At 67.2% G+C, this 53674-nt stretch carries 59 protein-coding genes (2 of these 59 cut by a window edge); 24 read left to right on the top strand and 35 right to left on the bottom strand.

Annotated features, from left to right (window positions below):
• Both ACIQTU_RS05425 and ACIQTU_RS05420 read right to left on the bottom strand, forming a co-directional pair.
• Window positions 1-1191 carry the 5' portion of a diguanylate cyclase gene (locus ACIQTU_RS05425; protein WP_400543417.1) on the bottom strand. It extends 519 nt beyond the left edge of the window, so only the first 1191 of its 1710 coding nucleotides appear in the window; it begins with the start codon at window positions 1189-1191; its stop codon lies off the left edge, out of view.
• 174 nt (window positions 1192-1365) lie between these two features.
• Window positions 1366-2025, bottom strand: coding sequence for a dihydrofolate reductase family protein (locus ACIQTU_RS05420; RefSeq protein ID WP_400543787.1), 660 nt, complete (start codon window positions 2023-2025; stop codon window positions 1366-1368).
• 89 nt (window positions 2026-2114) lie between these two features.
• On the opposite strand from ACIQTU_RS05420, the gene ACIQTU_RS05415 reads away from it, so the two are divergent.
• The gene (locus ACIQTU_RS05415) at window positions 2115-2825 is read left to right on the top strand and encodes an HAD-IA family hydrolase (protein WP_400543414.1); all 711 of its coding nucleotides are present in this window, start codon (window positions 2115-2117) and stop codon (window positions 2823-2825) included.
• A gap of 37 nt (window positions 2826-2862) precedes the next feature.
• Here the strand turns inward: ACIQTU_RS05415 and ACIQTU_RS05410 are convergent, their stop codons facing one another.
• Window positions 2863-3354 (bottom strand): winged helix-turn-helix transcriptional regulator, encoded by a 492-nt coding sequence (locus ACIQTU_RS05410; RefSeq protein WP_400543411.1) that lies wholly within the window; start codon window positions 3352-3354, stop codon window positions 2863-2865.
• 181 nt (window positions 3355-3535) lie between these two features.
• On the opposite strand from ACIQTU_RS05410, the gene ACIQTU_RS05405 reads away from it, so the two are divergent.
• The 4 genes from ACIQTU_RS05405 to ACIQTU_RS05390 all read left to right on the top strand — a co-directional run bounded on the left by ACIQTU_RS05405 (window position 3536) and on the right by ACIQTU_RS05390 (window position 6754).
• Window positions 3536-4369, top strand: a complete 834-nt coding sequence (locus ACIQTU_RS05405; RefSeq protein WP_400543408.1) for an acyl-CoA thioesterase — start codon at window positions 3536-3538, stop codon at window positions 4367-4369.
• A 74-nt stretch (window positions 4370-4443) separates the two neighbouring features.
• Window positions 4444-5634, top strand: a complete 1191-nt coding sequence (locus ACIQTU_RS05400) for a thiolase family protein (protein WP_400543405.1) — start codon at window positions 4444-4446, stop codon at window positions 5632-5634.
• A gap of 51 nt (window positions 5635-5685) precedes the next feature.
• Window positions 5686-6195, top strand: a complete 510-nt coding sequence (gene eco / locus ACIQTU_RS05395; RefSeq protein ID WP_400543402.1) for a serine protease inhibitor ecotin — start codon at window positions 5686-5688, stop codon at window positions 6193-6195.
• A gap of 226 nt (window positions 6196-6421) precedes the next feature.
• Window positions 6422-6754, top strand: a complete 333-nt coding sequence (locus ACIQTU_RS05390) for a VOC family protein (protein WP_400543399.1) — start codon at window positions 6422-6424, stop codon at window positions 6752-6754.
• Between the two features lie 3 nt (window positions 6755-6757).
• Here ACIQTU_RS05390 and ACIQTU_RS05385 read toward each other — a convergent pair whose 3' ends face one another.
• The 3 genes from ACIQTU_RS05385 to thiE form a co-directional block, all read right to left on the bottom strand.
• A complete protein-coding gene (locus ACIQTU_RS05385) occupies window positions 6758-7456 on the bottom strand; it encodes a hypothetical protein (protein WP_400543397.1) in 699 nt (232 codons plus the stop codon).
• Window positions 7457-7488: 32 nt separating this feature from the next.
• Window positions 7489-9165, bottom strand: coding sequence for an ATP-binding protein (locus ACIQTU_RS05380; RefSeq protein ID WP_400543394.1), 1677 nt, complete (start codon window positions 9163-9165; stop codon window positions 7489-7491).
• Between the two features lie 65 nt (window positions 9166-9230).
• Window positions 9231-9890, bottom strand: a complete 660-nt coding sequence (gene thiE, locus ACIQTU_RS05375; RefSeq protein WP_400543391.1) for a thiamine phosphate synthase — start codon at window positions 9888-9890, stop codon at window positions 9231-9233.
• Window positions 9891-10012: 122 nt separating this feature from the next.
• Here thiE and ACIQTU_RS05370 point away from each other — a divergent pair, with 122 nt between their 5' ends.
• From ACIQTU_RS05370 to ACIQTU_RS05350, 5 genes are all read left to right on the top strand, one after another.
• Window positions 10013-10198, top strand: a complete 186-nt coding sequence (locus tag ACIQTU_RS05370; protein ID WP_400543388.1) for a bacterioferritin-associated ferredoxin — start codon at window positions 10013-10015, stop codon at window positions 10196-10198.
• A 169-nt stretch (window positions 10199-10367) separates the two neighbouring features.
• Window positions 10368-10868 carry a bacterioferritin gene (gene bfr / locus ACIQTU_RS05365; RefSeq protein ID WP_400543385.1) on the top strand — a complete coding sequence of 167 codons (501 nt, stop codon included), beginning with the start codon at window positions 10368-10370 and terminating at the stop codon, window positions 10866-10868.
• 57 nt (window positions 10869-10925) lie between these two features.
• The gene (locus ACIQTU_RS05360) at window positions 10926-11480 is read left to right on the top strand and encodes a TspO protein (protein ID WP_400543382.1); all 555 of its coding nucleotides are present in this window, start codon (window positions 10926-10928) and stop codon (window positions 11478-11480) included.
• 124 nt (window positions 11481-11604) lie between these two features.
• Window positions 11605-12171: an elongation factor P gene (gene efp, locus ACIQTU_RS05355; protein WP_296176557.1), complete on the top strand. Its 567-nt coding sequence runs from the start codon at window positions 11605-11607 to the stop codon at window positions 12169-12171.
• A 136-nt stretch (window positions 12172-12307) separates the two neighbouring features.
• Complete coding sequence (locus ACIQTU_RS05350) at window positions 12308-13114, top strand: inositol monophosphatase family protein (RefSeq protein ID WP_400543378.1); 807 nt, start codon at window positions 12308-12310, stop codon at window positions 13112-13114.
• A gap of 42 nt (window positions 13115-13156) precedes the next feature.
• Here the strand turns inward: ACIQTU_RS05350 and phoB are convergent, their stop codons facing one another.
• The 6 genes from phoB to ACIQTU_RS05320 form a co-directional block, all read right to left on the bottom strand.
• Entirely contained in the window at window positions 13157-13846 is a 690-nt protein-coding gene (phoB, locus tag ACIQTU_RS05345) for a phosphate regulon transcriptional regulator PhoB (RefSeq protein ID WP_105562885.1), read from the bottom strand.
• Window positions 13847-13890: 44 nt separating this feature from the next.
• A complete protein-coding gene (gene phoU / locus ACIQTU_RS05340) occupies window positions 13891-14640 on the bottom strand; it encodes a phosphate signaling complex protein PhoU (RefSeq protein ID WP_400543375.1) in 750 nt (249 codons plus the stop codon).
• Between the two features lie 10 nt (window positions 14641-14650).
• Window positions 14651-15523 carry a phosphate ABC transporter ATP-binding protein PstB gene (pstB, locus tag ACIQTU_RS05335; protein WP_400543372.1) on the bottom strand — a complete coding sequence of 291 codons (873 nt, stop codon included), beginning with the start codon at window positions 15521-15523 and terminating at the stop codon, window positions 14651-14653.
• A 4-nt stretch (window positions 15524-15527) separates the two neighbouring features.
• Window positions 15528-16823 (bottom strand): phosphate ABC transporter permease PstA, encoded by a 1296-nt coding sequence (gene pstA / locus ACIQTU_RS05330; RefSeq protein WP_400543370.1) that lies wholly within the window; start codon window positions 16821-16823, stop codon window positions 15528-15530.
• Window positions 16816-18246: a phosphate ABC transporter permease subunit PstC gene (pstC, locus tag ACIQTU_RS05325; RefSeq protein ID WP_400543367.1), complete on the bottom strand. Its 1431-nt coding sequence runs from the start codon at window positions 18244-18246 to the stop codon at window positions 16816-16818. The genes pstA and pstC overlap by 8 nt, the downstream gene beginning before the upstream one ends.
• Before the next feature lie 139 nt (window positions 18247-18385).
• Window positions 18386-19810, bottom strand: coding sequence for an ATP-binding protein (locus tag ACIQTU_RS05320; RefSeq protein ID WP_400543364.1), 1425 nt, complete (start codon window positions 19808-19810; stop codon window positions 18386-18388).
• A 148-nt stretch (window positions 19811-19958) separates the two neighbouring features.
• On the opposite strand from ACIQTU_RS05320, the gene ACIQTU_RS05315 reads away from it, so the two are divergent.
• Window positions 19959-22244: an ATP-binding protein gene (locus tag ACIQTU_RS05315; RefSeq protein ID WP_400543361.1), complete on the top strand. Its 2286-nt coding sequence runs from the start codon at window positions 19959-19961 to the stop codon at window positions 22242-22244.
• A 13-nt stretch (window positions 22245-22257) separates the two neighbouring features.
• Here ACIQTU_RS05315 and ACIQTU_RS05310 read toward each other — a convergent pair whose 3' ends face one another.
• Window positions 22258-22467 carry a hypothetical protein gene (locus ACIQTU_RS05310; RefSeq protein WP_400543358.1) on the bottom strand — a complete coding sequence of 70 codons (210 nt, stop codon included), beginning with the start codon at window positions 22465-22467 and terminating at the stop codon, window positions 22258-22260.
• 15 nt (window positions 22468-22482) lie between these two features.
• Window positions 22483-23760 (bottom strand): isocitrate lyase, encoded by a 1278-nt coding sequence (gene aceA / locus ACIQTU_RS05305; protein ID WP_207822746.1) that lies wholly within the window; start codon window positions 23758-23760, stop codon window positions 22483-22485.
• A 155-nt stretch (window positions 23761-23915) separates the two neighbouring features.
• On the opposite strand from aceA, the gene ACIQTU_RS05300 reads away from it, so the two are divergent.
• Window positions 23916-25346 carry a short-chain fatty acyl-CoA regulator family protein gene (locus ACIQTU_RS05300; RefSeq protein WP_400543355.1) on the top strand — a complete coding sequence of 477 codons (1431 nt, stop codon included), beginning with the start codon at window positions 23916-23918 and terminating at the stop codon, window positions 25344-25346.
• Window positions 25347-25350: 4 nt separating this feature from the next.
• On the opposite strand, the gene ACIQTU_RS05295 is transcribed toward ACIQTU_RS05300, so the two are convergent.
• From ACIQTU_RS05295 to ACIQTU_RS05285, 3 genes are all read right to left on the bottom strand, one after another.
• Complete coding sequence (locus ACIQTU_RS05295; protein ID WP_400543352.1) at window positions 25351-26184, bottom strand: universal stress protein; 834 nt, start codon at window positions 26182-26184, stop codon at window positions 25351-25353.
• A gap of 77 nt (window positions 26185-26261) precedes the next feature.
• Window positions 26262-27695, bottom strand: coding sequence for a hypothetical protein (locus ACIQTU_RS05290; protein WP_400543349.1), 1434 nt, complete (start codon window positions 27693-27695; stop codon window positions 26262-26264).
• 68 nt (window positions 27696-27763) lie between these two features.
• Window positions 27764-28753: a helix-turn-helix transcriptional regulator gene (locus ACIQTU_RS05285; RefSeq protein WP_400543346.1), complete on the bottom strand. Its 990-nt coding sequence runs from the start codon at window positions 28751-28753 to the stop codon at window positions 27764-27766.
• 93 nt (window positions 28754-28846) lie between these two features.
• On the opposite strand from ACIQTU_RS05285, the gene ACIQTU_RS05280 reads away from it, so the two are divergent.
• Both ACIQTU_RS05280 and ACIQTU_RS05275 read left to right on the top strand, forming a co-directional pair.
• The gene (locus ACIQTU_RS05280; RefSeq protein WP_400543343.1) at window positions 28847-29089 is read left to right on the top strand and encodes a hypothetical protein; all 243 of its coding nucleotides are present in this window, start codon (window positions 28847-28849) and stop codon (window positions 29087-29089) included.
• Between the two features lie 113 nt (window positions 29090-29202).
• A complete protein-coding gene (locus ACIQTU_RS05275) occupies window positions 29203-29739 on the top strand; it encodes an HdeD family acid-resistance protein (protein ID WP_400543340.1) in 537 nt (178 codons plus the stop codon).
• On the opposite strand, the gene ACIQTU_RS05270 is transcribed toward ACIQTU_RS05275, so the two are convergent.
• From ACIQTU_RS05270 to ACIQTU_RS05260, 3 genes are read right to left on the bottom strand one after another with little or no spacing between them, the layout of a single operon-like run.
• Entirely contained in the window at window positions 29717-31189 is a 1473-nt protein-coding gene (locus ACIQTU_RS05270; protein WP_400543338.1) for an amidohydrolase family protein, read from the bottom strand. The two genes, ACIQTU_RS05275 and ACIQTU_RS05270, sit on opposite strands and share 23 nt — an antisense overlap.
• Before the next feature lie 41 nt (window positions 31190-31230).
• On the bottom strand, window positions 31231-31644 hold the full coding sequence (locus tag ACIQTU_RS05265) for a DUF1801 domain-containing protein (RefSeq protein ID WP_400543335.1): 414 nt from the start codon (window positions 31642-31644) through the stop codon (window positions 31231-31233).
• 5 nt (window positions 31645-31649) lie between these two features.
• Window positions 31650-32039, bottom strand: a complete 390-nt coding sequence (locus ACIQTU_RS05260) for a cupin domain-containing protein (RefSeq protein WP_400543332.1) — start codon at window positions 32037-32039, stop codon at window positions 31650-31652.
• Window positions 32040-32187: 148 nt separating this feature from the next.
• Between ACIQTU_RS05260 and ACIQTU_RS05255 the strand changes: the two genes are divergently transcribed.
• Entirely contained in the window at window positions 32188-32775 is a 588-nt protein-coding gene (locus tag ACIQTU_RS05255) for a hypothetical protein (protein WP_400543329.1), read from the top strand.
• Here ACIQTU_RS05255 and ACIQTU_RS05250 read toward each other — a convergent pair.
• From ACIQTU_RS05250 to ACIQTU_RS05215, 8 genes are all read right to left on the bottom strand, one after another.
• The gene (locus ACIQTU_RS05250) at window positions 32772-34190 is read right to left on the bottom strand and encodes an NAD(P)(+) transhydrogenase (Re/Si-specific) subunit beta (protein WP_400543326.1); all 1419 of its coding nucleotides are present in this window, start codon (window positions 34188-34190) and stop codon (window positions 32772-32774) included. The genes ACIQTU_RS05255 and ACIQTU_RS05250 overlap by 4 nt on opposite strands.
• A gap of 32 nt (window positions 34191-34222) precedes the next feature.
• A complete protein-coding gene (locus tag ACIQTU_RS05245; protein ID WP_400543323.1) occupies window positions 34223-34600 on the bottom strand; it encodes a hypothetical protein in 378 nt (125 codons plus the stop codon).
• Between the two features lie 11 nt (window positions 34601-34611).
• Window positions 34612-34896: a hypothetical protein gene (locus ACIQTU_RS05240; protein WP_400543320.1), complete on the bottom strand. Its 285-nt coding sequence runs from the start codon at window positions 34894-34896 to the stop codon at window positions 34612-34614.
• Window positions 34893-35219: an NAD(P) transhydrogenase subunit alpha gene (locus ACIQTU_RS05235; protein WP_114818003.1), complete on the bottom strand. Its 327-nt coding sequence runs from the start codon at window positions 35217-35219 to the stop codon at window positions 34893-34895. The genes ACIQTU_RS05240 and ACIQTU_RS05235 overlap by 4 nt, the downstream gene beginning before the upstream one ends.
• The gene (locus ACIQTU_RS05230; RefSeq protein WP_400543317.1) at window positions 35219-35470 is read right to left on the bottom strand and encodes a hypothetical protein; all 252 of its coding nucleotides are present in this window, start codon (window positions 35468-35470) and stop codon (window positions 35219-35221) included. Before ACIQTU_RS05230 ends, ACIQTU_RS05235 begins: the two co-directional genes overlap by 1 nt.
• Entirely contained in the window at window positions 35467-36600 is a 1134-nt protein-coding gene (locus tag ACIQTU_RS05225; RefSeq protein ID WP_400543314.1) for a Re/Si-specific NAD(P)(+) transhydrogenase subunit alpha, read from the bottom strand. The genes ACIQTU_RS05230 and ACIQTU_RS05225 overlap by 4 nt, the downstream gene beginning before the upstream one ends.
• A gap of 230 nt (window positions 36601-36830) precedes the next feature.
• On the bottom strand, window positions 36831-37079 hold the full coding sequence (locus ACIQTU_RS05220) for an aa3-type cytochrome c oxidase subunit IV (protein WP_400543311.1): 249 nt from the start codon (window positions 37077-37079) through the stop codon (window positions 36831-36833).
• A 74-nt stretch (window positions 37080-37153) separates the two neighbouring features.
• Entirely contained in the window at window positions 37154-38509 is a 1356-nt protein-coding gene (locus ACIQTU_RS05215) for a serine hydrolase (protein WP_400543308.1), read from the bottom strand.
• Between the two features lie 102 nt (window positions 38510-38611).
• On the opposite strand from ACIQTU_RS05215, the gene ACIQTU_RS05210 reads away from it, so the two are divergent.
• Complete coding sequence (locus tag ACIQTU_RS05210; protein ID WP_400543305.1) at window positions 38612-39430, top strand: universal stress protein; 819 nt, start codon at window positions 38612-38614, stop codon at window positions 39428-39430.
• Window positions 39431-39433: 3 nt separating this feature from the next.
• Here ACIQTU_RS05210 and ACIQTU_RS05205 read toward each other — a convergent pair whose 3' ends face one another.
• Window positions 39434-41233 carry a M3 family oligoendopeptidase gene (locus ACIQTU_RS05205; RefSeq protein ID WP_400543784.1) on the bottom strand — a complete coding sequence of 600 codons (1800 nt, stop codon included), beginning with the start codon at window positions 41231-41233 and terminating at the stop codon, window positions 39434-39436.
• 209 nt (window positions 41234-41442) lie between these two features.
• On the opposite strand from ACIQTU_RS05205, the gene ACIQTU_RS05200 reads away from it, so the two are divergent.
• Both ACIQTU_RS05200 and ACIQTU_RS05195 read left to right on the top strand, forming a co-directional pair.
• The gene (locus ACIQTU_RS05200) at window positions 41443-43236 is read left to right on the top strand and encodes a DUF4153 domain-containing protein (RefSeq protein WP_400543302.1); all 1794 of its coding nucleotides are present in this window, start codon (window positions 41443-41445) and stop codon (window positions 43234-43236) included.
• A 114-nt stretch (window positions 43237-43350) separates the two neighbouring features.
• The gene (locus ACIQTU_RS05195; protein ID WP_400543299.1) at window positions 43351-44802 is read left to right on the top strand and encodes a sigma-54-dependent transcriptional regulator; all 1452 of its coding nucleotides are present in this window, start codon (window positions 43351-43353) and stop codon (window positions 44800-44802) included.
• 7 nt (window positions 44803-44809) lie between these two features.
• Here ACIQTU_RS05195 and ACIQTU_RS05190 read toward each other — a convergent pair whose 3' ends face one another.
• Complete coding sequence (locus ACIQTU_RS05190; RefSeq protein WP_400543296.1) at window positions 44810-45391, bottom strand: DUF805 domain-containing protein; 582 nt, start codon at window positions 45389-45391, stop codon at window positions 44810-44812.
• A gap of 156 nt (window positions 45392-45547) precedes the next feature.
• Here ACIQTU_RS05190 and hdhA point away from each other — a divergent pair, with 156 nt between their 5' ends.
• On the top strand, window positions 45548-46309 hold the full coding sequence (hdhA, locus tag ACIQTU_RS05185) for a 7-alpha-hydroxysteroid dehydrogenase (RefSeq protein ID WP_400543293.1): 762 nt from the start codon (window positions 45548-45550) through the stop codon (window positions 46307-46309).
• Between the two features lie 32 nt (window positions 46310-46341).
• Window positions 46342-46536, top strand: a complete 195-nt coding sequence (locus tag ACIQTU_RS05180; protein ID WP_400543290.1) for a hypothetical protein — start codon at window positions 46342-46344, stop codon at window positions 46534-46536.
• Window positions 46537-46663: 127 nt separating this feature from the next.
• Here the strand turns inward: ACIQTU_RS05180 and ACIQTU_RS05175 are convergent, their stop codons facing one another.
• From ACIQTU_RS05175 to ykgO, 4 genes are all read right to left on the bottom strand, one after another.
• Window positions 46664-47335: a DUF6602 domain-containing protein gene (locus ACIQTU_RS05175; RefSeq protein ID WP_400543288.1), complete on the bottom strand. Its 672-nt coding sequence runs from the start codon at window positions 47333-47335 to the stop codon at window positions 46664-46666.
• Between the two features lie 343 nt (window positions 47336-47678).
• Window positions 47679-47978 (bottom strand): hypothetical protein, encoded by a 300-nt coding sequence (locus ACIQTU_RS05170; protein WP_400543781.1) that lies wholly within the window; start codon window positions 47976-47978, stop codon window positions 47679-47681.
• Between the two features lie 209 nt (window positions 47979-48187).
• On the bottom strand, window positions 48188-48463 hold the full coding sequence (locus ACIQTU_RS05165; protein WP_331032779.1) for a DUF2312 domain-containing protein: 276 nt from the start codon (window positions 48461-48463) through the stop codon (window positions 48188-48190).
• A gap of 219 nt (window positions 48464-48682) precedes the next feature.
• Window positions 48683-48808, bottom strand: coding sequence for a type B 50S ribosomal protein L36 (gene ykgO, locus ACIQTU_RS05160; protein ID WP_006274063.1), 126 nt, complete (start codon window positions 48806-48808; stop codon window positions 48683-48685).
• Between the two features lie 367 nt (window positions 48809-49175).
• On the opposite strand from ykgO, the gene ACIQTU_RS05155 reads away from it, so the two are divergent.
• Window positions 49176-50459: a lytic murein transglycosylase gene (locus ACIQTU_RS05155; RefSeq protein WP_400543285.1), complete on the top strand. Its 1284-nt coding sequence runs from the start codon at window positions 49176-49178 to the stop codon at window positions 50457-50459.
• A gap of 68 nt (window positions 50460-50527) precedes the next feature.
• Here ACIQTU_RS05155 and cysS read toward each other — a convergent pair whose 3' ends face one another.
• Entirely contained in the window at window positions 50528-51979 is a 1452-nt protein-coding gene (gene cysS, locus ACIQTU_RS05150; protein ID WP_400543283.1) for a cysteine--tRNA ligase, read from the bottom strand.
• A gap of 127 nt (window positions 51980-52106) precedes the next feature.
• Between cysS and folE the strand changes: the two genes are divergently transcribed.
• The 3 genes from folE to ACIQTU_RS05135 form a co-directional block, all read left to right on the top strand.
• Window positions 52107-52724: a GTP cyclohydrolase I FolE gene (folE, locus tag ACIQTU_RS05145; RefSeq protein WP_400543281.1), complete on the top strand. Its 618-nt coding sequence runs from the start codon at window positions 52107-52109 to the stop codon at window positions 52722-52724.
• A 195-nt stretch (window positions 52725-52919) separates the two neighbouring features.
• Window positions 52920-53360 (top strand): biopolymer transporter ExbD, encoded by a 441-nt coding sequence (locus ACIQTU_RS05140; RefSeq protein WP_400543279.1) that lies wholly within the window; start codon window positions 52920-52922, stop codon window positions 53358-53360.
• Window positions 53361-53498: 138 nt separating this feature from the next.
• Window positions 53499-53674, top strand: partial view of a gamma-glutamyltransferase family protein gene (locus tag ACIQTU_RS05135; protein ID WP_400543277.1) — the beginning only. It continues 1666 nt past the right edge of the window; the window shows 176 of its 1842 coding nt (coding positions 1-176); the start codon lies at window positions 53499-53501; its stop codon lies beyond the right edge, outside the window.

Here is a 53674-nt window from a genome sequence, read left to right as displayed (position 1 = left end):
CAGGTCGCGCTGCAGCTGCTGGTTGACCATGGCCGAGGCGATGTTCTCGACCAGAACCTTGATGCGGAAGCCGCTCTCAGTGTCCAGCACCCCGTCCAGATGCAAGACGCCGATGACCTCGCCCGAGGCCAGCAGCGGCTCGCAGTGATAGGCGTGATCCTTGTCGCCGACGTGGTCGCAGACGATGTCGGCGCCCGGCTCGCTGACAAAATGGCTCTGGCCGCGCCGCAGGGCCCAGCACTGGTCCGGCCCGAAGGCGTCGCCGTCGCCGTCGTGCTCGCCCCAGGTCGAGATCGGCACCAGCAGGTTGCGCGAGTTGTTGTAGGCGTACAGCACCCCCGGCACCCCCGGCAGGACGCGTGGCACAAAGGCGTGGATGACCTGAGCCAGTTCCGCCTCGGTGCGGGCCGCCTGCATCCGGTGGGCCATGCCGCCCAGCAGCTCGATCACCTCGCCCCGCTGGCGCAGGACATCGCTGCTGGACAGAAGCTCGTCGTGGACCCGTTTCAGTTCGCGCTCGCTGCGCCTCTGGTCGTCCGACGCCGTCGCGAGGCGCTGCACCATGTCGTTGTAGCCGTCGGCCAGCCGGTCGAACTCGCGCGAGCCCATCCGCCCGGCGATGCGCTGATTCAGATCGCCGCTTCCCAGACCCGTCATGGCCCGCGTCATGACCCGTACGGGCTGGCGAATGCGGCGAATGACCATGAAGGACACCGATAGCGAGAACAGAGCGATCAGCGGACCGCCGATCAGGGCCAGCCGTTTGCCCCACTCCAGACGGCGCTCGGCCGCCTCGATCCGCTCGACCTGCAGCCTGCGCTCCTCGCCAAGGAATTCCTGAGACGCCAGCAGGACCTCGCCCATGGAATCCAGCCCGCGCCCCCCGACGATGGCCGCCTTGGCCTCGTCAAAGCGCCCCTGTCGCGCCAACTCCAGCGGCTGACGCATCAACTCGGTACGTTCCGACAACAGGGCGCCAAACGCCTGGACGCGCGCGCGTTGGCTCGGGTTGTCCTTGGTCAGCTCGACCAGATCCGAAAAGGACCGCAGCGAGTCCGCCACCCGTCGATCAAACGACTGAGCGTAGCCGGGGTTGTGGGTCAGGACATAGCCGCGCTGCCCCGACTCGGCATCGCGCAAGCCCGCCATGGTCTCTTCCATGGCCTCGATCACCTGGGCGGAATGCGTCACCCAGCGGAAGCTCTCGCGACTCTGCCGCGAGGCGTCGACGAGGGACGCCACCAGGGCCAACAAGGCAATCACTACCAGAGCGCCGACTGCGGCGATCCTGGACGTCAGGGACAAAAACATGGCCCAAAGGTTAACGGCGGATGGTTGACGGAAGCTGAATGTCCGCGTCGCCCCTTACCAAGTTCCGGCAGCTATCCGCGCGCGGCGTTCCAACTCGGCGGGGCTTGGCGCCAGACCCGCACCAAAGTCGCCGGGCTCGACTGCGCCGTCCGGTTCATAGGTCGCGACGACGACGCCGCGCGGCGTGACCTCGTGCTCGACCATCCGCATCGACCGGGGCGGCGTGCCGTCGCCGAACAGCCGCTTGCCGGCGCCGAGAACCACCGGAAACGTCATCAGGATCAGCCGGTCGATCAGCCCGGCGGTCAGAAGCTGCGGATAGAGGGTGCTGCTGCCCTGAATGATAAGGTCCGGCCCTTCCCCGCGCTTCACCTCCGCCAGGGCGTCCAGACTGGTCAGACGATGACTGTTCTCCCACGCCAACGGCTGCGCGCCGCGCGTCACGACATACTTCGCCGCCCGATCAAACCGCGCCCCCAGCCCCGCGTCCTCGCCTTCGACAAAGGGCCAGTAGGCGGCGAAGATGTCATAGGTCCGCCGCCCGAGCAGCAGGTCGAACGGCGCGCTGAACAGGGCGTCGATCCGCCGCCCGCCCGCTTCATCGAAATAGGGAAACAGCCACCCGCCCAGATCAAAGCTACCGGACCGATCCTCGTCAGGACCGCCCGGCGCCTGCATCACCCCGTCCAGCGACACGAAGGCCGCACCGATCACCTTGCGCAACGTCCGGCTCCTCGCGTCTCGTACGGTGCCGACAACCGCCGGTCAGGCTGATCGTTCCCGGCGCAGTCTGAGTGGCCTCAATGTCGGCTCACCGCCGTTTGGAAATGACCGGTTCCGGCCTGTTGCGGGCAGATCGCAAATCAGCAAAATGGCGCCATCTCTGGGGAGACGGGGCAGCGAGTCTGGTGAAACCAGCTGTGTTGATGGTGGATGTCGATGGCGTGGTGGTTCGCCACCCTGATCCATCAGGATGGTCCGCTTGCATTGAGGATGACTTGGGTATTCAGCGCCTGGCGCTGCAAGCTCGCTTCTTCAAACCGTGCTGGGACGACATCATTCATGGTCGCGCAGCACTTCGGGACAGATTGGCGCCCGCGCTCGCGGAAATCGCGCCGCATGTCAGCTGTGATCAGTTGATCAGCTATTGGTTTGAAGGCGACGCCCACCTCGATGAGGCCCTGCTGGTTCAGCTGGCTGAGGTTCGCGGGGCAGGCGTGCCGCTGCACCTGGCGACCGTTCAGGAGCATGAGCGCGCGTCCTACCTGTGGAACACGCTCAGGCTTCGCGACCGATTTGATGACATGCACTATGCCGCGCAGCTTGGCGTTTCAAAGCCGTCACAAGATTTCTATGCTGCGGTGGAACAGCGCGTGGGCCTGCCCGCGTCGGCGATAGCCTTCATCGACGACACCGAGAAGAACGTCGAAGCCGCACGTGTGCGCGGGTGGCGTGCGGCGCTTTGGACGCCCGGCGCAACTCTCAGCAGTCTCATCCCAGAACTGAACCACTAGCCGCCCCTGGACGACGCACAGATGGCCCTCTTCCCCCCTAGGCCGCCTCTTCCTTCGGCAGCACATCGCCCACGGTTGGACGGTTCTCAGCCCAGGTCAGTTCGATGTCCCGGGGTTTGACGATCTCGTTGCAATGGCCGCAGGCGATGCGGGGCTTGAGGTCGTGGCCGCAGGTCTTGTGAACCATGGAGACGCCGCTGTCGGCCTCGCCATAGACGTGCTTCTCGCCCCAGGCGTGCAGGGTCACCAGCACCCCGTACAGGTCCTTGCCCTTGGTGGTCAGAACATATTCGTTGCGCGGCGGGCGTTCCGAATAGAGCTGCGGCTCCAGAACCCCATGCTGCACCAGCGACTTCAGCCGCGCGGCCAGGACGTTGCGGGCCACGCCCAGCCGGTCCTGCCATTGCTCGAACCGGCGCACGCCATTGAAGGCGTCGCGGATGACCAGCAGGGTCCACGGGTCGCCGATCACCTCCAGCGTGGCGGCGATCGAGCAGCTCTGGCGGCTATAGTCGGCGGTGCGTCCCATGGAGCGGAAAGTGACCCCGCGTCAGGCTTTTGACAAGTGGGTTGCCAATCGGGACGCAGTTTGTCAGTTTCTTTAGGCAACTAACTAGCGGCTCCCCGGTCGCGGTTCCTGCATTCCTCGACTTGCGGGCGGCGACGCTTCAGTCTCCGCCCGCCTCTTTCGCCTGCTGTTGCGTGGACCGATGACCGAAGCCGACCTGCTGCACGACGCCCTGACCCTGACGCCCGACGAAGAGAGCCTGAGCGCTCATCTGACTGGCGACTTCTCCAACGGCCCCATCGCCGCCCCGCCCGAGGCGGGCTTCCCCTTCGGCGGCCTGCTGGCGGCCCTGTGCGCCGGGGCCATGCGACAGGGCCTGGATCTCAAGGCGCCGCTGCGCAGCCTCAGCGTCCAGTATCTGGCCGCCGCCAAATACGGCCAGCCGATCCATTTCCGCCCCCGCCTGCTGCGTGGCGGCCGCAAGGTCGCCTATGCCGTGGTCGAAGGCGGGCAAGGCGCGCGCCTGACCCACCACGCCAGCGCCACCTATGGCGCCGACGGTGAAACGCCCCAGTCGTTGACGCCCCTGCTGACCCCGCCGCCATCGCTGGACAGTTTGAAGGACGCCCCCGGCATCAGCGGCCCCATGGCCCCGCGCTTCTCGCAACACGTCGACTATCGCTTCGACGGCGGCCCCAACATCCTGGGCGGCAACGAAAGCAAGCCAGTCGTTGAGCGAGTCTGGATGCGCACAAAGGACGGCGCGCCGCTGGACGAACTGCGGCTCTGCTACCTGCTAGACGCCCTCTATCCGCCCGCCTGGACGGCCTTCACCGCCCCGCCGATGATGACGACGGTGGACCTGCGCTACGACTTCCTGACCGATCCAACGCCGGACACCGCGCCCGATGGCTGGGCCTTCTTTGAGTACCGACTGCTGGACCACGGGCTCGGCTGGTCGGTGGACGAGGCCGTCGCCTGGGGCGCGGATGGCCGCCCCCTGGCCCTCGCGCGCCAACGCAGAAAGCTCCTCTAGGGCCGCCCCGCTTGCCAGCGGCCCTCCGCCTCCCCTAATCCCCCGCGAAACGATTCATACTGGAAACGCCCCTCATGACCGCCGCATCTGATCCCGTCGTCATCGTCTCCTTCGCTCGCACGCCCATGGGCGGCTTCCAGGGCGCGCTGTCGCCGGTCAAGGCCACCGACCTGGGCGCCACCGCCGTCAAGGCCGCCGTCGAGCGCGCCGGCGTCGCCCCTGAACAGGTCGAACAGATCTTCATGGGCTGCGTCCTGCCCGCCGGTCTGGGCCAGGCCCCGGCGCGTCAGGCCGCCATCGGCGCGGGCCTCGGCAAGCACGTCGAAGCCACCACAGTGAACAAGATGTGCGGCTCGGGCCTGCAGGCCGCCATGATGGCCCACGACGCCCTGCTGGCCGGCACGGCCGAGGTCATCGTCGCCGGCGGCATGGAGTCGATGACCGGCGCCCCCTACCTGATGAACAAGCACCGCGGCGGCGCCCGCATCGGCCACGACGTCATCGTCGACTCCATGATGATGGACGGCCTTGAGGACGCCTATTCCCCTGGCAAGGCCATGGGCGTCTTCGCCGAGGACGCGGCGGCCCAGTACCAGTTCACCCGTGAAGCGATGGACGAGTACGCCATCGAGAGCCTGACCCGCGCCCAGGCCGCCATCGCCTCGGGCGCCTTCAAGGCCGAGATCGTTCCGGTCGAGGTGCAGACGCGCAAAGGCACCGTGACGGTCAGCGAGGACGAGCAACCCGGCAAGGCCGACGCCGCCAAGATCCCCACCCTGCGCCCCGCCTTCACCAAGGACGGCGCCATCACCGCCGCCAACGCCAGCTCGATCTCGGACGGCGCCGCGGCTCTAGTCATGACCCGCGAAAGCACGGCCAAGGCCCTAGGCCTGCCCATCGTCGCCCGCGTGGTCAGCCACGCCGCTCACGCCCATGAGCCGGGCCTGTTCACCACCGCCCCCGTCCCCGCCATGCAGAAGGCGCTGAAGAAGGCCGGCTGGTCGGTCGAGGACGTGGACCTGTGGGAGGTCAATGAAGCCTTCGCCGTGGTCGCCATGATCGCGCAGCAGGAACTGGGCATCGACCGCGCCAAGCTGAACGTCAACGGCGGCGCCACGGCGCTGGGCCACCCCATCGGCGCCTCGGGCGCGCGCATCCTGTCCACCCTGCTTGCGGCGCTTCAGGCGCGTGGCGGCAAGAAGGGCGTGGCCTCGCTGTGCATCGGCGGCGGCGAAGCCGTGGCCATGGCCGTGGAACTGCCCTGAATCTATGGCGTTCTCCACGGTCACGCTAATCTTGGCCGTGGAGACTATGCCTTGAAAATCCTCCCCTCCCTCTTCGCCGGCGTCGCCGCCCTGACACTGGCCGCCTGCGCCACCGCCCAGGCCGAAAGCCCCATGACCGACAGCACGCCCGCCCAGACCGACGCGGCCGACGCCCTGAAGGCCTTCCCGGCTGCGGCTGCGGGCCAGACGCGCCACGTCATCACCCTGCCGGCCCAGACCGACGAAAGCGCGCTGAAGGTCGAGTTGATCCTGGGCAAGACCCAGACGGTGGACTGCAACCGCCAGTTCTTCGGCGGTCGTCTGGAGACGCGCACGGCCGAGGGCTGGGGCTATGACTATTACGTCCTTCCGGCCTTGGGGAACGCCGCCAGCACCCTGATGGGCTGCCCGCCCGGCTCGGAGCACCAGGCCTTCGTGACGACGCAGGAACAGCCGCTGATCCGCTACAACTCGCGCCTGCCGCTGGTGGTCTACGCCCCGTCGGACGTCGAGGTGCGCTATCGCGTGTGGCGCGCGGGCGAGACCCAGACGGCGCGCTGATCACCGTAGCTGATGGAAACCAGACGCGGGCGTCGGTCGTTCTCGACCGGCGCCCGTTTCGTTTGGGGCCCGACGCCTCGGTCCGCGTCGCGCATGAGCGAAGCCAGAGAGGCGCATCCGGCGCTGAGGACGATCATCGGCGACTCCTGCATTTGCGAACCATTTGCAGGTTTGCGCAGAGTCGGTCGACGTGCAAGCGTCCGCCGTCATTTTTCGGAGACTCGCCATGCGCGAAGACGGCAAGCTGGACTATCTCGAACTGCCCGCCACCGACATGGCGGCCCACAAGGCCTTCTACGCCTCGGCCTTCGGCTGGGTGTTCCAGGACTACGGCCCCGACTACGCCGCCTTTGGCGAAGGCCTGGACGGCGGCTTCACCACCGAGGCCATGACGCCCAAGCCCCTGCCGATTCTCTACGCCCACGACCTGGAGGCCATGCTGGCCAGGGTTCAGGCGGCGGGCGGGGAAATCACCCACCCGATCTTCGCCTTCCCCGGCGGACGGCGCTTCCACTTCCGCGACCCGTCCGGCAACGACCTGGCCGTCTGGTCGGAATAGGCCCTATTTGGGATCCACGGATTGAGCGATGCGCTCGGCCAGGTCGCGGTCAGCGCCGTCGGGGCTCATCAGCCAGACGTGGATCTCGGTCGGCGCCGTCGCTTGCTGGAACAGGTGCTCCATGGCGATGCGGCGCGCGCCCTCGGGCACGACGACGGTGACGCGGCCCGCCGCTGTCACCTGCTCGCCGTCATAGATAGGGAACTGCGACGACGGCCCGGCATAGATCATGGCCAGGGTCTTGCCCGCCTTGCGCACGGACCAGACCTTGGCGTCCGGCGCGCCTCGCGCCTCGACGATCTGGACGCCACTCGGCAGCTCGACACGGAACGGCAGGGCGGCGACAGCGGCGGCGCTGAGCGCGACCGGCGACGGCGCGGCTGACGGCGTCGGCGCAGGCGCGCGAGCCGGTTCGACCGGCGTGGCCGCTGCCGGCGCGCGGACGGGCGCAGCGGTCGTCGAGGCAGGCGCAGCGCGTGGCGTCGGCGCGGGGGTCGGAACCGGCGTCGCTCTGGCCGGGGCGACCGGAGCCGCTTGAACCGGCGTGGGCTTCGGCGCGGGTGCAGGCGTAGGCGCCGGACGCGCAGCAGCGGGCGGTCCGCCGTTCAGCAGCCGCGTCAGATCCTCGGCGCTCTGGGATTGGGCATGGGCGGCCACGGGCGCGGCGCTCAACAGGACGGAGGCGAGAAGCACGGTTTTCATGCCGCGACCTTGACCCCCGTCTTGCGCGACGGTCAAGCCGCCGCCAGCTCAACCCAGAAGGTCGCGCCCTCGCCCGGCGCCGAGATGACGCCGATTTCGCCACCCTGAAGCTCGGTGAGTCGCTTTGCCAGGGCCAGACCGATGCCGTGGCCTTCGATGGCCGACCGTTCCAACCCCAGGCGGTTGAAAGGTTCGAACAACTGAGCCTGCTTCTCAAGCGAGAGTCCCGGGCCAAAGTCGATCACCTCGATCCGCACGCGGTCGTCGGCCCAGGCGGTCCGAAGTTGCACCCGGCCGCCCGCGGCGCCGTACTTGACCGCATTGCCAGCCAGATTGCCGATCACCTGCGCCAGACGCTGTGAATCCGCCTGGGCGACAAGCGCGTCGCCCTCGACGACCACCTCGATCGACAATTCCTTGGCCTCGGGTTTCAGGATCAGGCCGCGACGGATGTCCTCCAACAGGCCTGGCACATCCGTCGGTCGCAGCTCGACCTTGACCGCCCCGGACTCGGCGCGCGCCACATCCAGCAGGTCATGGGCCAACGCCTCGACCTGACGGGCAGTCTTGACCAGCATCTGCGCCATCTCGACCTGTTCGGCCGAGGTCGCCCCCAGTTGCCCGCCGGCCCACAGCTCGCCGATGCCGATGATGCCGCCGACCGGGCTCTTGATCTCATGGGCGACGTTGGCCAGCAGCCGCGACTTGGCCGCCGATGCCCGCTCGGCTCGCTCACGCCCCGCCCGCGCCCGTTCGGCCAGTCGGTCGCGCTCTTCCAGAAGAGCCGCCACCATCAGGATCGGCATATAGCCCAGCAGCACCAGAAGTTGCGCCAGCAAGGCCCGGTTTTCGGGCTCGAACGAATGATAGGGCCCATGCCCGGCCATGGTCCCGCCGATGGCCATGACCGTCACCACGACCAGGGCCATGGCGATGCCAGACACCCGGAAGCGCACCGCCATCATCAGCAGCAAGGGCATCAACAGAAAGCCATAGGGCAGGCTCAGATGAGAAAAGATGGCGTAGCAGGCGCCGCCGATCAGCCCCAGCAGGGCGATCCCCTCCGCCAGGCGGGCCGGTTCGCGCACGATCGACACATGGCGCCGCTGCACCGCCAGGCCAAAGGCGCCCACGATGGCGAAGCCGAGCGCGTGACCGCACCACCAAATGCGGAGCCCATCGAGGATGTCCGCCCCGACCATGACATCCAGCGCCAGGGCGCTCAGCACGGCGCTGGGCAAGGGCGCAACCGCGCAAATCGTCAGAAAGCGCGCCAACCCCTCGACAGAGTTGATGCTCAGCCCCGGAACAAAGCGCCGCGTCAGCACCACCGCCAGGACAATCTCCAGCAGGTTCATCGCGGTGAACATGGCCGAAAGCGCCGGGCCGTTGCCGACCAGGAACTCACCCGCCAGCACCCCTGTCGTCACCAGGACGCCGAAGCCCAGATCATAGGTCAGCCCACGCCCGCCGCGTAGCCAGACCGCCATCGCCAGGCCGCCTGCGCCCCAGAGGGCGGCGACCAGACCGTTGGTCCGCGCAAAACTGATCGCCAGCACGACCAGAATGGTCACGCCGACCGCCGTCAGGATCGGCGCCAGAGGCTGCCGGAAGAAGGCGGCGTTGGGCACAGCCGCAGCAGCGCCGGCGTCCGCGAGAGCGGCGTCAAAAACGGGTTCAGCCCTGTCGAGCGCTCGGCTCATCGTCATGATCGGGTCCGGTGTACGCGACTGTCGCCCCAATCCTGCCGGACCTTCCTAAACATCCTCTGAAGTCAGAAGGCGCTTTCCAGAACGGCGTTGAAGGCGCGCACCGCCGCAGCCGGCCCCTCAGGATGGCTCCAGACCCCCGCGCTGACGGCCACGAAGTCCGCCCCTGCCGCGGCGACCTGGGCGGCGTTCTCGACCGTGATGCCGCCGATGGCGACGCACGGGGTCTCCATCGTCTCCTGCCAGATCGTCAGTTCGATCAGCTCGGGTCTGTGCGTGGTTTCCTTGGTGTCAGTCGGGAAGAAGGCGCCGAAGGCCACGTAGTCCGCGCCGGCCTCTGCCGCCTCCATCGCCAGATGGCGGCTGTCGTGACAGGTGGCGCCGATCATGGCGTCAGGACCCATGATGCGCCGAGCCTCGGCCACCGGCGCATCGTCCTGGCCGACGTGGACGCCGTCGCAGCCCGTCGCCTTGGCCAGATCGGGCCGGTCGTTCAGAATCACCGCCACGCCGTGCGCCTGGGCGATCGGGGCCAGCCGCGCCACGGCGGCCTTGATCTGATCATCCTGGGCGTCCTTGAGCCGGATTTGCAGGGCCGCGACCGGCCCCGCCGACAGAGCCTGCTCCAGCAGGCCCGCGAAGGCCTCCAGATCGGCGAGGACCGGCGGCGTGATCAGATAGAGCTGACAGGCGGGACGGGGCGGAAGAGCGGGTTGACGAGCCATATCCTCGCCCTGCCCGTCCCTGCGTCGGGCGTCAATGTCGCAACCCCATGCGAACGATTTGCACTCGCCTTAATAAATGCTATAGCGAGCCATTCTCAGTAACTGCTTCGGGGCTTGTCGCCTTGTACGTCTGCAACTGTAACGGCCTTCGCCAGCGTGACGTCGCTCAAGCCATCGAGGCTGGCGCGACCCGTCCCAAGGATATTTTCGCGTCCAATCAATGCACTGCCCAGTGCGCCAAGTGCGTCTGCGAAATGCGTCAGATGATTCAGGACACGCAGGCGGCCTTCGCCCTGGCCGCGGAATAGAACCTCGCTTCTGAAAGTCGATTTCACTCGCATTATCAATGCAGTGATAAAAACTCGCAAATAATCCACGGCCGCAAAGCCGTGCTATGAAAGTCGTCACGGGCGGTGTTCCGAACCGCGACGTCATGATGACGTCGTCCAGCGCCGCCGCATCAAGAGGACGACGACCATGAAGGGCGATCCGGCGATCATCCGCACCCTCAACGCGGTGCTGACCAACGAGCTGACGGCGGTCAATCAGTACTTCCTGCACGCCCGCATGTTCGAAAGCTGGGGCCTCAGCCACCTCGGCAACGTGATCTACGAAGAATCGATCGGCGAGATGAAGCACGCCGACATGCTGATAAAGCGCATCCTCTTCCTCGACGGCCTGCCCAACCTGCAGGATCTGCACAAACTGAAGGTCGGTGAAGATCCGATCGAATGCCTGGGCGCCGACCTGAAGCTTGAGATCGACAGCCGCGCCACCACGCGCGACGCCGTCACCCAGTGCGAGGCCGCCCACGACTATGTCAGCCGCGACCTGCTGATGAAGATCCTCGCCGACACCGAAGAACACGTCGACTTCCTGGAAAACCAGCACAAGCTGATCGAACTGCTGGGCGTCCAGAACTACCTCCAGTCCGCCATGAGCGAGATCAAGACCGACGGCGCCGCCACCGGCAACTAGGCCTGATGCAGGCTCCGGGCGCGGGAACGAGTTTCCGCGCCCGGCCATTCCGGTCCCATGACCAGTATCGAAGACGCTCTCGACACCGCTCGCGACCAGGCCGCCGGCTTTCTCAACGCCGAGGGACGCAATTGGGCCCATGTGGCCCTGGGCGTGGCCCTGACCGCCGGCTTCGCACTCGCCGCGACGACGGCCGCGTCAAAGCTGATCCGCCCCCAGCCGCACCGTGCGCTTCAACCGCTAGGGGGCGACGCCCCGATCACCGAACGCCCGCGTGGCCCGATCAGCCTGATCCTGCCCGCCATGTTCTCGGCCACCACACTGTCGGCGATCCGCGTCTGGAACGCCCCTGCCCGCCCCGAGCGCCGGACGGCCATGGCCCTGTGGCTCGCCGCCCAGACCGTCAGCGCCGTCTGGCTCGCGGTGCGCCCCACCCGGTTGGCGACACAGGTGCTGGCCGCCACCACCTCGGCCGGCCTCGCCGCCGCCTTCGCCCATGAAGCGCGCAAGCTGGATCCCGTCGCCGGCAAGCTGGCCTCGCCCACGGGTATGGGGGTCCGCCTGGCCAACCGGACCGAGGCGCGGCTTCGCGACGGGCCGACCCTGCACTGATCCGCAGACCGGCGATCAGCGCCCCCATTGCCCTTTTTCCGCTGTTCCTCTACGGCTCGCGGCGATTTCGCGCGCCCGCCCACGAGCGGCCGGGCCGCCCCCAGCCCTCAATCCAGCGGTTTCTATGAAAATCAACGGCAACACCATCAAGCCCGGCATGGTCCTGCAGCACAACGGCGGCCTGTGGGTCGTCACCAAGGCCAGCCACGTCAAGCCCGGCAAGGGCGGCGCCTTCGCCAACGTCGAGGCCAAGAACCTCGAGACCGGCAACAAGCTGAACGAACGCTTCCGTTCGGAAGACAAGGTCGAGCGCGTCACGCTGGAACAGAAGGATTTCTCCTACCTGTTCGACAACGGCGACAGCCTGGTCTTCATGGACGACGCTACCTACGAGCAGATCGAACTGCAAAAGGGCTGGGTCGGCGACGAGCGCATCCCCTATCTGCAAGAGGGCATGAAGGTCATCATCGAGATGCATGAAGACCGCCCGATCGGCCTGGAACTGCCGGAACAGGTCACGCTGGAAGTCGCCGAGACCGAGCCCACCGTTAAGGGCCAGACCGCGTCCTCGTCCTACAAGCCCGCCATCGCCTCGAACGGCGTGCGCATCATGATCCCACCCTATATGTCGGCCGGCGAGCGCATCATCGTCGACACGACCTCGGGCGAATACGTCCGCCGCGCGGACTAACAAACACCGTCTTTCCCGGCCAAGGTCGGGCGCTGTAAGACGTATCTACAGGGGCGCGGATGGTCCGCGCCCCTTTTGCTTCTCCGTCTCTCCGGGCCGACAGGGCCTTCAAGGACAGCCGGACCAGGAGAACCCCATGGCCCTCGCCTCCGCTCTCGTTCAGGTCATCATCAGCGCCGTGCGCAAGACCGCACGCCCCATGCTTCGCGATTTCGGCGAAGTCGCCCAGCTTCAGGTTTCGCGCAAAGGGCCCGGCGATTTCGTCACGGCCGCCGACCTGAAGGCCGAAGACACCCTCTTCGAACTGCTCATGAAGGCGCGCCCCGGCTACGGCTTCCTCGGCGAGGAACGCGGCCTGATCGAAGGCACCGACAAGTCGCACACCTGGATCGTCGACCCGATCGACGGCACCACCAACTTCATGCACGCCATGCCCCACTTCGCCATCACGGTGGGCCTGGAGCGCAAGCACCCCGACGGCTCGTCCGAGATTGTCGCCGGCGTCACCTACAACCCGGTGATGAACGAGCTGTTCTGGGCCGAAAAGGGCAAGGGCTGCTATCTGAACGACCAGCGCATCCGCGTCTCGGGCCGTCGCGACCTGTCGGAAAGCCTGATCTCGACGGGCCTGCCCTTCATCGGCAAGTCGGGCCACGCCCAGTCGATCAAGGATATCCACGCGGTCGGCCAGCGCGTCGCCGGCATCCGTCGCCTGGGCGCCGCCTCGCTGGACTTCGCCTGGGTCGCCGCAGGCCGCTACGACGCCTTCTTTGAGCGTAATCTGCAGCCGTGGGACGTGGCGGCGGGCATCCTGTTCGTCACCGAAGCCGGCGGCGTCGTCACCACCATCGACATCGACGGCGACCCCAAGAACGGCAAGCAGATCGTCGCCGCCAACCCGGAACTGCAGCCGCAACTGCGCAAGATCCTGCAAGCAGCGTAAATCAAGCAGCTCCCTCCCCTTTCGCGGGGAGGGAGCTTTCTTTTAGCTGTTCAAATCCAGCGAATAGCCCGCCGAACGCACCGTGCGGATCGGATTGACCGTGCCCTCGACGTTCAGGGCCTTGCGCAGGCGGCCGACGTGAACGTCGACGGTGCGCGCCTCGACATAGACGTCCGAGCCCCAGACGGCGTCCAGCAGTTGTTCGCGGCTAAAGACCCGGCCCGGATGCTTCATCAGGTGGTCCAGCAGACGGAACTCGGTCGGGCCCAGGTGGACCTCCTTGCCCGCACGGCGGACGCGGTGAGCGACGCGGTCGATGACGATGTCGGCGTGGTTGATCCGGTCGTCGGCCAGACCCGGACGAATGCGGCGCAGGACGGCGCGGATGCGGGCCGTCAGCTCGGTCATCGAGAAGGGCTTGGTCATGTAGTCGTCGGCGCCGGTATCCAGGCCGCGCACGCGGTCCGTCTCCTCGCCGCGCGCGGTCAGCATGATGATCGGCAGGTTGCGGGTCTCGGCCCGGCCGCGCAGACGACGGCAGACCTCGATGCCCGACAGCTTGGGCAGCATCCAGTCCAGCAGGACCAGATCAGGCAGGCGCTCGTCGACCTGCAACAGGCCCTCCTCCCCGTCCGCCGCCACGGTCACGTCATAGCCTTCCTTCTCCAGATTGTACTGGAGCAGGGTGGCCAGGGCGTCCTCGTCTTCCATCACCAGAATATAGGGTTGCACGTCAGGCTCTCCGGTCGGTCGAAGTCGTCAGCAGGAAGGGGAAGTCAGTCGTCCGTCAGGTCGGACGGTTGGGTCGAGATGTGCGGCGTGGGCGTCTGTTCCTCGCCAGGACCGGGGACGGCCTTCGGCCGCTCGCCCAGCATTTCCTCGCCCGTGATCTCATAGTGGACGGTCTCGGCGATATTGGTCGCGTGGTCGCCGATCCGCTCCAGGTTCTTGGCCATGAACAGCAGATGGGTGCAGGCCGTGATCGTGCGCGGATCGCCCATCATGTAAGTCAGCAGCTCGCGGAACAGGGCGTTGTAGTGCTCGTCCACCTCGTCGTCGGTGCTCCACACCGACAGGGCGCGCTCGATCTCCGAGGCGGTGTAGGCGTCCAGCACGTCGCGCAGGCGGGTCGAGACCAGACGGCCCATCCGCTCGATCGAACGGGTCAGGGGCTGCATGGGCTCGCCCTCGGCCAGGATCAGCGCCCGCTTGGCGATGTTCTTGGCCAGGTCGCCGGTCCGTTCCAGATCCGAGGCCAGCTTCATGGCCCCGAGCGTGCGGCGCAGGTCCGAGGCCACCGGCTGACGCAGGGCGATCAGGCGGATGGACTTCTTCTCGATGTCGCGATGCAGGGCGTCGAGGCGATTGTCGCGCTCGACCACCGCCTTCGCCAGGGCCACGTCGCGCCGGGCGACGGATTCGATGGCGTCCGCCACCTGGGCCTCTGCCAGACCGCCCATGCGGACGACCTCGGCCGTCAGCTGGTTCAGTTCGTCGCCGTAAGCCTTGACCGTATGCTGGTTCATGCTCGCGCCCTCAGCCGAAGCGGCCGGTGATGTAGTCGAGCGTGCGACGCTCGCGCGGGTTGGTGAAGATTTCTTCGGTGTCGCCGGTCTCGACCAGCTTGCCCATGTGGAAGAAGGCCGTGCGTTGCGACACGCGGGCCGCCTGGGCCATCGAGTGGGTGACGATGACGATGCAGTAACGCTCGCGCAGTTCGTCGATCAGCTCCTCAATCTTGGCCGTGGCGATCGGGTCCAGCGCCGAGCAGGGTTCGTCCATCAGGATGACTTCAGGTTCGACCGCGATGGCGCGGGCGATGACCAGACGTTGCTGCTGGCCGCCCGACAGGCCGGTGCCCGGCGAGTGCAGGCGGTCAGCCACCTCGTCCCACAGACCGGCGCGCTTCAGCGCCTTCTGGACGATGTCGTCCAGTTCGCCCTTGGACGAGGCCAGGCCGTGGATCTTCGGCCCATAGGCGACGTTCTCATAGATGGTCTTGGGGAAGGGATTGGGCTTCTGGAAGACCATGCCGACCTGGGCGCGCAGCAGCACGGGGTCGATCTTGCGATCGTTGATGTCGCCGCCGTCCATCTCGATCTCGCCGGTGACGCGGCAGCCGGGGATGGTGTCGTTCATGCGGTTCATGGTCCGCAGGAAGGTCGACTTGCCGCAGCCGGACGGGCCGATCAGGGCCGTGACGGTCTTGTCCGGGATGTCCAGCGAGACGCCGAACAGGGCCTGCTTCTCGCCATAGAAGACCGAGACGTCGCGCGCGGCGATCTTGATCGGGCCGAGCGGCGCCGAGGCGTGGGCGCCGACGACGGGCGCGCTCGTCAGGGTCGATGGCTCTGCGACAGCGGAACCGCCGCCTTGGCCCTCGGGGGCGCGGAAGATTTTGGAGATCATAAGACTACCACCGGCGTTCGAAGCGCCGACGCAGCAGAATCGCGGCGGCGTTCATGACGATCATGAAGGCGAGGAGCACAAGGATGGCGGCGGCGGTCCGCTCGTGGAACGCGCGCTCCGAGGCGTTCTCCCAGATGTAGATCAGCGAAGGCAGGGCGCCGACCGGCTCGTCGATGGCGTGGGGCACGCCGGGGACGAAGCTGATCATGCCGATCAGCAGCAGGGGCGCCGTCTCGCCGAGGGCGTGGGCCATGGCGATGATCGAACCGGTCATGACGCCTGGCATGGCCAGGGGCAGGACGTGGCCGAACACCGTCTGGGTGCGGCTGGCGCCCATGGCCAGGGCGGCCTCGCGGATCGAGGGCGGCACCGCCTTCAGCGACGAACGCGTGGCGATGATCACCGTCGGCAGGGCCATCAGGGCCAGGACCAGACCGCCGACCAGGGGGCTGGCGCGCGGCAGGTGCATGAAGTTGATGAACAGGGCCAGACCCAGCAGGCCGTAAACGATCGACGGCACGGCGGCCAGGTTGTTGATATTGACCTCGATGATCGCCGTGATGCGGTTGCGCGGCGAATATTCCTCAAGCCAGACGGCGGCGCCGACGCCGACCGGAATGGCGATCAGGGCGGTGACCAGCAGCATCAGGGCCGAACCGACCACGGCGCCCAGCAGGCCCGCCAGCTCCGGCTGGGTCGAGTCGCCCTTGGTGAACAGGGTCGTGTTGAAGTGGGCGCGCACGGCGCCGGAGGCCTTCATCCGGTCCAGCCAGGCCATCTGCTCATTGCTGATGCGGCGCTGATCCTCGGGCACGGCCCTGGAGATCTCGCCCTTCAGATAGAGGTCAGCGTTGTCCGCCAAGGGAGCCGTGACCGGAACCGTCTGGCCCAGCAGGCTGGGTTGGCGCGCGACCATGCCCGCCGCCTGGAACTTCAGTTCCGACGAGAACAGGGCCTTCATGGCGGCGGCCCTGGAACCCTGGGCGTCGTCCTGGATGCCCAGACGACGCAGTTGCTGCTCGGCGACGATCTGCTCGAAATTGGCGCCCTGCGGATAGCCGCGGTCGATCCGCGCCGGGTCCATATAGACCGGCAGGGTCACGCTGTGGCTGTAGAAGGCGGTACGGCCCTGCATGATGATGCTGCCCAGCAGGATCACCAGGAAGACCAGGGCGAAACCGATGGCCGCCCGGCCATACCACTTGAAGCGGGTCTCGCGGGCGTAGCGGCCGCGCAGGCGGGCCTGCAGCCGCTGGGTGCGCGGGCTGACGCCGGTCGGGGTTTGGACGGCGTCAGTCATACTGTTCCCGATAGGCTTGCACGATACGCATGGCGACGATGTTGAGCAGCAGGGTGACCACGAACAGGGTCAGGCCCAGACCGAAGGCGGCGAGCGTCTTGGGACTGTTGAACTCCTGGTCCCCGGTCAGCAGGGTGACGATCTGCACCGTGACTGTCGTGACGGTGTCCAGCGGGTTCAGCGTCAGCTTGGCGGCCAGACCGGCGGCCATGGTCACGATCATGGTCTCGCCGATGGCGCGCGACACGGCCAGCAGGAAGGCCCCGGCGATGCCCGGCAGAGCGGCTGGCAGCAGCACCTTCTTGACCGTCTCGGACTTGGTGGCGCCCATGGCGTAGGAGCCGTCGCGCAGCGACTGCGGCACGGCGTTCATGATGTCGTCGGACAGGGAGCTGACGAAGGGGATCAGCATGATGCCCATGACGGCGCCGGCCACCAAGGCCATCTGGTTCTGCACCAGCAGCAGGTATTGCCCCGTGCCGTCCAGCGGCCCGCCGACCAGCCAGCCGCCGATGGTGTTGAAGAAGACGCGGAACGCCGGTCCTACCGTCAGGGCGGCGAAGAAGCCGTAGACCACGGTCGGAACCCCGGCCAGAACCTCAAGCATCGGCTTGACCACGGCGCGGGTGCGCCGCCCGGCGTACTCCGACAGATAGATGGCCGAGAACAGGCCGATCGGCCCCGCCACCAGCATGGCGATCAGCATGATCAGGAAGGTGCCGGCGAACAGGGGCACGGCCCCGAAGGCGCCAGACGAGCCGATCTGGTCGGCGCGGATCGCCATCTGCGGGCTCCATTTGGTCCCGAACAGGAACTCAGTGACCGGCACGGAGGCGAAGAATCGCAAGGAGTCCCATACCAGGGAGAAGATGATGCCCACCGTCGTCAGCACCGCCACCGCCGAACAGGCGAACAGGACGACGCTGATCCAACCCTCGACCTTGTTGCGCGCGCGCAGGTCGGGACGGATGCGAATGAAGACGAAGACGCCGCCCAGGATAGCCGCGATCAAGGCGGCGACGCCGCCGCCCCAGTTCAGGGCCGACGAGATGCGATGGGCGCGACGGCCCTCGGCCGGCAGTTCCTCGGCATAGGGGGCGGGCCAGATCTGCTGGGCCTCCAGCCCGTCGCCGATGCGGCGCGCGTCCGAGAAGAAGGCCTCACGACGGAAGGGCTCCAGTTGGGCGACGCTGTCGGGCGCGCCCGCGGCCAGCATCTGACGCTCCAGCGGGGCGGAAAAGATCGAGGCGGCGGCCAGCACGACCAGGGCCGGCATACCGACCCAGATCAGAGCATAGAGGCCGTGTTGCCCCGGTCGCGAGTGGGCTCTGACGCCCTTGCTGCGACGCACGGCAAGGCTGCGCCCGCCCAGATAGGCGAGCACCGAAAAGCCGATCAGCAGTAACAGGAAAATCCAGATCATCCGGGTCCGTACGCGCGTGAATCACAACGCATCGGGGGCCGGTGCGTTTCGGCCGGGAAACTGCCCGCGATTGGCGAGCGGATTAAGACGGGCGCGTGACAGTTCTGTTACGGCGCACAGCCTTCATGTCGCAGGCTCGTCACGTAGCGGGGCCAGACGCAGCTTCCGCCTCTCGCGCCGAGGCCAGCGGGAAGCAGGCCGCGAAGATCGCCCCCTGGCCCAGGGCGCTGTCCACCGCCAGTCCGCCACGGTGGCGGATAATGATATGGCGTACGATGGCCAGACCCAGCCCCGTGCCCTGACGTTCGCCGCTCTTCTGACCTTCGACACGATAGAATCGCTCGGTCAGACGCGGCAGGTGTTCGCGCGCCATGCCCGGGCCGTGGTCGCGCACCGTCACCACGGCGTATTTCTGGCCCGCCTCACGGTCCGGCGTGGCCAGCGACAGGCGCGTGCCCTCCGGCATCCGCGCGGCCATGGCCTCGTCCAAGGTGCGGTCACGCTCAATCGACAGTTCGACGACACCGCCATGACTGGAATACTTCAAGGCGTTGTCGACCAGGTTCTGGATCACCTGAACGATTTCGTCGCGATCGCCCGCCACGGTCGCCCCGCCCCGCCCCAGGTCCGCCTTGATGGTCACGCCCCGCTCACGCGAGATGACGCTGACCGCATCGACCACATCCGAAGCCGCCCGCGCCAGATCGACCCGCCCCAGCGGGGCGATGTGCTCGTTCAGCTCGATCCGGCTCAGCGACAGCAGGTCAGCGACCAGCCGCCCCATGCGATCGGCCTGGATGGCCATGATGTCGAGAAATTTGTCGCGCGCCTTGGGGTCGTCCTTGGCGTGGCCCTTCAGCGTCTCGATGAAGCCCGACAGCGAGGCCAGCGGCGTGCGCAACTCATGGCTGGCGTTGGCCAGGAAGTCGACGCGCATCATCTCCATGCGCCGAGCGTCGGTCTCGTCGCGCAGCGCCAGCAAGGCCAGGGCGCCGGCGCCCCACAGATGAGCGTCTCGCTCAGGCAAGGGCCGCACAAAGGCGCGCCAGTGCCGCTCCTGCGCGCCGCCGCCGACATAGTCGACCGTGCTGCTGACCGCGCCGAACAGGGCCTCGTCGACCGCCTCCAGCACCTTGGGATCGCGGATCACCGAAACCAGCAGCCCCCCACCAGTCCCCGTCAGCCGAAAGAGGTCGCGCGCGGCGGCGTTGGCCAGGGCGATGCGGCGTCCGGCGATGTCGTCGGCCTCGCCCCCGCTGACGATCAGGATCGGATCACCCAGAGCTTCAAAGACATCTCCCAGGAGCGCGCCATCAGGCGCCAGATCCACCGGCCCGCTGCGATCCAGCTCGCTGATGCTCACCAGAGCCGGGGGACGACGATTCACCAGCCAGGTCGCTGCGGCCACAGCGACCGCGCCCGCCGCCAGCCAGCCCGCCAGTTCCGGCTTCATCACCGCCAGAACCGCCATCACCAGAATGGCCACGCCGCCGCTGGCGCCGGCGGTCCACAGCCGGGAAGACGCGGTCGGGGCGACCGGCGAAGGCGAATGCTCATAAGGCATGAAGATCGACGTTATCTCATTGTTCAGCGACTGAGCCTAAACTGGCCGCGCCTCGAAGGGCGACCGTCAGGCCAAGAATTTCGCGCATAGCGTAGTTTGTTCACCGATTTGCGGCAGTCTTTTCGGCCAGTGGGAAGGGGCATGTGACGTGAATACGATCCTGAACTGCCTGGTTCAGCAACACGACTGGCGAATCCTGCCGTTCGCCCTGCTCGTATCCGTGTTCAGCCTGCTGATCGCCCTGTCCCTGTTCGACCGCGCCCGCAACGTGGCTCGACGTTCACGCCGGGTCTACCTGATCGCCGTGCCCCTGGTCGCAGGCCTGGGAGTCTGGAGCACCCACTTCATCGCCATGAAGGCCTACGACATCGGGGTTCCGGTGCGCTACGACATCAGCGAAACCGTCGTCTCGTTGGTGCTCGTCGTCGTCGCCTTCTACGTCGCCATGCAATTGGCTCTGGCGGACACCGGCCGGTTCGGTCGTGTCGTGGCGGCCCTGACCTGCGGCCTCGGCGTCGCCGCCATGCATTTCATGGGCATGGCGGGACTTCGTCTTTCAGGCGCCAGCCTGTCGTGGAACGCCCCTCTGGTCGTGGTCGCCGTCCTTGGCGGCATGCTGCTGGTCAGCGCGATCGCCCTGCTGCCGTGGCGGGTCGGCGCCAAGCGGGTCATCGTCGCGACCATCCTGGGAGCGTTGGGCGTCTGCTGGCTGCATTTCGTCGCCATGAGCGCCGTGATCGTCACTCCCACGCCAGGCGTTCTTCTGCCCGTAGCCGCCGCCGCCGAAACCACCCTGACCCTATGGATCGGGGCCAGCGTCGGCCTGCTGGCCATCATCGCCGCCTTCCTGACCGGCATGGTCTGGTGGTCGCGCCACAGCGCCCTGGGCCAGTTGCGCGAGGCCATCGAAGCCATGCCCGACGGTCTGGGTTTTTATGACGCCGACGACCGGCTGGCGATCTGGAACCAGCGCTACGCCGAGGTGAATCCCGAGGTCGCCGCCGTCCTGAAGGTCGGCGTCACCTTCCGCGAAATCCTCGAGGCTGGGCTCAAGGCCAACCTCTATCCCTGCGCCCAGGGCCGGGAACAGGCCTGGATCGCCGAGCGCATGGCCAACCGTCGCCGCCCCCAGGGCGCAATGGAACAGAACATCGGCGACCGCTGGTTGCGGGTGCAAGACCGCCGCACGGCGGAAAAAGGCACGGTCACTGTCTGCTCTGACATCACCGACCTGAAACGCGACGCCCAGGCCCTGGCCGAGGCAAGAGACGCCGCTGACACCGCCAACCGCGCCAAGAGCCAGTTCCTGGCCAATATGAGCCACGAGATCCGCACGCCGTTGAACGGCGTCATCGGCGTAGCCCAGGCCCTGGCCCGGACCCGGCTGGACGATCAGCAGCGCGAAATGCTGGACCTGATCCACTCGTCGAGCCGCACCCTGCAAACCCTGCTCAGCGACATCCTCGATCTGGCCCGCGTCGAGTCGGGCCGACTGGAACTGAGCGACCAGCCCTTTGATCTGGCCCGGGCGGTCGAGGAGGCCGCCCAGCTTTACGCCGCCGCCGCACGCGACAAAGGCCTGCAATTCTTCGTCGAGGTCGCGCCTGAAGCCCGGATCTGGATTCAGGGCGACGCCGTGCGCCTTAAACAGATCTTGACCAACCTGGTTTCCAACGCCGTCAAATTCACCGCTTCGGGCTTCGTCAGTCTGACGGTCGATGCAGGACCGCAGGGCCTGCGTTTCGTCGTTCAGGACACCGGCATCGGCTTCGACGCCGAGACTCGCGATCGTCTGTTCAGCCGCTTTGAGCAGGCCGACGGCGACATCACTCGTCGCTTTGGCGGCTCGGGCCTGGGCTTGGCCATCAGTCAGGAACTGGCCGGCATGATGGGCGGCGTGCTGGGCTGCGAAAGCGAACCCGGCGGCGGCGCCGCCTTCATCCTGACCCTGCCGCTGCGCCCAGCCGATGCCCCCCCGGCCCCGACGACCGGCGCGCCCGACGACGACCTCGCCTTCCGCGACGATAGCCGCCGCCTGCGCATTCTGGTCGCCGACGATCATCCCACCAACCGGCGCGTGGTCGAACTGATCCTGGATCAGGAAGCGGTTGATCTGGTCTCTGTCGAGGACGGCGCCCAGGCGGTCGAAGCCTGCCGCGCCTCAGTCTTTGATCTGGTGCTGATGGACATGCAGATGCCGGTCATGGACGGCTTGACCGCCACGCGCGAAATACGCCTGCACGAAGTCGCCATGGGCATGCCGCGCACCCCGGTCGTCATGCTGACCGCCAACGCCCTGCCCGAGCACATTGCAGCGGGCACTGAGGCCGGGGCCGACCGCCATCTGGCCAAGCCGTTCAGCGTCGAGGCCCTGCTGGCCATAGTGGCGGAGCTGACCTCGGACGCGCCTCAGGCCGCTGTTCAGGCGGCCTGAGGGTCTCTTCTTCCTATTCGTAGCCGTGCGCGGCTTCGTTGATCACCTGCGACGGCATCGTCGAGAAGTCGATGCTCACCGGCTTCACCGCCTTGGCCTGAAACGTCCTGATGACGTGTTCCAGCCGCTTGCGGACCTCCTTCGTCGCCTCGGCGTCCGGGTCGAGGCCCAGCGGCGCCAGGCAGAATTCGATGATCGCGTGGGGTCGGTTCAGAGGTTCCATAAGCTCATTCCTTTCCTAAGCGGCGTGGAACTGGGCGGTTTCGGTTGAGTCCTTCAGGGCCGTGGTCGAGGACTGGCCGTTCGAGATCACCGTGGCGACCTGGTCGAAATAGCCGGTGCCCACTTCGCGCTGGTGACGCGTGGCGGTGTAGCCCGCCGCCTCGTTCGAGAACTCGCGCTGCTGCAGCTCGGAATAGGCCGCCATGCCGCGATCGCGGTAGCCGTCGGCCAGCTCGAACATCGAGTTGTTCAGGCTATGGAAGCCGGCCAGGGTCACGAACTGGAACTTGTAGCCCATGGCCCCCAGCTCGCGCTGGAACTTGGCGATGGTGGCGTCGTCCAGCTTGGCCTTCCAGTTGAAGGAGGGCGAGCAGTTGTAGGCCATCAGCTTGCCCGGGTGCTTCTTCTGGATCGCCTCGGCGAACTTCTTGGCGTCGTCCAGATCGGGGTGCGAGGTCTCCCACCACAGCAGGTCGGCGATGTTGGCGTAGGACAGGCCGCGCGCGATGCAGTGGTCCAGGCCGGTGCCTTCCTTCAGGCGGAAGAAGCCCTCGGGCGTGCGGTTTTCACGGTCAATGAAGGGCTGGTCGCGCTCGTCGATGTCCGAGGTGATCAGCTGGGCGCTCTCGGCGTCGGTGCGGGCGACCGTGATGGTCGGCGTGCCCATGACGTCGGCAGCCAGACGGGCGGCGACCAGATTACGCTCATGGGCCTGGGTCGGGATCAGGACCTTGCCGCCCAGGTGCCCACACTTCTTCTCGGAGGCCAGCTGGTCCTCGAAATGAACGCCCGCGGCGCCCGCCTCAATGAAGGCCTTCATGATCTCGAAGCTGTTCAGCGGCCCGCCGAAACCGGCCTCGGCGTCGGCGACGATGGGGGCGAACCACTCGCGCTTGGCGCCGCCCTCGGCATGCTCGATCTGGTCGGCGCGTTGCAGGGTGCGGTTGATGCGGCGGCACAGTTCCGGCGCGGCGTTGGCCGGGTACAGCGACTGGTCGGGGTACATGGCCCCGGCGGTGTTGGCGTCGGCGGCGACCTGCCAGCCCGACAGATAGATGGCCTTCAGGCCGGCGCGCACCATCTGCATGGCCTGATTGCCGGTGACGGCGCCCAGGGCGTTGATGAAGGGCTCATCGTGCAGCAACTGCCACAGACGGTTGGCGCCACGTTCGGCCAGGGTGTGGGTGATCGGCACCGACCCGCGCAGGCGCAGAACGTCCTCCGGCGTATAGGGGCGTTCGATGCCATCGAAACGGCCGGCGGGCGAAGGAACCAGATCGGCGAAGGTCGTCATGTTCGTCTCGGTCTCGATAAGGCGCGGCCTCAGCCGCTGTCCCGGCGACCTGAACACGTCAACGTCACGATTGACACACCACCAGACACATCATTTAAGTCAAACAGTCACATCATGACACTTGCCATTTAGTCATATCGTGACATCATCGCGCCATGAACGCCGCCGCTGATCGCAAACTCTTCCTCGGCGGCCGTCTGAAGCGGCTGCGGCGCGACCTGGACCTGTCGCAGACGGCGATGGCGGCGGACCTGGGGGTCTCGCCCTCCTATCTGAACCACATCGAACGCAACCAGCGCCCCGTCTCGGCCCAGCTGCTGCTGCGTCTGGCCGAGACCTATGACGTGGACCTGCGCAACCTCGGCCAGTCCGGCGGCCCGGTGTCAGAGGCCGAACTGGCCGAGGCCTTCGCCGACCCCCTGTTCCAGGGCCTGGCCGTGCCGCGCCACGAGATCGTGCAACTGGCCGAGGATCAACCCGCCGCCGCCGACGCCATCCTGAGGCTCTACCGCGCCTTCTCCGACCGACGCGTGCGCGACCGGGCCGAAGCCGAGGTCGCCGGCGCCGCCTCCCCCGCCGACAGCCCGTCGGAATGGGTCCGCGAATACATCCAGAGCCGCCACAACCACGTTCCCGAACTAGATACTCTGGGCGAGGCCCTGCATGATTCTCTAAGGGCCGAGGCGTCTTCGCCGGACGAAAGCTTCGAGGCCCTGGCCCGCGCCCGTCTGTTCGCCCGCCACGGCCTGACGGTGCGCACCCTGCCCGCCGAGATCATGGTGGAATGGACCCGCCGCTTCGACCCGCACCGCGGACGGCTGCTGCTGTCCGACACATTGGGGCCGTCGTCGCGCGCCTTCGCCGTCGCCTGCCAGTTGGCGCTGATGGAGCACGGCGCCGAGCTTCAGGCCCTGACCAACGCGGCCGATGCGCCCGACGCGCCGACCCGCAACCTGCTGAAGACCTCTCTGACCAACAGCCTGGCCGCCGCCATCCTGATGCCCTACGCGGCCTTCCAGCGCACAGCGGAAGAGACGAGCTACGATCTGGCCCGGCTGCAGGCCCGCTTCGGCGTCGGCTTCGAACAGGCGGCGCACCGGCTGACCACTCTATCGCGGCCGACTGCGCGCGGCGTGCCCTTCTTCCTGATGCGGGTGGATCAGGCGGGGAACGTGTCGAAACGCTATGCGTCAGGCGCCTTTCCCTTTTCGCGCTTCGGCGGGTCATGCCCGCGCTGGCGGCTGCACTCGGCGTTTCGTACCCCGGGCCGCATCGTCACCCAGATCATCGAGACGCCGGACGGCAGCCGCTGGTTCACCCTGGCCCGTACCGTGGACCGCCAGGGCCAGGACGCCTTCACCGAGGGACAGGACCTGGCCATCGGCCTAGGCTGCGAGCTGAAACACGCCCACCGCCTGATCTATGCGCGCGGTCTGGACCTGCAGAAGCCCGAGGTCACGCCCATCGGTCCGGCCTGTCGCCTGTGCGAACGCCACCCCTGCGCCGAACGCGCCGCCCCGCCAGTCGGTCGCGCCCTGACGGTCGACGACTGGTCGAAGTCCGTCAGCCCCTACCCCTTCACCTGACGGATCAGTGCGCCAGCAATAGCGCCACCGGGCTTTCGGTGATCAGGGTCTGGGTCACGCCGCCGAAGATCCACTGGCGCATCCGGGCATGGCCCCAGGCGCCGCTGACGATGGCCCCGGCCTTCATCTCGGCGGCGCAGTCCAGCAGACGGCGGCCCGCCGAGCGGTCATCGTGGGCGCGAGCCTCGGCCTCGGCCTTGACCCCGTGGCGCTTCAACCAGGCCGCCACATCGGCGGTGCGCAGCCGCGCGCCGTCCATGTCCTCGGGATCGCACAGTTCCAGCACGCGCACGCTTTCAGCCTCGCGCATCAAGGGGATGGCGGCCACCGCAGCCAGTCGGCTCTCGCGGCTGTCGGTCCAGGCCAGCAGCACCGGCGCCCCCGCGACAGAGCGCGCCGGATTCGGCGGCACGATCAGCACCGATCGTCCCGCCCGCATGGTCAGGTCCGCCGGATGCGGCGCGCGCCAGCCGCTGGCGTTGGCGGAGTCTCGTCCGACGATCAGCACGTCGGCGGCGCGGGCGTGCTTGACCAGCAGCCCCGTCGGATCGCCCACGTCGGCCCGCCACTCGCACGACAGGCCCGCCCTGGTCGCGATCTCGCGGAACCGTTCTTCGGCGCCCTTCAGCGCGCTCTCGGCCCGCTCGTGCTGGGCGGTCAACACTTCGCCCAGCAGAATGCCCGCGCCGTAGGCATCGGCCATCGGCGTCTCCGGCGCGCAGGCCGACACCCCGATCAGGTGCGCCCCATGCGCCTTGGCCAGACCGGCGGCCTGCTCGATCCGCTGGGTGTTGTCGGCTTCGTCATCGACATAGACGATCAGGCTGGACCAGGTCATCGCGACTTCCTCTCGTTCCAGAACGATAGAACGCGCAGCGTCAGTATGGGTCCTTGATCCCGATCAAATAACAGCGATCAGATCAGGATGACCTTGCCGCCCTCGACCCGATGCGGAACGCCCGTCCTGCGGAACAGGCTGGCGATCTCGGCTGCAGGATCGGCCGCCCCCTGATCCAGCATCCGGTCGATGGTCTGTGCCAGCAACGGATCGCCCGAGACGCGGGTAAGGGCCTCCAACCACTCGCCACGGCTCAGCACGCCGTCTTCGCGATTGGCGGCCAGCACCGGGCGCAGGAAGTCGAACCAGTCGCCGCCGTCGCGCCCTTTCTGCGCTCCCTCCGCCGCCATGGCGAAGACGGCGCCGCAGGCATAATAGGCCCGGTGCTCGCCCCGATCGCCCGCCTCGGCGACCGGCTTGCGGCTCAGGTCGATGCAGTCATCCACCTCGGTCTGCAGTTCGGCGCGGTCATCATAGGCCGGGTCCAGCGCCTTCAGCGCCCGCACGGCCATCAGGTCGGCCCCGCCCTCAGTGATCCAGGCGTCGCGGGCGAACTGATAGCGCACCGCCTGCCCCAGCCAGAAGTGCGCGCTCTCGTGGCCGATGAACCAACGCGAGCGTTCCAATACCTGCTGGCTGGGGTTCAGCACGCCCACGCCCTCGAACTTCATGACGATCAGGCCCGGTAGGACGCTGCCGCCCATGCTGGACAGGCGCTCGGTCGGGCCGTTCCAGCTGACCATGACGGTCGAGGTCTCGCTGCCCACGCCCGGCGCGCCGAGACGACGCAGATAATAGTCGCCCACATGAGGAGCGAAGCTGCGAATTTCCTCGCCGATCCACGGCGGCAGATTCGGGTCGATGACCGTGGTCAGCCCCTTGCCCGGCGTCACCCGCGCCTGACCCAGCAGGACGTAGGAGCGCTCGCCGCTCGTGGTCAGGTTGGCGCGTCGCTCGCCATTGAACAACACAGGCCCGGCCGTATCCCGCCAGCTGACGGTCGAGGCGCCGCCTGCCAGATCGACGCCGTTCAGGTCCGCCGGCATGGCCTCGGCGGCTTCGACCGACGCCAGAGCGAAGACGTCGAACTGGCGCGTCGGCAGGGCCACTGCGCCGTCGGAAAAGGTCAGCGTGCCGTACTCCGCCTCCAGATAGACCGACTTGGGCTTGAGCGAGAAACGCACATGGCGGGGCACGGGGCCGCCGTCGAGGCTGCGGATCACGTCGTAGTGGCCACGCCGCTCCATGACGACGCCGGGTGTCTCGATCGTCCATTGCGTCGGCCGCCACGGCTGGCGCACATCGGTCATCAGGGCCGAGTCCATGAAGGCCCAGACCTGTGCGTCGCGATTGAAGACATAGTCCGCAGTCCAGCGTTCGCCGTCGCGCGTGACCTCGACCACCGGCGCGGCGCGCACATCCCAGGTTCCGGGCGGCAGAGGCGCGGCGGCGCAGGCGCCCAACAGGGCCGTGGCCAGAGCGGTCGATAGGGCGAAGGCTTTCAGACGCAAGGATAGAAACTCCGAACTGTTCAGCTTGAGCATAGGCGACGCGGAGCCAGCGTCAGCTTACGGTTTGCTCAGGATTGCGCCCGCTCTAGGGCGCGACCCGCCGCCGCCAGTTCGCCGGCCATCACCGATTTCAGCCGTTGCGGCGCCTCGATGGTCACCTGCTCGCCCCAGGTGAACAGGTGCCAGGCCAGTTCGCGCATCCCCGAGGCGCGGAACCGCACCAGAACCGATCCGTCCGCCTGATCCTCGATGGTCTGGGTCGGGTGCCAGCGCCAGCCGCGCGCCTCGGCCGCGCCCTCGGGGTCGATGCGCAGCACCACTTCCTCGATCTCGTCCTGATAGATGCCGAAGGACTGGCTGGCGAAGGCGGCTAGGTCGAAGTCGGCGGGCGGTCGAGCCGTCCCCTCGCCGGCCTCGACCGAGGACATGCGGTCCAGACGGAAGGTTTGAATGCGCCCGCTCTCGCGATCCGCCGCCACCAGATAGTTGGCGCGCCCGAACATCAGACCGCAGGGGGCGACGCTGCGGCTGCGCGCCTCGGCGCCGGGGCGAGCGTAGATGAAGCTGAGCGGCCGTTCGGCCAGAACCGCCCCGCGGATCTCGGCCAGCACCGTCTCGTCGGCGGTGGGGCGCGGTCCGGCCTGAACGGCGATGGTCTCGGCCCGGACCAGGGCCTCCAGATCGGGGGCCATGCGGTTCAGGGTGGTCGAGCGCATGGCCGCCTTGACCTTGCGCTCCAGCCCCTCCAGCGCCGCCGCCCGCGCCGGTTCGCCCGCCGCGCGCAGGGCCGCCGCCGCCTTGGTCAGCTCCAGCATCTCGGTCGCGGTCGGGGCCTGTTCGAAGGCGGACAGACCGCCGCGAATGCGCCAGCGCTTGCTCGGCGGATCGCTGATCTCCTCGACCTGGGGGAACAGCATCAGGACGGCGTCGCGCATCCGCTCGGCCGTGCGCCGCCCGACCCGCAGCTGCCCCGCCATCTCGTTCAGCGTCAGCCCCTCGGCGCTGGCGGCCATGCCCCGCGCCAGATCGATGACCATCGCCGCCTTGTCGTGCCGCAAGAAACTTCTCCACAGATATACGTCCGAAACTGACGCAATGCTGTCGCATCCTCTCAACATCAGCAAGAGGCAATCGCTTCAGGAGATCACGACATGGCCTTCGCCCGCACCCCGACGGTTCAAAAGCCCGCCAGGAACACCTTCGCCGACCGCTACATGATCGTGCCGTGCGAGGCCGAGGGCGATCTGGCCGTCATCTGGGACCGTCAGGAAGAACAGGTCGTGGACGTAATCTCCGCCTCGGCCAGCAGCCGCTACTCGGACGAAGACGCCCTGTGGGACGAGTTCCACGCCGCCCTTGTCGCCTCCACGCATGACTGGCGCATGGCGGCGTAAGGGAACCAGCCCTGCCTGACAGCGTTCGCGAAAGCGTGACCGTTCCGGTCCCGCCAGACGGGGAGCTGTTGATGACGTCGTCCCATACTGCCGCGCCTTCGCTTGAAAGCATCGTGAAGTCGGCCCTTCACCGGTCCTGGTGGCTGTTGCTGCTGCGTGGGATCATCGCCATCGCCTTCGGCGTCGCGACCTTCGTCTGGCCTCAGATCAGCCTGCTGAGCCTGATCCTCGTCTATGGAATCTACGCCATGGCGGACGGAATTCTGGCGCTGATCGCCGCCATTCGCGGCGGCGGAATCGCCCCGCGCTGGTGGCTGGCGCTGGGCGGGGTGGTCAGCATCCTGGCCGGGATCGTGGCTTTCGTCTGGCCCGGACTGACGGCGCTGGTTCTCGTTTACCTGATCGGCTTCTGGTCGATCATGCGCGGCGTGCTCGAGATCGTCGGCGCCATTCGCCTGAGGAAAGAAATCGCCAACGAATGGACCCTGATCGCGGCCGGCGTCCTGTCGGTGATCTTCGGTCTGATCCTGGTCTTCGCGCCGGGCGCGGGGGCCATGGGTTTGCTGTGGCTGATCGCGACCTGGGCCATCCTGTTCGGCGGCCTGCTGATCTTCCTGGCCCTCCGGGTCAGGAAGCTGGCGAAGGCGTAAAGGCCGCGTTGCGGGCGACGACACGGGCGCGGATGTCGGCGCGCATCCGCTCCAGCTCACCCGCCTCGATCAGACGGCCGCGCAGCACCACGTCGGCGATGCGCCGTGTCGCCGACACGTCGGCCAGCGGGTCGGCGTTCAGCACCAACAGGTCTGCCGACTTGCCCACAGCCACGGCGCCGTAGCGCTCGCCCTGATTGAGGAAGCGCGGCCCGTCCACGACCGAGCCCATCAGCGCCTCGCGCGGCGTCAGGCCCAGCTTCACATAGAGCTCCAGCTCGTCGTGCAGCGAGAAACCCGGATAGTTGAACGAGTTGAGGAAGCCCGCGTCCGTCCCGGTCAGGATGGTCACACCCGCATTGCGCAGCATGGGCAGGGTGCGGGCGGTGACGTCCTTGACGAAGTGGCGGTCGGCAACCTGCTGCGGCGTGGCCCGCGCGGCGCGCTGGACGCGCCAGTCATAGGTGGCCCGGATGCCCGGCCCGACATAGGCCAGGCCGTCGTCGTGCGAATGGTCGTCCAGATCGAGGTTCGCGAGCGTGGTCGAACCATAGAGGGTCGGCGACACCGCCGTGCCCAGTTCCCTCAGACGCGCATAGACCCGCCGCGCCGTCTCGACGTCGAAGGTGTCGGCATAGCGCCGCATGGTCTGGGCGTAGGTGTATTTGCCCGCCAGATAGTCGGCGGCGATGGCCGCTTCATCCTTCGAACCCGCCTTCATGGCGTAGTCGAGGTGTTCGATCGACGACAGACCCGCCTCGGCCGCCTCCAGCACAGTGATGCTGGCCGGGATGTGGGCCGAGGTCTTCATGCCACGCTTCTTCGCCTCGCGCACGGCGTAGAGGAAGAGCTCGGGCTTCAGGGTGTTGTCGGTGATCTTGACGAAATCGACGCGCAGGGCCTGCAGTCGATCCAGGGCGGCGTCCACATCGGCCTCGCTGCCGGTCTCGATCACGCCTTTCCAGACCGGGGCTATGCCCTCGATCTTGGGACCGGAGGTGAAGATGCGTGGGCTGTCGGGCGTCGGCGGGGCGTCGCGCCAGTCCAGAACCTGCTGCGCCAGATCGCCCGCCGCGTCACGCACCGCCACCACGCCATTGACGACGTAGAGCGGCATCAACTCGGCGTTCTCCTCGATCAGGGCCTCACCCCCGCCGAAGTGGACGTGCATGTCCCACAGGCCCGGCATGACGTAGCGGTCGCCCAGGTCCGTCGTCCGCGTCGCGCGATAGCGGCTGGCCTCGCCCTCGGGCCCGACGGCGACGATGTCGCCGCCGCGCACGGCCACCAGTTGATCGCGCGTCGTCGTCCCCTTCTCGACATCGACCACCGTGGCCGAAGTCAGCAGCAGGTCGACCGTCTCCACCGGGGTTTCAACTGCGGTCAGCGGCGCCGTGGCGCAGGCGGACAAGAGGGCGGCGGCGGCGGCGACGATCAGGAAGGTGCGCATGACCATCCGCTATAGGCCTCTCATCACGTCCGGCAAGCGGATCAGGGACAGCGGCGGTTCATCTCGTCCCGGCTGGCGACGCACAGATCGCGCAGCACGCCCATGTCCACCTGATCCAGACGCTTGATGTAGAGGCAGGCCACGCTGGTCGTGTGCGGCCCCAGGCGGGCCAGCAGGGCCTCGGTTTCCGGCGTCGAGGCCAAATAGAGGGTCAGGGCCGCCTTTCGCGGCGAGAAACCCATGCGCGGCCAGTCGGCGCTCTTGCCGTTGGCGGTGACGTTGGCGTAGCGGCCAAAGCCGACGATAGACGGGCCCCACAGGACCGGCGCCTCGCCTGTCACATCCTGCATCAGGGCGCAGAGGATGCGGCCTTCCTCACGCCGCCGCGCCGGTTCGGCAGCGGACAGGAAATCCTCGACGGAGGCGTCGGTCGGCTGGGTCTTGGGCTCAGGCATGGGGTTCAGACACGGGGCGCCTCGACGGCCTCGATGGCCAGGCCGGGCGCCGTCGAACAGGCGGCCAGGGTCCAGTCACCCTGACTGCGCATCCGCCGCCAGGCCCCTGCGGGCGCGGCGACCTGCCTCTGGTCCGGCCCCAGCACCAGCGGTCTCAGCCCCTGATCCGTGACGATCTCCAGCGTCAGCGGCGCGCCCATGTAGAAGGCCCAGATCTCGGTCGCCTCGACCGGACGCCAGTCATCGGCGTCGTCGGCCGTTAGAAGCCGATAGGCGGTCGCGGCCTCCGACCCACAGGCCGCCAATCCCGGATCGCGCGCCATCGGCCGAAAATGCCCGCCCTCGGGATGTGGGGCCAGCGACAAATTGGCGATGATCTCAGCCGCGCTGAACACGATCTCCCCCTCCTCCGTCATGGCCGCCCCGCTGCTGGTTTCAAGGCCTTGATGGCGCTGTTTGCAGACGGCGCCAATGCCCCCGCTGGAATAGCCGCACTTCAGCCGCAAAACGTCGTTCTCATCATTTGAACACGGGGGATTCGAAATGTTGATCGCACTTATGTCGCTGACCATGGCGCAGCCTGCCGTCAGCGACCCATGCGTCCATGATCGCGCGGCGCTTCTCGCCTTGGCCCCGTCCGCCTTCGACCAGGATCTCGACGGCGGCTGGAGACCTTTGGGCGAAAAGCCCGAATGCGCCGCCGTCGCCGCCGATCTGCTCGCCGACTATCGCAAGGCCCATTGGGGCGAACTGACGCCCGGCGAACTCCATCTCAATTTCTGGCACGAAGGTCAGCTTCGTGCGGGCCTCGGCCAGACTCAAGCGGCGACGCGCCTGATGATGGCGGGCGTGAACCCGGAAACCCCCAACAGCGGCTTTTCGGACTACGCCCTGGGGACCATCGCCTTCCTTCATCAGGACCGGGTGGGCCTGGTCGCCGCTCGGGAGAGGCTGGCCGCATTGCCCAAGCCGGACGGCTTCGACAGCGCGGCCGAGCGCTTTAAAGCCACCTATGGATTCGACCTGAAGTGGCCTGCCAACCTCGATGTCCTCGATGGCCTGATCGCCTGCTTCGGCCGCTCCTACAACGAAGCCTACGGCGACTGCCGGCCCGAGACGCCCGCGCTCTAGAGAGCCTTCACGATCCCCTCGACCATCTTCTTGGCGTCGGCGAACAGCATCATGGTGTTGTCGCGGAAGAAGAGCTCGTTCTCGACGCCGGCGTAGCCCGCCGCCATGCCGCGCTTGATGAAGAGGACGGTGCCCGCCTTCTCCACGTCCAGCACCGGCATGCCGTAGATAGGCGATTGCGGGTCGGTCTTGGCGGCCGGATTGGTCACGTCGTTGGCGCCGATGACGAAGGCCACGTCGGCGGAGGAGAACTCGGAGTTGATGTCCTCCAGCTCGAACACCTCGTCATAGGGGACATTGGCCTCGGCCAGCAGGACGTTCATGTGGCCCGGCATCCGGCCCGCGACGGGATGGATGGCGTATTTCACCTCGACGCCCTCTTCCTTGAGGGCGTCGGCCATTTCGCGAAGGGCGTGCTGGGCCTGGGCTACGGCCATGCCGTAGCCGGGGACGATGATGACCTTGGAGGCGTTCTTCATGATGAAGGCGGCGTCCTCGGCCGAGCCCTGCTTGACCGGACGTGTCTCGACCACGCCGCCGCCCGTCGCCGCTGCATCCCCGCCGCCGAAGCCGCCCAGGATGACGCTGATGAAGCTGCGGTTCATGCCCTTGCACATGATGTAGCTGAGGATGGCGCCCGACGACCCGACCAGGGCGCCGGTGATGATCAGGGCGATGTTCTCAAGCGTGAAGCCCAGCGCCGCCGCGGCCCAGCCTGAGTAGGAGTTCAGCATCGACACCACGACCGGCATGTCGGCGCCGCCGATGGGGATAATCAGGGTCGCGCCCAGGATCAGCGCGATGGCGAACACGCCCCAGAAGGCCCAGATCGCCGTGCCGCCGGTGCCGATCAGCACCCCGATCAGGAAGACCAGGGCCAGGGCCAGGCCGATGTTGATCAGATGCCGCGCCGGCAGCAGGATCGGCGATCCGCTCATCCGCCCGTCCAGCTTGGCGAAGGCGATGACCGAGCCGGTAAAGGTGATCGCGCCGATGGCCACGCCCAGCGACAGCTCGACGATCGACAGGGTCTTGATGCCGCCGCTCGCCGTCATGATGCCGAAGGCGTCGGGGGCATAGACGGCCCCCACCGCCACCAGACAGGCGGCCAGACCGACCAGAGAGTGGAAGGCCGCGACCAGCTGCGGCATGGCCGTCATCGGCACGCGCTTGGCGATCAGGGCCCCAGCGCCGCCGCCGACCACGACCCCGCCGCCGATCAGGGCCAGGGTCATCAGGTCCAGCGCGCCCGATGTCGCCAGCGTCAGCAGGGTCACGCCGACGGCCAGTCCCATGCCGATCATGCCCAGGGTATTGCCCCGGCGGCTGGTCTCGGGGCTGGAAAGTCCTCGAAGGGAGAGGATGAACAGAACCCCTGCGGCCAGATAGGCCAGCGCGGCTATGGATGCGTTCATCGTATCCCCTCCCCCAGGGTTTGTTCAGCGCGTCAGAAAACGTTGACGACAGCCGGCGCGGCCGGGTCGTTGGTGCCAGCCGCAGTCGCCACGCCGTTCTTGACGACGGCGACGCCGACGCCGCCCTCGCCGCCCGTCTTGGTCACGCGGCAGCTGCCGTTGTCGCTGGGCAGGCGACCGGCCATATGGCCCGTGCCCGTGTGGTTGATGCGGTTCATGTGGATGCCGCGAATGGTTACCGGCGCGAACTGGCACTGCAGCGCCCAGGTCGCGCCCTGCGGCGCGGCGACGGACCAGTGCAGGCCGCCGTAGGGGTTCTTGCCCACTTCTTCGGTGTGCTGGGCCGAAGCGGCGCCCGAGGCGGCGACGGCGGCGGTCAGGACGGCGGCGAAAATCAGGGTGGTCTTCATCACGGTTACTCTCAGCGTTTGGTCAGGCTTTGGGTGCGGGACAGTCGCCACAGAGCGGCGGCGATGAACAGCGGCCCCAAGAATATCATGGCCCAGTCGAAGACAGTCATCTCGCGGTTCTGGATGACGATGCGCGTCAGCACGGCGGCGAAGACCAGCACCACGCCGCAGTCCTGAAACCGCAGCTTGCCGATGGGGTCCTTCACCCGCACCCAGCTCCAGATCCACAGGCCTACGCCCAGACCGGTCACGGCCCAGGAAACATAAAAGGCGAACAGGGTCGGCGAAAAGATCACGAGGCCTTGGGCCTTTCCTTCTTCTTGTACATGGCCAGCATCCGTCGCGTGACCATGAAGCCGCCGAAGATGTTGACGCTGGCCAGCGTCACAGCCGCCACGCCCGCGCCCTTGGCGATCCAGGCGTTCGGCCCGGCGGCTTCGGGACTGAGCGCCGCGGCGGCGATCAGGCCGCCGACGATGATGACGCTGGAAATGGCGTTGGTCACGGCCATCAGCGGCGTGTGCAGGGCGGGCGTCACGCTCCACACCACATAGTAGCCGACGAAGATCGCCAGCACGAAGATGGCCAGCCGGAAGACGGTGGGATCGACGTGTTCCATCAATGTCCCCTGTTCTGAATTCGTTCGTCGATACTGAGCAAGCTCAACAGAATTCCACCTTGCACGATGGGAGCAAAGATTGAGCCCATAACGGAGAGCCCCTGGAAAACAGGCCCCTGATTTACGGAAACAATCGGTGGGCTAAAGAAGCCGACCATCCGAAGGCCGTGCCCTACAGCAATAACGACGCCGATCACTATTAACAGCCAGGCCGCCGCACAGAAAAAGCCGCGCAGGTTCTCGCTAATCATCCTTTCACGCCCTCATGCACGACGGCCCCGCCATGCGTTACGACGGCGGCCTTGAGGATTTCGTCGTCCAGGTCCAGCGTCACGACGCCGTCCTTCAGCATCAATCCGACGAAGGCCGTCAGGTTGCGCGCGTAGAGGGCGCTGGCATCCGCCGCGATGCGACCCGGCAGATTGGTGTAGCCGACGATAGACACGCCGTTCGTGGTGGTCACGACCTCGCCTGCCTTGGCCCCCGCGACATTGCCGCCTGCCTCGACCGCCAGATCGATCAGGACCGATCCGGGTTTCATCGACGCCACCTGTTCGGCGCTGACCAGAACCGGCGCCGCGCGGCCCGGGATCAGGGCCGTGGTGATGACGATGTCCTGCTTCCTGATGTGTTCGCCTGTCAGGACAGCCTGTTTGGCCTGATACTCGGGCGACATCGGCTTGGCGTAGCCGCCCGCCGTCTGGGCGTTCTTGAACTCCTCGTCCTCGACCGCCAGGAACTTGGCGCCGAGGCTCTCGACCTGTTCCTTGGTGGCCGGGCGCACGTCTGTGGCGGTGACCACCGCGCCGAGGCGCCGCGCCGTGGCGATGGCCTGCAAGCCCGCCACGCCCACGCCCATGACGAAGACCTTGGCCGGGGCGACCGTGCCCGCCGCCGTCATCATCATCGGGAAGCCCTTGCCGAAGGCGTAGGCCGCCTCGATCACCGCGCGATAGCCGGCCAGATTGGCCTGGGACGACAGCACGTCCATGACCTGGGCGCGGGTGATGCGCGGCACGAATTCCATGGCGAAGGCGGTGACGTTGGCGCCTTTCAGCGCCTCGACCGTATCCTTCTCGCGATAGGCGTCGAGCATGGCGACGACGACGGTGCCGGGTTTCAGGGCGCTGGTCTCCTGCGCCGTCGGGCCGCGCACCTTCAGCACGATGTCGGCGCCGTCCAGCACCGCGCGGGTGTCGGGCTTCACCGTGGCGCCGGCCTCGGCATAGTCGGCGTCGGGAATGGACGAGCCGATCCCCGTCCCGGCCTCGACCGACACGGTCGCGCCCATGGCGATCAGCTTCTTCACCGTCTCCGGCGTTACGGCGCAGCGCGTCTCGCCTTCACGGCGTTCGCGGGTCACGGCGATGGCGACAGCCAAGCGAATCCCTCCCAAGTCCCCCAGAGCCCGAACGTTAGGACGAAGCGAAAGGGCCCGTCAAAGTCGAAATTGCTGCAACTGCGTAATTTCCTTGCGCCAGACTCGCCAGTTGACGCAAGGAAAGGTAAATTCGTGCCGCTCCGCGCAACATACTCCAAAGAAAAAGCCCGCCGAACGCATGGTCCGACGGGCTTTTCGAATATCGCAACGCCGCAATCGCGGCGCAGACGTCAGTGAGCGGGCTTGGAACGCAGGGCGAAGAAGCCGACCACGCAAAGCACTACGGCGCTGATCGCGCCGGCCAGGAAGCCCGCCCCCACGGCGAACCAGACGGTCAGCAGCAGCAGGATCGCAGCCATGGCCAGCGAGCCCCACTTGGCCAGAAACTGGAACAGATGCCAGGTCGAAACCTGTTCCGAGATGTCCATCGAGCCGTGCACATAGGCGTGTTCGGCGTTGTCTGCGTGCTGGTCGGCCATTCCGGTCTTCCGAAAAAGAGTCAAGATTTCGACGGCCCTTATAGCGGTCGGGGCGTCCTGCTCAAGGCCCAGCCTCAATCAAGCGCAGCCAGAACGTCGCGGGCGAAGGCAGCGATGTCGAAAGCCTTGCCCGCCGGGTCCTCGCCGCGTCGCACGATGACAATGTTCCGGCTGGGCACGATCACCACATACTGCCCGCGATTGCCAAATGCCGCGAACGCGTCGGCCGGCACGCCGTCGGAGCGGTTCATCACCCAGAAGGTGGCGCCGTATCCGAAGGCGCCGGTCGGCGGCTGCGGCCCCGACGGCGTCGAGACGAAGGTCCGCCAGCCCTCGGGCAGGATACGCTCGCCCTCCCAGACCCCGTCCTGAACATAGAGCTGACCGAAACGGGCCAGATCGCGCGCCGTGGTCCAGACCTGGCTCGACAGGATGTAGTTCCCGCGCCAGTCGGTCTCGGCGAAGGTGTGCGTCATGCCCAGACGGTCGAACAGCTCGGCGGGCGGATGGGCCGCGAACGTCGGCGCGATGGCCATGACCGCCAGAAGGGTGTCGTTGTTGGCGTAGCGATAGGTGGCCCCGACCGGCGCCAGCAGCGGCCAGCCCGGCGCCTGCTCGTCCGCCGCCGTGCCGCCGAAATAGAGAGCGTCAGTGCGGTTGCCCGCCGTGTCGCTGGTCAGGCCCGACGACATCCGCATCAAGGCTTCCAGCGTGATGTCGCCACGCGGGTCGCCCCGCCCGCGCCAGTTGGCGATCGCCGCCGGCCCCTTCACATCGACCTCGCCGCGCTGCACCGCCGCCCCGATCAGGGTCCCCGCCAGGCTCTTGGCCACCGACCAGGTGCGCTGGGGGACACGGGGGCCGAAGTCGGGGGCGTAGTGCTCGGCGACCATGCGTCCGTTCTGCAGCACGACCACGCCGGTCGTATTGGTTCCGGCGCCGAAGCCTTGGACGAAGGCGCGCTCGACGGCACCGGTCAGGGCCGCCGCATCCCCGCGCGGCGCGGCGCTCGGCAACTCGGCCGCCGGGGTCCGGCGGGCCAATGGCGCCCGGGCCGGGGCGCTGCCGACGACATAGCCCATAGGCTCGATCACGCAGCCGCGCCCTTTCGTATAGGTGGCGACGCGCGGCGGCGCGGCCTCGTCCCAGGCGACGGACACGACGTCGCCCGCCATTTCGACCTTCATGGCGGCGACCAGGGGCTGAAGCTCGGGATAGATGCCGACCAGTTCGTTGGCCTCGACGCTGGCCAGCGCGCGGCTCGCCCCAGCTTCATGCGCCGTATGGACGGCGCTACAGGTTGTCAGGGCTTTGTAACCCGCTGCAAGGGCGCGATGGGTCGGCGTCGGGGCTAGCGGCGCCTGGGCGACGACAGCGCTCGGCAGGACCAGGACAACCGCAACGGCGGCGAAACGGGACAGGGTCATCATGCCGCAAGCTTCGCAGCCCCGTTCAGCCTGTCAACGCGTTGACGCATCCATATCAGCGTTCATGATGTAGCTGCGAACGCCCTGCCGGACCAAGGAGCTCCCATGCCTTCCTCGACCGTTCTCGTCGCCACCGATCTGACTGCCCGCAGTGACCGACCGCTGGACCGCGCCGCCCTGCTGGCCGATCAGATCGGCGCCGCCGTCACCGTCGCCCATGTCATCGAAGGCCCCGGCTTCGACCGCGAGCAGGACGAGGACATCCTGCGCGCCGTCCGCGCCTCGCTGCCGCCCGCTCTGGCCGAGGCCGCCGTGGTGTCGGATCACGGCGCCGCGCCCACGGTCCTGGCCGCCTTGGCGGACAGCGAGAAGGCGGCCGCCATCGTCACCGGAACGGGTCGCTACAACGGGCTGAGCGACTTCTTCCTGGGCACGGCGGTGGACCATCTGGTGCGCCACGCCGGCCAGCCGGTCCTGGTGGTCAAGCGACGCGCGAGCGGCCCCTATCACTCTATCCTGCTGGCCACTGACTATTCCGACGGGGCGCTGCAGGCCTTCCAGACGGCGCTGCGGCTCTTCCCCGACGCCGAGTTTGAACTGGTCAACGCCTACAGCGTGCCGTTCGAGACGCGCGCGCCCTCGGCCGACATCACAGAATCGGCTCGGGAGGAGGCCGAGGCCGAGATGGCCGCCTTTGTCGCCCGCGCCGCACCGCCTCGCCCCGACGCGGTTCGCACCGTTGTCGCCAAGGGCGACGTCCAGACGGTGATGGAGCAGCGCGTCCTCAGAGATGCGCCCGATCTGGTCGTCATCGGCTCGCACGGCCGGAGCGGCTGGGTGCAGGCCACCCTGGGCAGCCAGGCGTCCAACCTGTTGAAGCGCCTGCCTTCCGACGTTCTGGTGGTGCGTCAGACCCGCAACTGAGGCCTAGCCCAAGGCTTCGAACTGATCGACCAGACGCTCCAGCCGCTTGGTGCCGATGGTCCAGAAGGCCGGGTCGCGGGGGTTGAGGCCAAAGGGCTTCAGCGCCTCGACATAGGTGTGGGCCCCGCCGCCCGACAGCAGGTCACGATACAGCGGCGTGAAGGCCGCCGGATCCTTGGCTCGCGTCTCCATCAGGGCCGCGACCAGCAGGTCGCCGAAGGCGTAAGCGTAGACGTAGAAGGGCGAGTGGACGAAGTGGCTGACGTAGGCCCACCAGTTCTCATAGCCCGGGTTCAGCGTCACCGCCGGGCCGAGGCTGGCGCCCAACTCCTCCATCCAGATTTCGCCGAGGCGCTCGACCGAGACCTCGCCCGCCGCGCGCTCGTCGTGGAAACGGGTCTCGAAGCGGTGGAAGGCGATCTGGCGCACCACCGTGTTCAGCCCGTCCTCGATGCGGCCGGCCAGAAGCGCGCGCTGATCGGCAGGCGTCGCCTCGGCCAGCAGGCGGTCGAAGGTCAAACCCTCGGCGAAGATGGAGGCGGTCTCGGCCAGGGTCAGCGGGGTGTCGGCCAGCAGCGAGCCTTGCGCCGCCGCCAGGGTCTGATGCACGCCGTGGCCCAGTTCGTGGGCCAGGGTCAGCAGGTCGCGGCGCTCGCCCATCCAGTTCAGGAAAACGTAGGGGTGGCGATCCGCCGTCACCGGGTGGGCGTAGGCGCCGGACTGCTTGCCCGGCCGCGCCTTGGCGTCGATCCACGGCCTATCGAAGAACCAGGCCGCGCGCTCGGCGAAGTCGCCGCCGAGGTCGGCGAAGCTGGCCAGCACCACCTCGCGCGCCTGCGCCCAGTCATAGGTGCGCGGCGGCGTCGCCTCGATCGGGGCGTTGCGGTCCCAGTGATCCAGCGCCGCCTTGCCCATGGCCTGGGCCTTGAGCGCGTAATAGCGGTGCGAGATGCGCGGATAGGCTTCGGCCACGGCCTCGGCCATGGCGTCGACGCTCTCGCCGTCGACCTCGTTGCCCAGGTGGCGGCTGTCAGCGGGGCGTTTGAAGCCGCGCCACTTGTCTTCCAGCGCCTTGTCGGCGGCGACGGTGTTCATGACCATGGCCATGGTCTGGGCCTTGTCGGCGAAGGCCTTCGACAGGCCTTCGGCGGCGGAGGCGCGCTTGGTCGCGTCGGCGTCGCTGAGACGATTCAGGGCTTCGGACAGGGTCAGGCTTTCGCCGTCCGCCTCGGCCCGCAAAGCCGCCAGGGTCTCGTCGAACAGACGCGGCCACTGGGCCTGAATAGGTCCGCGCTCGGCGATGAAGGTCTCTAGCTCCGTGGACAGTTCGTGCGGCTTCATCGCCCGCACCCGGCGCAGCCAGGGCGACCAGCGCGCGGCGGCGGGATGGGCGGTCAGGGCCGCTTCGATCTCGGCCTCGTCCAGTTGGTTGATCTCCAGCGTCAGCCAGACGGTCGGGGTGGCGATGACCGTCATCTTCTCGCGGATATTGGCCTCGAACCCTTGAGCGCCCGCATCGTCGCGCGCCGTCGAGGCCGCGAGGAAGGCGTAGGCGCCGAGACCGCCCATGACGTCCGCCGCCTGCTCGTACAGGGCGATGGTCTGGCCCAGGGCCGCGCCCAGAGCCGCCGCCTCGCCGCGCTGCCCGACCAGCTTGCCCTGGAAGGCGTTCATCTGATCGACCAGCGCCCGGGCGCGGTCGAGGTCGGCGCCGATGCGCGCATCCTCGCGCGATGCGTAGAAGTCGGACAGGTCCCACAGCGGGGCGTCGGCGAAGTCGGTCGTCTGGACGGGCGCGTTCATGTTCTTGGTTGTGGGGGCGCGGGCGGGCCGGCGCAAGCACCACTCCCTTCCTTCTCCCCTTGCGGGAAAGGGATTGGATCACGGCGCACGCCGGGATGAGCGGGATTGAGGGACGCCGCCTTCTTCTGACAGGGGCGAAGGATGAGCTGAAGACTTCCCCTTCTGGCCGCCCCGGTCCAAGCTCCCTGCAAAGCTCAGGGGGCCACGCCATGACCGACCCGTTCCACGACCAGACCGGCCGCGCCTCGCTGGGCGGCGCGCGGGGGTTGGCCGTCGCCCGCCTCGGCATCGGTCTGGTGCAGGGGCTGCTGCTCTACGGCCTCTATCGCAGCATGGCGACGCACGACGCCCTGACCTGGCCCGCGACCTACCCGCCCCTGTTCGCGGCCCTGGTTCTGGCCTGCGCCTTTACGCCCGTCATGCTGCTGGCCGGGGTCGGACGGTTGTCGGCCAAGGCGCTGGCGCTCTGGGGCGTGGTCGCCGCGGCGGTACTGGCCCTGCTGGGCTGGCACGACGCCGCGCAGCAGGCCAGCGACTATTTCCGCCCGCCCTATCTGCGTTTCCCGGTTGTGGCCTTCGCCGCCACCGCCCTGTTCATCGCTCATCACCTGATCGTCCCGGCGGTCGCAAGCCGCCGCTGGATCGCCGACTTCGACGACTATTTCGACACGGCGTGGAAGGCCGGGGTGCAACTGGTCCTGTCGCTGGGCTTCACCGGGGCCTTCTGGCTGCTGCTCTTCCTCGGCGCGGCCCTGTTCCGCATCATCGGCCTCAGCTTCCTGTCGGACCTGATCGGCGAGGAATGGTTCGCCATCCCCGTCACCTGTCTGGTCTTCGCCGTGGCGGTGCAACTGACCGACGTGCGGGCCGGTCTGATCCGGGGCGTGCGGACCGTGGCCCTGATGCTGCTGTCCTGGCTGCTGCTGGTCATCACGGTTCTGGTCGCGGGCTTCCTTGCGGCCCTGCCCTTCACCGGACTGGATGGATTGTGGAAGACGGGCAGCGCCACGGCCCTGGTGCTGTCGGCCGCCGCCGCTTTGATCATCCTGATCAACACCGCCTATCAGGACGGGCGCGAGGACAACCTGCCGCCGGTCGTGCTTCGCGTCGCCGTGCGGGTCGCCGCCGTCCTGCTGACGCCGTTGGTCCTGATCGCCGTCTGGGGGCTGTCCTTGCGCATCGGCCAGCACGGCCTGACGCCGGACCGGATCATCGCCTCGGCCTGCGCCCTGGTCGGCGTCGTCTATGCGGCGGGCTATGGCTGGGCGGCGCTGTCGCCCTTCTGGAAGAAGACGGCGTGGATGAAACCGTTGGAGCGCACCAATGTCGCCGCCGCCGTCCTGACCGTCGGCGTCATCCTGGCCCTGTTCAGCCCCCTGCTGGACCCCGCCCGCCTGTCGGTCGGGGATCAGATGGCCCGGCTGAAACGCGGCGCCGTCAGCGCGGCCGAGTTCGACTACGCCTTCCTGAAATGGAGCGCGGGTCGGTCAGGCCAACGCGCGCTAGCGGAGCTAGCCCGCTCCGGCGACGCCGACATCGCCGCCCGCGCCAAGCGCGCGCAGGCTTCCACCTCGCGCTACGACGACGAACGGGCCACGCCGCCCAGCAAGCCCCGGATCACCGCCTGGCCCAAGGATGCCGTCCTGCCAGAGGGGTTCGACGCCGCCGTCTCCAGCGGCGACCCGCGCTTCGCCTGCAGCGGCACCGAGGACTGCGTCGCGGTTCTGCGCGACATGAACGGCGACGGTCGTGATGAGATCCTGCTGGCCTCTCGGTTCCAGATCACGCTCTTCGCGCATGAAGCCGAGGGCTGGCGGCCGCGGGCGGATTATCGCGTCGACACCTGCGTCGATCGACGCGGCGCGGACCACCGCGAACTCATCAAGTCGCCGGATATCGCGCCCGTCCCGCCCCTCTGGCCGGACCTGAAGCTCGGAGCAACGACGGCGTTCCGTCAGGCCCGCATCGACTGCCCGCCGTTTATCACGCCCGTTAACCCCTGACTCAGTTCTCCGAAACCCGATCTTCACCCCCTGTCTGCTAAGGGTCAGGTTGAAACGAGCCGATCCCGAACAACGAGGACGGCCGTGACGGTGATGATTTAGGGTGTGTTTCACATGGCCAAGACCGTTCTGGTCGTCGACGATGATCCCACGCAGCGCCGCCTGATTCAGGCAGTGCTCGACCGCGAAGGCTATGCCGTCGTCCACGCCGAGAGCGGGGGCGAGGCCATCGACCGCCTGACCAAGGGCGGCGGCGCCGACGTGGTGCTGCTGGACCTGGTCATGCCCGGCCTGTCGGGGCTGGAGACCCTGGCGGAGATCCGCACGGCGGGCGTGGCCGTGCCGGTCATCGTCCTGACGGCCAACGGCGGCATCGAGACGGTGGTCAAGGCCATGCAGGCCGGAGCCCAGGACTTCTTCGTCAAGCCGGTCGGGCCGGAGCGTCTGCTGATCGGCGTGCGCAACGCCCTGCAACTGACGCAACTGTCGGCCGAGATCGGCCGTCTGAAGAAACACGTCTCGGGCCGGACCTCGTTCGACGACATCGTCGGCGACAGCCCGCCGATGCGGATGGTCAAGGCTCTGGGCGTGCGCGCCGCCAAGTCCGGCATCCCGGTGCTGATCACCGGCGAAAGCGGCGTCGGTAAAGAGGTCATCGCCCGCGCCCTGCACGGCGCCTCGGACCGGGCCGGCAAGCCCTTCGTGGCCGTCAACTGCGGCGCCCTGCCCGCCAATCTGGTCGAGTCCATCCTGTTCGGCCACGAGAAGGGCAGCTTCACCGGCGCCACTGACAAGCACGCCGGCAAGTTCATGGAAGCCAACGGCGGCACCCTGTTCCTGGACGAGATCGGCGAACTGCCGCTGGACATGCAGGTCAAGCTGCTGCGCGCCCTGCAGGAAGGCGAGGTCGATCCGGTCGGATCGAAACGCGCAGTCAAGGTCGACGTCCGCATCGTCTCGGCCACCAATCGCGACCCGGCCCAGCAGGTCAAGGAAGGCGCCTTCCGCGAGGACCTCTTCTATCGCCTGAACGTCTTCCCGATCGAGGCCCCGGCCCTGCGCGAACGGCGCGAGGACATCCCGGCCCTGGTCGAGCACTTCATCGCCCGCTTTAACGTGGAAGAAGGCAAGCGCGTCGCCGGCTGCGCCGTCGAGACCATGGCCCTGCTGCAGGGCTACGACTGGCCCGGCAATGTGCGCCAGTTGGAGAATTCGATCTATCGCGCCCTGGTCCTGGCGGACTCGCCGCTGCTGCAGCCGCACGATTTCCCGGCTATCTCGGGCGTCGCCATGCCGCTGAACCCCGTGGTCTCGCACGAGCGCGCCGAGACGCCGGTCAATGATGTCGGCGCCGAGACCCAGCCCGACAGCCCGGTGCGCATCATCGACGCGCGCGGCCACGTCCGCACCCTGGAAGAGATCGAGCGCGACCTGATCCAGCACGCCATCGAGGTCTATTCGGGCCACATGAGCGAGATCGCCCGACGCCTCGGCATCGGCCGCTCGACCCTGTACCGCAAGGTTCGCGAACAGGGGCTGGAAGAGCAGTTGAAGGAAGCGGGCTGAGGCGACCTCAGCCCGGCTCTGCTCCATAGCGGTTCGATCCTGGCGTCCCCTTCAGGGCCAGCAGGACGATCAGCCCGATCAGGCTGATGATGTAGAGCATGTTGTTGGCGAACAGCAGCAAGAAGGGGCCGATCGCGGCTTCGTCCGACTGCATGACCCGCTCCATCACCCAGGGAAACAGGGTCGTGGCGATCGCGACAAACACCAGCGACGGCAAACCCCACCACCCCGCCCGTCCGGTGTCATGCAACCGCCGCGTTACCGCCGCGGCCAGCAGGACGGCAGCCACGACGACCGTCAGCCGCATGACCCAGAAGAAGGCGCCGAAATCCGGCATCTCCATCCCCGCCGGGTCATGGATCTGAACCGAGTACTGGCCCGGCGCCGCGATCACCGTCGCCTGGTCGGGGTTTTCAGCAGCAAAGCGCGCCGCCTCGCCAAACATGCTCGCCATCGCCGGGATCATGGCCAGCATCAAGCCTACATAGACCAGCACCACAGCCACCAGCGCATAGGGCCAGAATCGCCCGCGCCGGTCCCGACCGCTGAAGTCGGCCAATCGCCGAAAACCGTCCAGAATCGCCGACATCATTCCCCCCCTTGCATCGCCCTGCGACCATTCCGCAGCACGCCCCTGAGTCCAAGCTATGCCATTCGCCGCTCGGCGTCGCCAGGCCGGGGGAACCGAAGCCGTTCCATCCTCTTATCCGCTTCAGGCTCCCCGCAAACCAAGAGGTTCAACATCATGGATTCCGCATTTCGGCTGGACGGCGACGTCGCCATCGTGACCGGCGGAGCCGCCGGCATCGGGCGTGGCATCGCCGAGACCTTTGCCCAGGCCGGGGCCGCCGTGATCGTCACCGACCTGAACAAGGACGGCGCCGATGAGGCGGCGGCGGCCATCGTCGCAGCGGGCGGCCGGGCCGTCGGTCTGGAATGCAACGTCACCGACGAGGCCCATCGGCAGGCCGCCGTGGACGCCGCGATCAAGGCCTTCGGCAAGCTGACGATTCTGGCCAACAACGCCGGCGGCGGCGGACCCAAGCCCTTTGACATGCCGATGAGCGATTTCGAATGGGCCTTCCAGCTCAACGTCTTCGCCATGTTCCGCTTCATGCAGATGGTCGCGCCCCAGATGGAACAGGCGGGCGGCGGGGCGATCCTGAACATTTCCTCGATGGCCGGTGAGAACAAGAACAGCCGCATGGCCTCCTATGGATCGTCCAAGGCGGCGGTCAATCACCTGACCCGCAACGTGGCCTTCGACCTGGGTCCAAGGGGCATCCGCGTCAACGCCATCGCGCCGGGGGCCATCAAGACCCACGCATTGTCCACGGTCCTGACGCCCGAGATCGAAAAGGCCATGCTGAAGCACACGCCGCTGGGTCGGTTGGGCCAGCCGCAGGACATCGCCAACGCCGCCCTCTTCCTGTGCTCGCCCGCCGCGTCATGGGTCAGCGGCCAGGTTCTGACCGTATCCGGCGGCGGGCTTCAGGAACTGGACTGACCCGGCGCCCCGCGACGTGCTAGGCTGTCGGCATGAGCGATCTTCACGATGACACCCCCGCCGACGCTGCCGCCGAGGTTCCGGGCGAAACGCCCCTGCAGCGCGCGCTTCGCCTGAAGAAGGAAGCGCTCGACGCCCGCCCCAAACCGCCGCGCGGCGGTCGCTTCCAGCGCGAACAGGCCGCCCGCATCAAGACCGGCGCGGCGCGACCGTGGATGAGCAAGTAGGCGAGCGTTGAAGCGGACAGGCTGAATGTCCTCTATGGGTGGAAAGCGGACATCCAGCCTTAGACGTGGATGCAGCCCGCCGTGCCCCAGCATGCGAGGATGCCAACAGCCCTGAGGGCAGGCTGTCCTAAGGCGCCCAGTACCCGCGCCAGTTGACCATCCGATGAGCCAAGGTCCCGGTGATCTCGGTCAGGAACGTTAGGAACATCATGAAACCCTCTGCGGGATCATTGATAAGTATGTAAGCCTGCGAGGAGCCTTGGACGTTCAGCAGAAGTCCTTCGTTCCGAACCAGCAGTCCTTGCTTTAGATCCAGAACAAGATCCGGGCGCGTTTCGGTCGTCATGGTTTCTAGGACGGTTTGGAGGGTTGAGAGCGATGATCCGCCATAGGCAACAACCGCGCTGAGAATCCTGGTAGATGGCCAGTCATGGGACACTCCGATCGCTGCCGTTCCCATGATTTTCGGGACTAGTGATCGCACGCTCTTGATGCCTTCGCCAGCGCTCTTCAAAACCGGCCCTGACAACGAGCTTTTTACTTCGACCGTAGCGACGACGCCGTCTGCATAGATGAGATCTATGCCACTAGCGAATGGCAGCCGAGGCACGCTCTTCAAGACCAGAACGACGTCCTGTTGGCTTGAGCGGGTCCCATCGGCGTCGAAAACCTGCCCAGAAACTACACTGACCAGAGCGGGCAAATGGTTTTCTAAGAAGTCTCGTATGGCTTGCTCGCGGATCATGCCTAACGAAGAGCCGTGGGTCATCGCTGCTGAAACAGCGAACTGAGCGTCCAAAACTTGAAGCGCATTCTGGCAGTAAGCGCGGAGTATAGATGGCATTAGGACGCCTCAGATCGTGGTCGCCCTCCATTTGCCTGCACCTATGTCGCGAGTGCAACCCGATACTGGGGAGCTCGCCCGACCAACGTCCGTACGCAAACCGGACGTCCGCAACGTCCACAACGGGTCGAAAGCAGTCATCTCCAAGCGCGCCACAAGCCGTCGCCCGGACGGGCCGAAGGGGCGATCCGGGGCCCAGGCGCGAAATCCATTGGCAGGCGCGGAAAAGCCCTAGCCGCCTGTGTTCCGGGTTCGCTTCGCGCTCCGGAATGACGGCGGGAGGGCGGAGAGCCGCCTGTCACTCCTGCGCCTTCTTCGCCTTCTTCATCCAGGGGCGGGTTTCCTCGCCGTTGGCCTTGGCGGTGATTTCCTTGAGCTTGCGGGTCTGCATGGTCGAAAAGGCCTGACCCGGGGCGCCCTTTTCGGGGTCGGCGAAGGCGCGGCCGTGGGTTTCGATTCGCTCGCCGACCGAATCGAGGAAGTCGCCTTCCCATTCGGACAGTGAAACGCCCGCCTTCTCTGCCGAGCGGCGGGCGCGTTTCAGGGCGTTCAGGGCGGACCGCTTGGCGACTTCCTTCTGCTGCTCCCAAGGGCTCAGCGAAGGCTTCTTTTTTGGGGCGCTATCGCCCTTCGGGCTGCTTGAGTGCAGATTAGAGGCGCTACCGTCCTTCGGGCCGCCGTTAAGGCCGTTCGAGCGCGTCAAACCGCTGGAGCGCAACTTGGATGCGCCGCCGCCCTTCAGGCTGCTGGAGCGTGAAGGGCGGTCGCTGGGGGGCTTGAAGGGCGTGCGCTTCAGGCCCGCCTCCCTCAGATCTCGCCGAGGGCCGAGAGGTAGAGGTCGAGAATCGCTTCTTCTTCCTGACGCTTGGCCTTGTCCTGCTTGCGCAGGCGCAGGACCTTGCGCAGGACCTTGACGTCATAGCCCTCGCCCTTGGCCTCGGCGAAGACCTCCTTCATGTCGACCATGACGGCCTGCTTGTCCTCTTCGAGGCGCTCCAGGCGTTCGATGATCGAGCGCAGACGGCCCTGGGCCGTGGCGGTCAGGACGTCGGGATTGTCGAAGGCGGGGGCGTCGTCGGCCATGAGGAAAGCTCCGAAACTTGAATTGGCCGGCGGGCGACCGTGCCCCCACTCTCAAGCAGACCGGGGGGCGGCAGGGCAAGAAGGGAATCGCCCCGACAGACCTCAAGGGCGAATCGCGCCCCATGCCGAGGCCTGACGTCGGACACGAAAAAGGCTGCGGGCATCGCCCGCAGCCTTTGAATATCGCAACCGCGGCGCCGGATCGGCGCCGACGCGGTCTTAGCCTTGCTTGGCCTTGAAGCGCGGATCGGTCTTGTTGATCACATAGACCACGCCCTTGCGGCGAACGATCTTGCAGTCGCGGTGGCGACCCTTGAGCGACTTAAGCGAGCTGCGGACCTTCATGGTCGGACGTCCCGAAGATTGGAGGCCCGTGAGGGCGGTCAAAAACAAATGCGCGAAACCCTGCGAACAGGACCTTGCGGCGGAGCGGTGCGTATAGAGAGGCCCTCGCCTTTCGTCAACATTCCGCGCGGGGATTCCGTTGGAGGCCTGGCCTCCGGGTCGAACGGAGGGTCTCCGGACATGCACGTCCGGCGCGTCACCCCTCCGCCACCAGGCCGCGTCCAAGGGAGCCGAAATGTAAAACCGCGTTCGTTAAGAGGCGACTTTCGCAAAGGGTTAGCGACGGCTTAACCCTTTTCACGGAAACCCCTTTTGGCTTCGCGCGCTTGTGATTGGTAGTGGAATTCGGGGGCGTTAGCCTGTGGTCATGCGTATCGCCTATCGTCTTGTCCTGTTGGGTTCTGTCGCCGCCTGCGCGCCCATGGTTCCCACGCCGCCTCAACCGCAGCCTGTTCCGCCCGCTGTCGTCGAGCCCGCCCCCGCGACGCCGCCGTCAACGCCGCCTGCCGCCGTGGATCTGACCGACGCCTATGATCAGGCCGGGTTCGAGGCGTGGAAACAGGGCTTCCTCGATCGCCACGGCGGCGCACGGAAATGGGAATATTCGCGCGAGCTGAACGGCGTCACGCCGAACGCCAGCGTTATCCGACTGGACCGCAACCAGCCCGAATTCTCGCGCCCGGCCGGCGCCTATATCCAGAGCGCCACCGCCCCCAGCCGAATCGCCATGGCCCGCCAGCGCGTCGACCGCGTGCCCTGGGACGTGACCCAGAGATTCGGCGTGCCGACCGAAATCCTGCTGGGCGTCTGGGCCCAGGAGAGCGCCTTCGGCCAGGTCCAGGGCGACTTCGACGTCATCCGCTCGCTGGCGACCCTGGCCTATGACGGCCGCCGCCGCGCCTGGGCCGAGGACCAGCTGAAGAACGCCCTCGACATCGTGGTGGACGGCAAGCGCGCCCGCAGCGGCCTGAAAGGCAGCTGGGCGGGGGCCATGGGCCAGACCCAGTTCATGCCCGACAGCTATCTGAGACTGGGCGTGGATCAGAACGGCGACGGCAAGGTCGACATCTGGGGCTCGGACGCCGACGCCCTGGCCTCGGCGGCGAACCTGCTGGCCCAGGCGGGGTGGAAGCGCGGGCAGGGCTGGGCCTATGAGGTCATCCTGCCCGCCAACTTCGACTACAGCCAGGCCGAGGGGCCGAAGCACGACTGGGCCTTCTGGTCGGTGCGCGGCGTGCGACTGGCCAACGGCGCGGCGCTGAATGCGGACGAAGCCGCCGAGGGCGCGACCATCCTGCTACCGCAGGGCGCCAAGGGGCCGGTCTTCCTGGCCCTGCCCAACCACTATGTGATCCGGCGCTACAACAACTCGGTCAGCTATGCGCTCGCCATCGGCCTGATCGCCGACGGGGTGCAGGGCAAGCCCGCCCTGACCGCCGCCTGGCCCAATGACGGCCCCCTGACCCGCGAACAGCGCGTCGGCGCCCAGCAGGCCCTGACGCGGATGGGCTTCGACACCCAGGGCGTGGACGGCGTCATCGGCTCCAACACCCGCGCGGCGCTCCGCCGCTGGCAGCAGGCCAACGGGCGGGTGGCGGACGGCTATCTGACCGACGTGCTGGCGGACGAGTTGATCCGCCGGGCGCGCTAAAGCCCCGCAGGCCAACAAAAAAGCCCCGCTGGCGACAGCGGGGCTTTTCATTGCGGATTGCCGAGGGATCAGCCCTTCACGCGCCAGGTGGCGCCTTGCGGGCCGTCCATAACGACCACGTTCAATTCGTTCAGGCGGTCGCGAATGCGGTCCGCCTCGCCCCAGTTCTTTTCGGCCCGGGCGACGGCGCGTTGTTCCAGCAGGCCCTCGACCTCAGCCTTCAGCGCCGGATCGCCACCCTCGAACCAGTCGTCGGGCGTCAGGGCCAGAACGCCCAGCAGGCCGGCAGCCTCCTGCAGCGACCAGCGGGCCATGGCTACGTCGTTGATGTCGGCCTCGGCGTCGTTCAGCAGGTCGCGCAGGGCGTTGCCCAGACCGAACAGCTGGGCGATGGCCCCCGGCGTATTCAGGTCGTCCTCCAGCGCGTCCAGCACCGGGTCCAGCGCATTCTCGGCCAGCTCCATCTCGGCCTCTTCCAGCGTGGAGAGATCGAAATCGCCCAGCCTGGCGTCAGCGTCGCGCAGGACGCCGTACAGGCGATCCAAGTTCTTGCGGCTCTGGTCCAGCAGGGTCTGGTTCCAGTCCAGCGGCTGACGATAGTGGGCGCTCAGCAGGGCCCAGCGCACCACCTCGCCCGGCATGGCCTTCACCAGATCATGCAGCAGCAGGACGTTGCCGATCGACTTGGACATCTTCTCGGCATCCACGGTCAGGAAGCCGTTGTGCATCCAGTAGCGGGCGTATTCGTCGTGCGCCGCATCGCCGTGGGCGTGGCCGTGGGCGCAGACGCCCTGAGCGATCTCGTTCTCGTGGTGCGGGAAGACCAGGTCGATGCCGCCGCCGTGGATGTCGATGGGCAGCCCCAGGGTCTTCTCGATCATGGCCGAGCATTCGATGTGCCAGCCGGGACGACCCGTACCCCAGGGGCTCGGCCAGGACGGCTCGTCCGCCTTGGACGGCTTCCACAGGACAAAGTCGTGCGGGTTCTTTTTATAAGGCGCGACCTCGACGCGGGCGCCGGCGATCATGTCGTCCAGATTGCGGCCCGACAGCGCGCCATAGGACGGATAGGAGGAGACGTCGAACAGGACGTGGCCCTCGGCGGCGTAGGCGTTGCCGGCGTCGATGATGGCCTGGATCTGGGCCGTGATGGCCTCGATGTAGTCGGTGACGTGCGGGGCGATGTCAGGCGGGCTGACGTTCAGCAGGCCCATGTCGGCCAGATAGGCGGCCTCGTAGCGGGCCGTGATCTCGCCGATGGCGACGCCCTCCTTGGCCGCCTTGGCGTTGATCTTGTCGTCCACGTCGGTGACGTTGCGGGCGTAGACGACCTTGTCCGTTCCGTACGTCCGGCGCAGCAGCCGCACCAGGACGTCGAACACCACCGGCGGGCGCGCATTGCCGATATGGGCGTAGTCATAGACCGTCGGACCGCAGACATAGAGCGTCACCCGGTTCGGATCGCGCGGCGTGAAGGCGCGCTTTTCACGGCGAAGGGTGTCGTGGATGTGCAACGGCATGGGTGACAGTCTTTTGCGAGTTTTCTTGCGGGACGGACGACGTGTCCCATATAGCGGCCTGATACACAGTCATACTTGATTGGTAAAAGGTAGCCTTGGCGGTCTCCCCGCCCCGCTGGATCAGTTCATGAGCACTTCGCCCGCCAAGCCCGTCCTCGTCACCGAAGAGACCGCCGTTGTGCGCCCCAGCCGCGAACAGGCGCTGGAGGCCGTGCGCACCCTGATCGCCTGGGCGGGCGACAATCCCTCGCGCCCCGGCCTGATCGACACGCCCAAGCGCGTCGTCGACGCCTATGGCGAATGGTTCGACGGATATGACGCCGATGCGGGCAAGGAGCTGTCGCGCACCTTCGAGGACGTGACCGGCTATGACGACATGGTCATCCTGCGCGACATCGAGATCGAGAGCCACTGCGAGCACCACATGGCTCCCTTCCTCGGCAAGGCCTATGTCGCCTATCTGCCGGGCGAGAAGGTCGTGGGCATCTCCAAGCTGGCGCGCGTGGTCGAGATCTTCGCCCGCCGCCTGCAGAACCAGGAGACGCTGACCAACGACATCATCGAGGCGATCGAATCGCACCTGCAGCCGCGCGGCGTCGCCGTCCTGCTGGATGCGGCGCACCAGTGCATGACCACGCGCGGCGTGCATCACCGCCACGTCACGACCATCACCACCCGCTTCACCGGCGCCTTCAAGAATGATCCAGCCCTGGCCGACCGCTTCCTGAAACTGGCGCGGGGCTAAAGGCCGGGCGGGAAAGGGGTTTGAACCGGTCGTCTCGCAACTGCGAAGCGGCCGGTTATGCAATCTTATTGCCCTCTGACGCGAATTCGTCACGCAAGACGCCTTTACAAGCCCGGCGCGGGACGCCAAGACACGAAACATACCTTTGAGTGCTGCTCGCCAGAGAACGCGGGCTGTGATGGGAGACGACGGCGTATGGGCTCTAAACTTTCCGGTCCCGCGGGCCAGGGCGGCAAAACGATTCAACAGAACGCGGACATCAACGTCACGCCGTTCGTCGACATCATGCTGGTGCTGCTGATCATCTTCATGGTCGCCGCGCCGCTGGCCACCGTGTCGATCAAGCTGGACCTGCCGCCGGCAATCCCGAGCGAGACGAATGAGAAGCCCAAGGAACCCGTGTACGTCACGATCCAGGAATCGGGCAGCATCTACATCGCCGAGAAAGAAACCTCGGTCGCCACCCTGCCGGCCGACGTCTGCGCCGCTCAGAACGTGACCACCGACTGCCGTGAAGAGCGCGTCTTCGTCCGCGCCCAGCCGGAAGTGAAGTACAACCAGTTCATGGAAGTCATGAACAAGCTTCAGGAAAACGGCTTCTACAAGGTCGGCCTTCTGAACGAAGACATCGAGTAGGACTTACCCTCCGCTCTCAAGAATCAGGGCCGCCCCTTCGGGAGCGGCCCTTTTTCTTTGCCCGGACTTCAACAGAGCGCTTGCCCTGCCCCCCGCCGCCGTTCTTGATGACGGCTGTGAGTTTCGGGGGAAATCGCCATGCGTCGTCGCACCTTCCTGTCCAGCCTGCCGGCCGGCGCCCTTCTGGCGGGGGCCGGATCGGTCGCCGCGCAAACCGGGACGCCTCGCCGGGAACAGGTACAGTCTGCAGCTCCTGCGCCACGCCCGGCTGATCCTTACGCCGGCGTCGGGATCGGCGACCGGGTGACGGGACC

Source organism: Brevundimonas sp. NPDC090276 (assembly GCF_044772165.1).
GTDB lineage: Bacteria > Pseudomonadota > Alphaproteobacteria > Caulobacterales > Caulobacteraceae > Brevundimonas.
This window is presented reverse-complemented; position numbering and strand designations above follow the sequence as displayed.

What these genes read in the sequence shown, in the direction of transcription:
- ACIQTU_RS05415 (WP_400543414.1), top strand. Translation starts at nt 2,115, where the DNA reads ATGTCGGCTCACCGCCGTTTGGAAATGACCGGTTCCGGCCTGTTGCGG.
- ACIQTU_RS05410 (WP_400543411.1), bottom strand. Translation starts at nt 3,354, where the DNA reads ATGGGACGCACCGCCGACTATAGCCGCCAGAGCTGCTCGATCGCCGCC.
- ACIQTU_RS05405 (WP_400543408.1), top strand. Translation starts at nt 3,536, where the DNA reads ATGACCGAAGCCGACCTGCTGCACGACGCCCTGACCCTGACGCCCGAC.
- ACIQTU_RS05400 (WP_400543405.1), top strand. Translation starts at nt 4,444, where the DNA reads ATGACCGCCGCATCTGATCCCGTCGTCATCGTCTCCTTCGCTCGCACG.
- ACIQTU_RS05390 (WP_400543399.1), top strand. Translation starts at nt 6,422, where the DNA reads ATGCGCGAAGACGGCAAGCTGGACTATCTCGAACTGCCCGCCACCGAC.
- ACIQTU_RS05385 (WP_400543397.1), bottom strand. Translation starts at nt 7,456, where the DNA reads ATGAAAACCGTGCTTCTCGCCTCCGTCCTGTTGAGCGCCGCGCCCGTG.
- ACIQTU_RS05380 (WP_400543394.1), bottom strand. Translation starts at nt 9,165, where the DNA reads ATGACGATGAGCCGAGCGCTCGACAGGGCTGAACCCGTTTTTGACGCC.
- thiE (WP_400543391.1), bottom strand. Translation starts at nt 9,890, where the DNA reads ATGGCTCGTCAACCCGCTCTTCCGCCCCGTCCCGCCTGTCAGCTCTAT.
- bfr (WP_400543385.1), top strand. Translation starts at nt 10,368, where the DNA reads ATGAAGGGCGATCCGGCGATCATCCGCACCCTCAACGCGGTGCTGACC.
- ACIQTU_RS05360 (WP_400543382.1), top strand. Translation starts at nt 10,926, where the DNA reads ATGACCAGTATCGAAGACGCTCTCGACACCGCTCGCGACCAGGCCGCC.
- efp (WP_296176557.1), top strand. Translation starts at nt 11,605, where the DNA reads ATGAAAATCAACGGCAACACCATCAAGCCCGGCATGGTCCTGCAGCAC.
- ACIQTU_RS05350 (WP_400543378.1), top strand. Translation starts at nt 12,308, where the DNA reads ATGGCCCTCGCCTCCGCTCTCGTTCAGGTCATCATCAGCGCCGTGCGC.
- phoU (WP_400543375.1), bottom strand. Translation starts at nt 14,640, where the DNA reads ATGAACCAGCATACGGTCAAGGCTTACGGCGACGAACTGAACCAGCTG.
- pstB (WP_400543372.1), bottom strand. Translation starts at nt 15,523, where the DNA reads ATGATCTCCAAAATCTTCCGCGCCCCCGAGGGCCAAGGCGGCGGTTCC.
- pstA (WP_400543370.1), bottom strand. Translation starts at nt 16,823, where the DNA reads ATGACTGACGCCGTCCAAACCCCGACCGGCGTCAGCCCGCGCACCCAG.
- pstC (WP_400543367.1), bottom strand. Translation starts at nt 18,246, where the DNA reads ATGATCTGGATTTTCCTGTTACTGCTGATCGGCTTTTCGGTGCTCGCC.
- ACIQTU_RS05320 (WP_400543364.1), bottom strand. Translation starts at nt 19,810, where the DNA reads ATGCCTTATGAGCATTCGCCTTCGCCGGTCGCCCCGACCGCGTCTTCC.
- ACIQTU_RS05310 (WP_400543358.1), bottom strand. Translation starts at nt 22,467, where the DNA reads ATGGAACCTCTGAACCGACCCCACGCGATCATCGAATTCTGCCTGGCG.
- aceA (WP_207822746.1), bottom strand. Translation starts at nt 23,760, where the DNA reads ATGACGACCTTCGCCGATCTGGTTCCTTCGCCCGCCGGCCGTTTCGAT.
- ACIQTU_RS05300 (WP_400543355.1), top strand. Translation starts at nt 23,916, where the DNA reads ATGAACGCCGCCGCTGATCGCAAACTCTTCCTCGGCGGCCGTCTGAAG.
- ACIQTU_RS05295 (WP_400543352.1), bottom strand. Translation starts at nt 26,184, where the DNA reads ATGACCTGGTCCAGCCTGATCGTCTATGTCGATGACGAAGCCGACAAC.
- ACIQTU_RS05280 (WP_400543343.1), top strand. Translation starts at nt 28,847, where the DNA reads ATGGCCTTCGCCCGCACCCCGACGGTTCAAAAGCCCGCCAGGAACACC.
- ACIQTU_RS05270 (WP_400543338.1), bottom strand. Translation starts at nt 31,189, where the DNA reads ATGCGCACCTTCCTGATCGTCGCCGCCGCCGCCGCCCTCTTGTCCGCC.
- ACIQTU_RS05265 (WP_400543335.1), bottom strand. Translation starts at nt 31,644, where the DNA reads ATGCCTGAGCCCAAGACCCAGCCGACCGACGCCTCCGTCGAGGATTTC.
- ACIQTU_RS05255 (WP_400543329.1), top strand. Translation starts at nt 32,188, where the DNA reads ATGTTGATCGCACTTATGTCGCTGACCATGGCGCAGCCTGCCGTCAGC.
- ACIQTU_RS05250 (WP_400543326.1), bottom strand. Translation starts at nt 34,190, where the DNA reads ATGAACGCATCCATAGCCGCGCTGGCCTATCTGGCCGCAGGGGTTCTG.
- ACIQTU_RS05245 (WP_400543323.1), bottom strand. Translation starts at nt 34,600, where the DNA reads ATGAAGACCACCCTGATTTTCGCCGCCGTCCTGACCGCCGCCGTCGCC.
- ACIQTU_RS05235 (WP_114818003.1), bottom strand. Translation starts at nt 35,219, where the DNA reads ATGGAACACGTCGATCCCACCGTCTTCCGGCTGGCCATCTTCGTGCTG.
- ACIQTU_RS05230 (WP_400543317.1), bottom strand. Translation starts at nt 35,470, where the DNA reads ATGATTAGCGAGAACCTGCGCGGCTTTTTCTGTGCGGCGGCCTGGCTG.
- ACIQTU_RS05220 (WP_400543311.1), bottom strand. Translation starts at nt 37,079, where the DNA reads ATGGCCGACCAGCACGCAGACAACGCCGAACACGCCTATGTGCACGGC.
- ACIQTU_RS05215 (WP_400543308.1), bottom strand. Translation starts at nt 38,509, where the DNA reads ATGATGACCCTGTCCCGTTTCGCCGCCGTTGCGGTTGTCCTGGTCCTG.
- ACIQTU_RS05210 (WP_400543305.1), top strand. Translation starts at nt 38,612, where the DNA reads ATGCCTTCCTCGACCGTTCTCGTCGCCACCGATCTGACTGCCCGCAGT.
- ACIQTU_RS05205 (WP_400543784.1), bottom strand. Translation starts at nt 41,233, where the DNA reads ATGAACGCGCCCGTCCAGACGACCGACTTCGCCGACGCCCCGCTGTGG.
- ACIQTU_RS05200 (WP_400543302.1), top strand. Translation starts at nt 41,443, where the DNA reads ATGACCGACCCGTTCCACGACCAGACCGGCCGCGCCTCGCTGGGCGGC.
- ACIQTU_RS05195 (WP_400543299.1), top strand. Translation starts at nt 43,351, where the DNA reads ATGGCCAAGACCGTTCTGGTCGTCGACGATGATCCCACGCAGCGCCGC.
- ACIQTU_RS05190 (WP_400543296.1), bottom strand. Translation starts at nt 45,391, where the DNA reads ATGTCGGCGATTCTGGACGGTTTTCGGCGATTGGCCGACTTCAGCGGT.
- hdhA (WP_400543293.1), top strand. Translation starts at nt 45,548, where the DNA reads ATGGATTCCGCATTTCGGCTGGACGGCGACGTCGCCATCGTGACCGGC.
- ACIQTU_RS05180 (WP_400543290.1), top strand. Translation starts at nt 46,342, where the DNA reads ATGAGCGATCTTCACGATGACACCCCCGCCGACGCTGCCGCCGAGGTT.
- ACIQTU_RS05165 (WP_331032779.1), bottom strand. Translation starts at nt 48,463, where the DNA reads ATGGCCGACGACGCCCCCGCCTTCGACAATCCCGACGTCCTGACCGCC.
- ykgO (WP_006274063.1), bottom strand. Translation starts at nt 48,808, where the DNA reads ATGAAGGTCCGCAGCTCGCTTAAGTCGCTCAAGGGTCGCCACCGCGAC.
- ACIQTU_RS05155 (WP_400543285.1), top strand. Translation starts at nt 49,176, where the DNA reads ATGCGTATCGCCTATCGTCTTGTCCTGTTGGGTTCTGTCGCCGCCTGC.
- cysS (WP_400543283.1), bottom strand. Translation starts at nt 51,979, where the DNA reads ATGCCGTTGCACATCCACGACACCCTTCGCCGTGAAAAGCGCGCCTTC.
- folE (WP_400543281.1), top strand. Translation starts at nt 52,107, where the DNA reads ATGAGCACTTCGCCCGCCAAGCCCGTCCTCGTCACCGAAGAGACCGCC.
- ACIQTU_RS05140 (WP_400543279.1), top strand. Translation starts at nt 52,920, where the DNA reads ATGGGCTCTAAACTTTCCGGTCCCGCGGGCCAGGGCGGCAAAACGATT.